The organism is Streptomyces spiralis, assembly GCF_014654675.1.
GTDB lineage: Bacteria > Actinomycetota > Actinomycetes > Streptomycetales > Streptomycetaceae > Streptomyces > Streptomyces spiralis.
In genome coordinates this window covers 13,731-71,401 of the sequence record NZ_BNBC01000026.1, presented here as the reverse complement: position 1 = coordinate 71,401, position 57,671 = coordinate 13,731, and the positions used below count along the sequence as shown (strand labels likewise).

Sequence of the window (57,671 nt, the reverse complement as noted above, 5' to 3'; positions counted from 1 at the left end):
CCGGCATCAACGCCGAGGTCATGCCGGGCCAGTGGGAGTTCCAGGTCGGCCCGCTGTCCCCGCTGGTGGTCGCCGACCAGCTGTGGGTGGCCCGCTGGCTGCTCTACCGCACCGCCGAGGACTTCGGCGTGTCCGCCACCCTCGACCCCAAGCCGGTCAAGGGCGACTGGAACGGCGCCGGCGCGCACACCAACTTCTCCACCAGGGCGATGCGCGAGGGCTACGACGCGATCATCACCGCGTGCGAGTCGCTCGGCGAGGGCTCCAAGCCGCTGGACCACGTCAAGAACTACGGCGCCGGCATCGACGACCGCCTCACCGGCCTGCACGAGACCGCCCCGTGGGACAAGTACTCCTACGGCGTCTCCGACCGCGGCGCCTCCGTCCGCATCCCCTGGCAGGTCGAGAAGGACGGCAAGGGCTACATCGAGGACCGCCGTCCGAACGCCAACGTCGACCCGTACGTCGTGACGCGCCTGCTGGTCGACACCTGCTGCACCGCGCTGGAGAAGGCCGGCCAGGTCTGATCCACCGCACGTCTTCCGTGAGGGGCGCCCACCGTCGAGGTGGGCGCCCCTCACGTTGTCGGTGGCGGGTGGCACAGTGGGGGCATGGAGATCGACGGGGGCCTGACCGTCACGGTCAGGACGGAGGACGACCGTGTCCGCACGCGCCTTTCGGCCGGCGAGTTGCGGGAGCTGGTGCTGCGGATCGGGGATGCCGGCGACCGTTTCCTGGTGCTGCAGCGCATACCGGACCTGCCGCATGTGTTCGCGCAGGTGTGGCGCGAGGCGGGCGGGGACTGGCGGCTGGAACACCGGCGCGGCGCCGACGCGTTCTTCGGCGCCGAGCTCACGGACCCCGAGCGGGTGGCCCGGCTGCTGACCGGCTGGGCGCGGCAGGAACCCGGCTGGGACGCCGACGTGGACTGGGAGCCCGTACAGCCGGGGCCGCGTGAGGAGGTTCCCCCGCTCGACCCGGAGGTCGCCGCGCGGGCCGAGGGCCATGTGCGGGAGATGCTCGCCGACGGCTATCTGGGCATCCGGCGTCTTGTCGAGGAGACCGTCTACCTGATGGAGGACACCGTCTCCACCGCGCAGGCCACGGAGATCGTCGAGCGGCTGTGGGTGGAGCGGGTCACCGAGCAGGAGAGCTGGGACGGCCCCACCGACCCCGACCGCCTGGAGGAGGCCTTCGCCGCGCTGGAGCGGGCCGGCATCGTCGCCCGGGAGGACTTCACCTGCTGCCGCGGCTGCGGCGTGGCGGAGATCGGCGGTGAGGTGACGGACCCGGACAGTGCCCGGGGTTTCGTGTTCTCCCACCACCAGTCCACCCGCGCCGCCGCCGAGGGCCACGGCCTGACGCTGCACTACGGCGGGTTCGACGGCTCCGAGGAGACCACGGCGGCCGTCGGACGCGAGGTCGTCACGGCCCTGGAAGCGGCGGGGCTGTCCACGGAGTGGGACGGCGATCCGGGCCGGGCCATCACCGTCACGCCCCTGACCTGGCACAAACGCCTGACCGGCTGAGCCGTGCCGGGCCGACTTCGTGTCAGGAAGCGTCCAGTCAGTGAGAGACGGGTCCTGTCCGTGCGCGGTGTCTGCTTCAATGGAGCCATGGCCAGCATCCAGAAGCACACCGCGACAGGTCGCCATGACCTCGAGCCCTTCTGGCCTTCCCGTCAGCATCACGACTTCGACCGGGTGTGTCGCCGCGCGCTGAACGCGCGGGCCCTCTAAAGCCGTACACCCCGGCCTTCGGCCAGCGCGAAACGACGTACGTCCCTCGGCGCGCCCGACCACGAACTCGCGGCCGCCGTCCCGCCCGACGAACTCCTCGCGCGAAAGAGCTGACCTCTCATGGCGACCACTCGTTCCCTCTCCTCCGCCTCCCGTTCCCTCTCCCCTGCCTCCCCGCTCACCGCCCCCGCCCGGCACCGGCTGCGCGCCGTCGACCGGGACGAGGTGGCCGACGTCGCGGACATCCTGCCGCCGGGCAGCACCTGGCTGCCCGCCCCGCAGCACACCCTGCCCACCCTGCCCGGCCGGCCGCCGATGGTCGGCTACCTGGTGCTGGTCCCGGCGGACCAGCAGCCGCCGTTCCTGCCGGTCGCGGTGCCGGAACCGGCGGAGGCGGACCCGGAGCCCTCCCCGGAGGCGGGCGCCGAGCCGCTGGTGCGGATCGACACCGTGCGGCGCACCGCCGGTGTCGCGGGCCGGCAACTCGACCTCACCTACCTGGAGTTCGAGCTGCTCGCCCACCTGGTCGCGCACCCGCACCGGGTGCACACCCGCGACCAGCTGGTCACCACCGTCTGGGGCTACGGCCATGTGGGCGACGGCCGCACCGTGGACGTCCACATCGCCCGGCTCCGCCGCAAGCTGGGTGCCGAGCACCGCGGGACGATCCAGACGGTGCGCCGGGTCGGCTACAAGTACGCCCCTCCCCTCGGGCGCTGACATCGCATCTGCTGACGGCAGATCCCCGTTCCCTCCCGCCGCCGGACCGGGCACAGTCACCGGTATGAGACTTCTGGTGCTGGGTGGTTCGGACTTCGCGGGACGGGCCGTCGTCGAGGCGGCGGTCGGGCGCGGCTGGGATGTGACGGTCCTGAACCGGGGACGGCGGACGCCGGTCCCCGGGGTGCGGTCCCTGATCGGCGACCGCACCGCGCCCGACGGGCTCGCCGCACTGGCCGCGCACGACGGCGAGGACGGCGAGTGGGACGCGGTCGTGGACACCTGGTCGGCCGCGCCCCGCCCGGTCCGGGACGCGGCGCGGCTGCTGCGGGACCGGGCCGGCCGGTACGTGTACGTGTCGAGCTGCTCCGTCTACGCCTGGGCCCCGCCCGCCGGTTACACCGAGGAGGCCCCCCTGGTCGAGGGCGCCGACCCGGACGCGGACGGAACGGACTACGCCCGCGACAAGCTGGGCGGCGAGCTGGCGGCGACCGACGCCTTCGGCTCCGACCGTGCGCTGCTGGTGCGTTCCGGGCTGATCCTCGGGCCGTACGAGAACATCGGGCGGCTGCCCTGGTGGCTGGACCGGATCGCCCGGGGCGGTCCCGTGCTGGCGCCCGGCCCGCGGGACCTGCCCCTTCAGTACGTCGACGTCCGCGACCTCTCCGAATGGATCCTCGGGGCGGTGGAGCGGGAGCTGAGCGGGCCGTACAACCTGATGAGCCCGCAGGGGCACGCCACCATGGGTTCACTGCTCGACGCGTGCGTAGGGGTGACCGGCGCCGACGCCGAACTGCGCTGGACCGATCCGCGGGCCGTCCTCGCGGCGGGCATCGAGCCATGGACCCAGCTGCCCGTGTGGGTGCCCCCGGGCAGTGAGGCGCACGACGCCCTGCACGGCGCGGACGTCTCCCGGGCCGTGGCGACGGGCCTGCGCTGCCGTCCGGTCGCGGAGACGGTCGCCGACACCTGGGGCTGGCTGCGGGAGCTCGGTGGCTCCGCCCCGCAACGTCCGGACCGGCCCCCGGTCGGCCTGGACCCGGAGGTGGAGGCCAAGGTCCTGGGGGCCGGGGCGCGGTCCGATCTGTCCGGTCCCGACCCCGACCGCGACCCCGGGCACGACCCCTCTCCCGACCGCGACAGCTGACCATCGCGCGCGAGTCGAGGACAACTCCACATCGCAAAAGGCCAGTTGATGCGGCTGATGTCCGGTGGGACCGGAAGCAATTCGTGCGTCGGCTGAACACCTCTGCGACGGCATCCGTATGGAAGGGAGCCGCTTCACTCCTGTCGGGCGCCTCGATGCTGCCCCGCAAGGAAGTCAGAGGAGTTCCATGGGACGCAACACACGAAAACGCCGCACGCCGCTGGCCACCAAGGCCATAGCCGCATCGGCGGCCCTAGCGCTCGGTGGGGGCGGGCTGATCTGGGCGAACTTCTACGCATCCGCGCACGAGTCGCACAACGACGCGTGGGGCGACCGGACGAAGGCAGCGAGCGCCCAGGTCGCGACGATCTCCTGCCCGGACGTCGGCCAGAAGCTCTCCGACGTGCCCCGGCAGGCCCGAGGCGAGGTCGACGGCGAGCTGGCCAACCTCGACCGCCAGATCACCGAGGCGTACCAGCGCCTGGCGACCACCCGGGACGCCCAGGCCAGGGACGCGAGTTTCGTCCAGAACACCATCCTGGGGCCGCTGAAGGACCGCCGGAAGGTGATCGTCGACCGGATCGTGCTGGAGATCAACCGCGCGGGCGGCCGTGCCCCCGGCGGCCTGGACGATCTCACCGCGTGTACCGGCACCCCCGTCGGCAACGGCCAGCAGAACAGCGGCGGCCAGCAGGGCGGCGACGGCCAGAACACCGGCGGCCAGCAGCAGAACGGCGGTGGCCAGCAGGGCGGCGGCCAGCAGCAGAACGGGGGCGGCCAGAACGGCGGCCAAAGCGGCGAGGGCGGCCAGCAGGGCGGTGGCAACGGCCAGCAGGCCAACAACGGCGGCCAGGCCGGCAACGGCCCCTCCGCGGGCGACTTCGTCGACATCACGAAGGTCCAGCCCAACGTCCCGGCCAAGCCCCGGAAGACCGGCAACGCCTCGACGGGCACCTTCACCACCCGCTGCGGTGTGAACGCCAACAAGAACCACAACACCGACAACGTGATCGTGGCGCCCGGCGTGACCAACGGCGCGCACCACCTGCACGACTACGTCGGCAACCAGAAGGTCAACGCGTTCTCCAGCAACGACACGTTCCTGCAGGGCGGCACCAGCTGCCAGAACAAGAACGACCTGTCGGCGTACTACTGGCCGGTGGTGCGCGTGCAGGACGGCTCGCAGGACTTCGACCAGAACGCCGACGGCGGCGGCAAGGAAGGCAACGTCGGCAAGATCCTGACGCCGCGGTCGGCGCAGATCAAGTACGTCGGCTCCCCGACCGGCAAGGTCGTCGCGATGCCGCAGTTCCTGCGCATCATCACCGGCGACGCCAAGGCCTTCACCAACGGCCCCGCGAACGCCAACGCGCACTGGAGCTGCACCGGCTTCGAGAACAAGGTCCAGCTGACGGACAAGTACCCGATCTGCCCGCAGGGCAGCCAGGTGGTCCGGACGTTCGCCTTCCAGAGCTGCTGGGACGGCCAGAACATCGACTCGGCCAACCACCGCACGCACGTGGCCTTCGCCGACGCGGGCGGCAACTGCCAGAACGGCTTCAAGGCGATCCCACAGCTCACGATGCGCCTGGTGTACGACGTGCCGCAGCCGGTCGCACAGGCGGACGGCACGGTGAAGAACGCCTACGCGGTCGACGGCTTCCCGGAGCAGCTGCACAAGCCGATCACCGACCACGACGACTTCATCAGCGTCACGACCAACAACCTGGCGAACAAGATCGCCAACTGCATCAACTCCGGGCGCAGGTGCTGACAACCGCACACCCGTGACGGAAGCAGAGGCGAGAAGGCCGGCGGCGGAGGGGGATCCCGCCGCCGGCCTTCCGCGTGTTCCGGGGCTCAGCCGCCGTGGCCGGCGTGCGCGTGGTGGTCGGTGCCGATCTCCACGTCACCGCCGAGGGTGCCGCGCAGCGTCCGGACCACGCCGTCGTCGCCGACCGCGACCCACTTGCGGCCGACGAGGTAGTAGCCGCCGTAGTCCTTGGCCTCGTTGATCCACTCGCGCTGACCGCGGTCGGTGGAGAAGGTGGCGAGGACGAACCTGCCGGTGGAGGTGGTGCAGATCGCCTGCCGGATGGTGTCGGCGTCGGTCTGGATGTCCGGCTTGCACTTCACCTCGGCGGCCAGGCTCTCCAGGCTGCCGGTCGCCACCGGCGGCACCTTCGCGGCCGCGTCGCCACCGGAGCCGCAGCCCGCCAGCGCCACTGCCGCCACGGCACCGGCCGCCGCGAGCATCGGTCGGGTCACCCTCATCTGTTCCTCCGCTTCCGGCGGTCCCTTGCGGCGGCACACAGCCCGAGCATGCCGCGGAGGGCCCCGGCGCGGGCCCCGCCCTTCGATACGGCTGTGCCGCGCACAGCACTCAAATCCCATGGCCGCGGGGGCACGTGTGTGCGAAGGTGGGCCGGTGAACCAGGACTGGGAAGACCGCGTGGCCGCCGCATGGGCCCGTTTCGACGACTACTCCGAGAGCGAGGCGCCCGCGTTCCGGGCGGTGATCGACGCGCTCGTGGCCGAACTGCCGTCGGACAGCCCCGTCGGCCCGTTCGAGCAGGCGTGCGCCTGGGACTCCACCGGACACTCGGACCGGGCCGTGCCGCTGTACCGGGAGGCGCTGGCCCGCGGCCTCGACGGCTACCGGGGCCGGCGGACGAAGATCCAGCTGGCCAGCTCCCTGCGGAACACCGGGCAGCCGGAGGAGGGCGTCAAGCTGCTCACGCCCGAACTGGACGCCCCCTCGGACGAGTTGGACGACGCGGTGCGGGCCTGCCTCGCCCTGTGCCTGTCCAGTCTCGGCCGCGACCGCGAGGGCCTGTCGCTCGTCCTGGGCGCCCTCGCGCCCCACCTGCCGCGTTACCAGCGTTCCATGGCGAACTACGCCCGTCTGCTGGTGAGTCCGGAGGGCTGAGTCACTCGTCTGGCGGTGACCATTCAACGATTCGCTCGTTCTGCTGAACGTGCAGTCACAGGATGTCGCCCCGCGCCCCTCCTCCTCCGAGCCGGTCGTCGACGTCGAGCAGGCCGAGGCCGCGCTCGTCGAGCACTACCCGCGGCTCGTCCGGCTCGCCTATCTGGTGCTGCCGCCGGGCCTCGGCCGCAACCGCCGTGTCCTGACCGCGCACTCGCTCACCCAGCGCGCGCTGCCCCGCGGCCGGGCCGCCGCGTCCGCGATCCCCGCCCAGCCGGGCGGCCGCGACACCGACCCGGGCTATGCCTTCCTGCGGGTGGCGGTGGTGCGGACGGCACTGGAGGCGGACCGGCCGCGCAGGCGCGGTCGGTGGCCCCGGCGCGGCCAGCTGCCCCCGCTGCTCCCCCAGGTGTGGGGGCTGAGGCTGTTCCCGCGTTCGGGCGGCGCCGACGAACTGGCTCTGGACCAGAGGCTCGCGGCGCTGTCCGGCCCGGCCCGCGCCGCCTACGTGCTGCGCGGCCTGGAACGGCTGCCGGACGCCGCCGTGGGCCAGGTGCTGTCGGCAGCGGGTGTGGCCGACCCTGGGGCAGCGCTGCGCCAGGCCGAGCGGGTGCCCGAGCAGTACGCGCTGCTGGACTCCCCCGAGTTCGACCCCTGCTCCCTCCAGGCCCGGCCGACCGACCTGGTGCGGCGCAGGCAGCACACCAAGGCCGCGCTCGCCGCCGCGGCGGCGCTCGCCGTGTGCGGTGCGCTGGTCGCGCTGCCCGGCGGCGGCTGGGGCCCGGACGGCGCAGCCGCGCCCGCCTACGCCCAGAACCCGTCCGCCGAGGCCGCCCTCGACCCGGCCAAGCTGACCAGGGCGGCGCCCTCCGCCTGGCGGACCGCGGCCCGCCTGGACTTCTCCGTGTGGCCCGCGCGCGGTGACCTGACCGGTGACACGGCGCTGTTGCGCCGGGCCCTCGCCGTGTGGGCCCGGCCCGGCGGGTCCGTCCATGTCTCGGCCACCCCGGGCACCGCCTCGGGCGGCCCCGCCGGGCCGCCGCAGCTGCTCTACGCCGGCGATGTCGACAACGCGCACGTGGTGATCCTCTACGACGGGCTGCGCATCGTCCGCTACGCCGAGCCGAAGCAGTCCACGGCCGGGGCCGCCCTGGACTTCGCCCGTGTCGACGGCGCCACCGGCGCGGAGGCGTCCGCCGTGGTCCTGGACCGCCCCGACGGCAACGTCCGCTATCTGACGGCGCCCTGGGTGACGAAGGCGACCCGGCGGGACCTGATGCGGTCGACGGCCGCTCCGGTGGACCTGGGTCTGACGGACGGCGTCACCGGCCCGTTGGCCAGTCCGGCCCAGCAGACGGTTGCCTGCACCCGGTGGAACGTGCTCCAGCTCGCCGGCGACGGCGGCACGCACGTCCTGAGCGACCTGGGCGAACTGGTCCCCGCCCACCTCACCACGGGCCGTCCGGCCGCCCCGCACGAGGCGTCGGGTGCGGCGGCGCTGACCGCCTGGGCGCCGTTCGCCTGCTCGCTGGGCGCGGTGCGCGGGCAGGGCGTGCGGTCGGTCAACGCCTGGCGGTACGCCGAGCAGCCGCTGCCCGACGCGAGCGGTCCGGCCGTGTGGGTGTGCACGCGGGCCGAGACCTGGCGGGGCGCGGATCCCCGGGTGCTGGCCCAGTTCCGTGCGCCGGGCGGGAAGTACGGCGCGGTCGCGGCGAAGGCCGAGGACGTGCCCGCGTGCGGTGCCCGCGACCCGCATGTGCTGGCCGGTGTGCTGTGGAAGTCACCGGCGGGCTCCTGGTACCTGCTCGCGGCGGGCGACAAGGCCACCACGTCGATCAGCGCGTCGGGCGGGGTGCGCGCCGCCGGCCGGGGCAATCTGCTCGCCGTACGCGCCGGGCAGGGCGCACGGGCGGACCTGAAGGGCACGCTGGCCGACGGCCGAACGCTCGGCGTGCTCCGTTAAGGCACAAGCACGCACAGGGTTCTGCGACGGATGCCTGTGAACCAGGGGACCGATCCGGCCGGTTCGCGGCCGGATCCGATCGGTAGGGTGTTCGCATGAGCACCGGGGTTCGCCGCAGAATGGGAGTCGAGGAGCGGCGGCAGCAGTTGATCGGCGTCGCCCTCGAACTGTTCAGCCAGCGCTCGCCCGACGACGTCTCCATCGACGAGATCGCGTCGGCCGCGGGCATATCGCGCCCGCTGGTCTACCACTACTTCCCCGGCAAACTCAGCCTGTACGAGGCGGCGTTGAGGCGGGCGTCGGACGATCTGGCGGCCCGGTTCGCGGAACCGCACGAGGGTCCGCTGGGGGCGCGGCTGCTGCGCGTGATGCACCGGTTCTTCGACTTCGTGGACGAGCACGGACCCGGTTTCTCGGCGCTGATGCGCGGTGGCCCGGCGGTCCCCGCGGACGGGGTCCGCTCAAGGGACCACGTCTCCGCGACCAACGCCCTGATCGACTCCGTGCGACAGGCGGCGTACGAGCAGATTCTCGCGCACCTGCGTGTCACCGAGGCGCCCCCGCGACTGGAACTGGTCGTCCGCTCGTGGATCTCGCTGGTCGAGTCGACGGCGCTGATCTGGCTGGACGGCCGGCGCATCCCGCGCGCCGAACTGGAGCTCCAGCTCGTGCACGACTTCGCCGCGCTGGCATCGGTCAGCGCCGCCTACGACGAGGAGATGGCCGCCCTGATCGGCCCGGTCCTCAAGGAAGAGCCGGCCGACGGCCCCTTCGGGGACCTGGTCGGCCGGCTCGTCGCACTTGCTTCCTAGCGCACGGGTCCTAGGCGTCGAACTTCCGGTAGGACGGGTCGAGCTCGCGCACCTCGGCCGACGCGTGCAGCGCCAGTCCCTCGACCGGCTTCACATGCGCGCGCAGCACCTCGAGGACGGCCTCCGTCAGGCGCGCCTTGGTCTCCTCGGTGCGCCCGGCCAGCAGGCCGATGCTGACGTGCACGATCGCGTGACCCCCGGTGTCCGGGCCGACGGTGGTGTCCTCGGTCCGGCGGAACTGCGTCTTGCACGCCGGGGGCTTGGCGGCCGCGATCTCGACCGTCCGGGCATGCAGCTCCTGCGCGAAGGCACGGCGGTCGAAGGCGTCCGCCAGCTGCTCGGAGTAGTCGACGGTGATCTGCGGCATGGGCGCACTCCTGTTTCTACGGCAACCTGGTCCTCAGCCTAGTTCCTGAACACCGCGACCGTACGGGCCGGAACGCTGAACGTGCCGGTCGCCGCCGTGTACGACGAGGTCTTCACCACCGGGTCCGCGCCCGAGGCCTGCACCGGGTGCAGCCGGTAGTGCTCCCCGGCGAGCGTGGCGACGCGCTGCTCCTGCCGCTCGGGCGTCGCGTTGAACACCACGACGAGGTCACCGAGGCTCATGGTGATCACGCCCGGGGTCTCGTCCTTCCCCGACAGGGGGAAGGACAGCCGCGACTGCACCTGCGCCGTCGTGCCCAGCGAGAAGGCCTGCTCCGCCGTACGGATCCGCAACAGGTCCTGGTAGGCGGCCGAGGAGCCCTCGATCTGGGGGCAGCCCACCTTCACCGAGGTCAGCAGCGGCTTGGCATACGGCCACTTGTCCTTGTTGTCGGCGGCCATGGGCAGCCCACGCCCGAAGCCGTTGCCGTCCGCGCAGTTCCAGTGGATCGCGTTGAACCAGTCGCCACTGTCGAAGGAGTTGCGGTCCAGCGACTTCGAGCGCAGCAGGTCGGTGCCGGCCTGGGAGAGCGCCGGGCCCTGCGAGAGCGTCGCCGTCGCCATGGCCAGGACCTGCATCCGGGCCCGGTCGGCGGCGCTCGTCGAGGCGGGCAGCTTGTAGGTCAGCGCGTCGAACAGGGACTCGTTGTCGTGCGCGTCGACGTAGGCGAGGGCGTCGCCGGGCGCGTCCGCGTAGCCGGCGGGCGAGCCGTTGTAGTCGATCTCCGCGCCGGTGACCTCCTTGCCGTCGGTGTCCGTGAAGTGGTACTTGGCGAGGTTGCCGGTCAGGCCCACCTTGATCAGGTCCTGGTAGTGCAGCAGCCGGGCCTTCTGCTCGTCCTCGGTGCCGTTGGCGGTGGAGGAGTTCGGGTCGGTGTACAGCCCGGACGCGAAGCCCTGGATGCCCGGGTCCGAGTCGAAGGGGCTGCCGCCGCGCACCGCGTCACGGGCCCGGTCGGAGAACGTCGCGATGCCGGTGCCGGCCATGTTCTGCTGCGTGGCCTGCACGAACCGTGCGTCGTTCGCGACCTCGCCGAAGTTCCAGCCCTCCCCGTACAGGATGATCTTCTTGCCGTCCACGCCGTCCTTCTCCGGGGTCAGCGCGTCCAGGGCCTTCCTCACCGCCAGGATGTTGGCCTTGGGGTGGTGGCCCATGAGGTCGAAGCGGAACCCGTCGACCTTGTACTCCTTGGCCCAGGTGACGATCGAGTCCACGACCAGCTTGCCCATCATCGCGTTCTCCGGCGCGGTGTTGGAGCAGCAGGTGCTGTTGGCCACCGAGCCGTCGGCGAGAAGCCGCTGGTAGTAGCCGGGCACGATCTTGTCGAGGACGGAGGTGTCCGCCTGGCCGCTGGCCGCCGTGTGGTTGTAGACGACGTCCATGACGACCCTCAGCCCGTCCTGGTTGAGCGCCTGCACCATCCTGCGGAACTGCACGGTGCGGGCCGTGCCGTCCGGGTCGGTGGCGTAGGAGCCCTCGGGGACCGTGTAGTGGTACGGGTCGTAGCCCCAGTTGTAGGCGTCCTTCGCGGCGGTCTTCGCCACGCACGCCTGCTGCTGCTCGGAGTCGGCCGGGTAGGAGGCGAGGTCGCAGTCCGGGACCGCCTGGTCGGCCTTCTTCTCCGGGATGGTGGCGATGTCGAAGGCCGGCAGCAGGTGGACGTAGGACGTGCCCGCCTTCGCCAGGTCCCGCAGATGCTTCGAGCCGTCGCTGTCCTTGTCGGTGAAGGCCAGGTAGGTGCCCTGGTCCTTGGCCGGGACCGTCGTGTCGGCGACCGAGAAGTCGCGGATGTGCAGCTCCTGGATCTGGGCGTCGCGCAGCGGTACGGCCTTCGGCTTGGCCAGGTGCGACCAGCCGCTCGGGGCCAGCGCGTGGTCGTCGAGGTCGGCGACGAGGCTGCGCTCGCTGTTCGCGGTGAGGGCAACCGAGTAGGGGTCGGTGACCTTGTTGGTGACGACCTGGCGGACGCTCGGCGCCCACACCTTCACGACGTACCGGTAGGGCTTGCCCTTCCAGGACGCCGGGCCGGTGACGGACCAGACGCCGGTGGCGTCGTCGCGGTGCATGGCGACGCCGCGGCCGTCCAGCTCCAGGGCCACGCTCTGCGCGGTCGGCGCCCACACGCTCAGGGTGGGCCGGCCGTGGTGGAAGACGGGTCCGAGCTGCGCCTTGGTGGCGCTGCTCGAGTAGAGGTCGTCGAGCACGCCTGCGAGCTGGACGCCCGTCGCCGCGAGCACGGCCCCGTTTCCGGCCCGCTGGGAGGCGACGACCTGGCCGCGCAGGGCCTGCCGCACCCGGTCGCGGTCGCGCGGGTCGACGGACCAGGCGGTGTAGTCCTTCAGATGCGGGAACTTCGCCTTCTGCGCGTCCGTGAGCGTGGTCTTCTCCAGCCGCAGCCAGCGCTCGTCGTCGCTGGTCAGGGCCCCGTCCTTGACGGTGATCGAGCCGTCGGCGGAGTACAGCAGCTGGGTGGAGGCGGCGCCGTCGGCGCCGTTCCACGCGACGGTGTCCCGGTCGATCCAGACCGCCTTGGACATGGACAGGTCCAGGGCGCCGGCGCTGCCCGTGGGCTGCGGCAGCAGCGGCTTGTCCTGCCCGCTCACCAGCCACACCTCGTGGCCGTTCGCCGCCGTGAGGTCCAGGGACTGGTCGGTGGGCAGGTCCTTCTCGTCGCCCTTGTGCAGGATGTAGCTGAGGCTGGTGGCACCGTCGGTGAGCGGTACCTCGAAAACCGCGCCATAGGAGTCAGTCTTGACCGGCTGGAGGGGTTTCGACCAGTCGGTGGGGTTCGCGGCGCCGGTCCACACGTGCAGGCCCCAGCCGTCGTAGTTCCCGTCGGCGCGGTGGTAGTGGAGGACGGCCTTGGTGGTGTCCTGCGCGGGGTAGTCGGCGGGTCGTGTGGTCTGCACGGCCTCCTTGCCCTGCTCGACCCAGACCTCGCCCGTCCTGGTGACGTCGATGGACCGGTCGGCGGAGACGTCCTTGTTCCCGTCCTTGTCGATCACCAGGAAGCCGACGTTCGAGGCGCCCGGCTTCAGCTTGACGTAGGCGAAGGCGCCGTAGGCGTCGCGGCCGGTGAAGGGGTGGCTTGCGGGCCAGGTGGTCGCCTCGCCGTCGGCGAGGTCGCCCCAGGCGTACAGACCCCAGTCCGCGTAGTCGCCGTCGGCGCGCTTGTAGTGGACGATCGCGTAGTCGCGGGAGGAGGCGGTGGGGACCTCGGGGGCCGGCGGGGTGCCGGTGGCGGAGGCCGCGGTGGTGCTCGCCGTGCGCCCGGCCGAGTCGACGACGACCGCCTTGTAGCGCAGGGCGGTGCCGGCCGGCACGGTCCTGTCGAGGGCCTGGGTGACCTTGTAGGGGGCGTGGTCGGCGGAGCCGAGGACCTTCCAGGGCCCGTCGCCCACCTGGGCGGCGAAGACCACCCGGTTCAGCTGCCCGCCGGTGACGTCGGCGCTCAGGTCGACGGTGCCGGTGGCGCCGGCCGCGGGGGCGGTCAGGGTGATCGCCGGCTTGGTGGCGGGGGCCTGGAGCCGGCCGGCCGCCTTGAGGACGACGGCGGACCCGGCCGGGACGGTGACGGTGACCTTGCGGTCGGCGTCGGAGGTCACGGTGGCCTTGGTGCCGTAGATCCCCTGGTACGCCATGTCGGCGGAGCCGGTGGCGAAGGCGGCGCTCCGGTCCTCGTCGGCGTTGTTGAGGGCGACGACGTACTCGGCGCCGGTCTTCGCGTCCGTGCGGGTGAAGGCGTAGACACCGGCGCCGTCCGCCGCGTACCGCTCGGTCTGGACGCCGTCGGTGAGGGCCGGGTTGTCCTTGCGCAGCTTCGCCAGCTCGGCGATCTGCCGGTACAGCGGCGCGCCGGTGTCGTAGGAGTCGCTCGCGTGGGTGCGGTCGGTGCCGATCTCGTCGTCGTCGAGGTAGTCGGCGACCTTGGAGGCGAACATGGTCTGGCGGGCGTCCTTGTCGCCGCCGGAGCCGGTGAAGCCCTGCTCGTCGCCGTAGTAGACGACGGGGTTGCCACGGCTGAGGAACATCAGCTCGTTGGCCAGCTCGTCCTTCTTGAGGACCTCGGCGTCGCTCGCCTTCGGGTTGTCCTGCTCCAGGAAGGACCCGATGCGGCCCATGTCGTGGTTGCCGAGGAAGGTGACCTGCTCGTAGGCGTTGGCCTTGTCGGTCGAGTACTTGTAGTCGTCGCCGAAGACGCTCGCGAGCTTCTTCGCGCTGCCGCCCTGGGAGGCGTAGGCGCGGGCCGCGTCCTGGAAGGGGAAGTCGAGGGTGGCGTCGAGGCGGCCCTGGGTGACGTAGGGGGCCGTGACGGAGGTGTCGGCGGAGTAGACCTCGCCGAACATGAAGAAGTTCCTACGGCCGTGCTGGGCGGCGTACTTGTCGAGCGCGGTCGCCCACTGGGTCCAGAACTCCATGTTCACGTGCTTGACGGTGTCGATGCGGAAGCCGTCGACGCCGAAGTCCCGCACCCAGCGCTCGTAGATCTTCTCCATGCCGCTGACGACCTCGGGACGCTCGGTCCACAGGTCGTCGAGGCCGGAGAAGTCGCCGTAGGTGGCGTTCTCTCCGGCGTAGGTGGAGTCGCCGCGGTTGTGGTACATCGTCGGGTCGTTGAGCCACGACGGGACCTTGAGGTCCTTCTTCGCGGCGGGGACGGTCGGCGTGTACGGGAAGGACGAGCCGTCGACGGCGGGGAACTTGCGGCCGCCGGCCGCGTAGTCGGCGTCGTCGAAGGGCCGGCCGTCCTTGGTCAGATAGGGGAAGGCGCCCTTGGAGAGGTACTGGTGGGACTGGCCCTCGTAGTCGACGACGTCGGCCGTGTGGTTGGTGATGACGTCGAAGAAGACCTTCATGCCCTTGGCGTGCGCCTTGGAGATGAGGCCGGCCAGGTCCTTGTTGGTGCCGAAGTGCGGGTCGACCTGGGTGAAGTCGGTGATCCAGTAGCCGTGGTAGCCGGCCGAGGCGTCCTTGCCGGTGCCCTGCACGGGCTGGTTCTTGAAGATGGGGGCCAGCCAGATGGCGGTGGTGCCCAGGCCCTTGATGTAGTCGAGCCGGTCGGTCAGGCCCTTGAGGTCGCCGCCCTGGTAGAAGCCCTTGTCGGTGGGGTCGTAGCCGGTGGCGAGCCGGGAACCGGTCAGTCCGCCCTTGTCGTTGGACCTGTCCCCGTTGGCGAAACGGTCCGGCATGACGAAGTAGAACTGCTCGCGGGTGTCGTCGTGCCGGGCGGGCTGGGCGGCGAGCGCCGCGTCCGAGGGGGGTGCCGGCGGGGTGGCGGCCCCGGCCGCCAGTGGCTGGATCAGAGCGGCGGCGAGGGCGGCGGCGGTGACGGCCGCTGCCCTTCTCGCTCGCGGGGTACGGCGCGTACGCGGCGCCGGCCATCTCGGTATCACAGGCGGTAACTCCTAGCGATTACGGCTCTTCTGGGTCCGACCCCCGCGCCGCGGCACGACCGCGGTGCCGAGCGCGCCGCGTGACCGTATCGCTGGCGAAAGCCTTACAGCAAGAGGCGTGAAAGCCCCAGCAAGAACTTTCACCGCACTCGAGAAGGGGGCGCGGGAAGGGGGTTGCGGGAAGCGACGGCCGCCGCTGCGGGCGGTCCGGGTTGCGCCACGCTGTTCCAGGAGTGAGCGTGGACAGCAGGGGGCGGCCGAAGCAGTGCGACGCAGAGCCCGTTCGGATCGATGATGGCCAGCACCACCCGGCGACGTTTCCTCCGCCTGACCAGCGTGTCCGCATTGGCCGCGGTACTCGCCTCACCCACAGGTCCGGTGAGCGCGAGGCCCGCGCCCGACGTCCACGGCGAGGCCGGGGCGGCCGCGCCCAGGGGGTCGGCGCCCCCCTCGCCCGAGCCTCCGGCCCCGACGCCGAGCGCTCCACCGGCCACGACACCACCCGGTCCGTCGACGCCGGTCACCACGCCCTCGACGACGCCGGCCCAACCGTCGGGCACGGCTTCGCAACCGGCCCGGACGCCGAGCCCCGGCGACACGTCACAGACCGAGGAGTCGCCCGCTCCGAGCGGGAACGGCACCTCGGCGTCCGATGCCGCGACGCAGCAGAAGCAAGAGGCCGACACGGTGACGGCGGACCTGGACCGGCAGAAGGAGCAGGTTCCCCAGGAGCTGGTCCCGAGCGTCGACCAACTGACCGCCACTCTGCGGGCGGTGCAGGACCCGAAGACCCCGCCGCAGGAACGCGATGCCGTCATCCGGAGCGCACGGGCGGTGAGTTCGGCGCTGAAGGTCATCGCCGATCCCGGGACTTCTCGCGCGGTGCGGGGACGGCTGACCGGACTCGTGAAACAGGTGACCTCCGCACTGGACGCGGCGAACCGCCCGGGGTTGCCGCCCGAGCACCGGCGCACGGCCGTCTTCGTCGCGGACAGGACGGCGCCCGCTCTTCGCGCGATCGGCGACAGCAGGACGCCACACGGTCTGCGGAACGATCTGGCCGGGGGCGCGAGCGGCGCGCTGAACGTCGTGAACCGCCATGCCGGGCAGTCGTTCGCAGCCGCCCGTAAGGTGGCGGTGGTGGTGGCCGAGGGCAGCGACCCGGGCACGCCTGACGACGGGAAGAAGGAACTGGCGCAGAGCGCCCACGAGGCAAGCGCGTCGCTGGACAAGGCCGACGACCCAGGGGCGTCGGACGAGGAACGGGACAAGGCCCGGCAAGAGGCGGACCGGCGGATCGCCGACATGGAGCGGAAGCTGGAAGAGGTGATCTCCGCTCAGGGCCTGCCCGACGTCCCGCTCGGCAAGGCGGCCGAGGTCTGCACCAACGCCGTCTTCGATTCCGCCCCGCAGGACACGCTCGGCAGGAATCTGAAGGGCCTGCTTCCCAAGAAGTGGAGCACGGAAGGCGTCAAGGACTTCTGGAAGTCCAAGGAAAAGGGGAACGACGTCCTCGACGTCCTCACCCAGTTGCGCAACGACGCGTTCGCCGACGCCCCGATGGAAGTCAAACGGCTCGTTCCCGGGCTCGCCGAAACGGTACCGGCAAACGAACTCTTCGGGACCCTCGGCACCCCGGCGCTCCATTGCCTGCGGGCCGCTCTGCAGCTCGACAAGGACTCGGGGATACAGTCGGGGACCTGGGTCAAGAAGGCCGAGGAGAAGGAATAGACTTCATCAGTTCGGCCAGGGACACCTCTGAATCGGCTTCGACCGTCGAAACACCGAACCTGGCCAGATCCTTCTTCTCCTCCGCGTTGTCGATCCCCTTGCCGTCGAGGTGGTAGGTGGAAATGGAGTACACCGGAGCGTCCTTCGGCGACCAGGTCGCCAGAACGTAATGCTTGCCGCGTGTCACATTGACCAGGTTGTTGTTGTGGCGCACCCTGCCGAGATATATGAGCCTGTCCCCGCACTGGTTCGCGATGCACGGCGAGCCCTTCTTTCCCATCCACGACGGCCGCTCGTTCTTGAACTCCTCCACGTCGATCCGTCCCCGTTCCTTTCTCATGTAGGTGAGCTGGAGTTCGACGTCGAGCAGGTCGTACTTCGCGTCCATGGGGAGCTGGAACACATGCTCCCGAGTGTCCTCCTGCCCGCTTTCGAGCAGAGTGCCGGGCTCGTAGAAGCGCCCGCTGCTTATACGGGAGAACGCGAGTCGATCGACGTGACGTTCCGCCTCCTCGTGCTTCTCATCGACGCTCTCCCTCCACTCGTTCACCGACGAGGACCCCTGCTCCGAATACTTGGCGGTTCTGCCGTAGATCGTGAAGTCATCGATGATGATGTACACCGCATACGCTCCGGTGTTCTTGACGGAGAGTTTCAGCGGGACCTGGACGAACGGGAGTGCGCGGTCTGCCCGCGCGGTTCCGAACTCCGCCGTCAGAGTGAAGTGCATGGGGGCGACCGTGGGTTGGTACAGGGTGGAGTAGGCAAGGCTGAGAGCGGTGAAGAGGACCGATGCGAACACTCCGACGGCGAATCTTCTGGGTTGCGGAACCCCCTTCCACGGCCGCTCCCGGAGCAGCAGGAGCAGCGCCCACACCGACCAGCACCACAGTGGCGCGAACGCCGCCAGGTAGGGCGTGTACTGCCTCTCGTCGAGCCACATCACGAGGAGAAGGCTGTCGGTGGCCAGCGCTGTGAGGACGCCGAGCAGGACGATCGCACCGGAGATCCTCGACTGTCGTTTTCCCCAGAAGTCGAGTACCGAGACCGCTGCCGCGACCTGCACCAGACCGAACAGGACGAACAGGGCCCCGGTCACCCGTTGCGCGAAGGTCAGCGCGCCGGAGGCGTCCGGCCATCCGATCACTCCGCTCAGGACCGCGGACGCGAGCAGTCCGACCAGGACGAGGAGACCGGTCGTACGTCGTCTCCAGGCCCGGTCGGGCCACGTACCGCTGTCCCCTCCGCGCCAGTACACCGATGCCGGGTCCGCCACGTCCACGTCCGGGTGACCGAGGCGGTCCAGCATGCCGCGCAGCTCACGCAGCGACCAGGCGCTGCCCACGGTGTCGCCGCCCACGGTGACCCGGCGAAGGCCACGACCGTCCGGTGCCTCCACGACGACCCAGGGGCGGATGCTCATGCGACCAGCCTCGGACCGGAGCCGGGACCGCGCATGCGCGGTTGCTCCGGTCGGCCCTGGGACCCACGGCGTCGCGGAGAATCTCTCCCCGCCCGAGGTCGCCGGGGAGGCCGGCATCCGCCGCGGCCCGGGTGACCGGCGGGCACGACGCGGTGGGCCCGGCCGCGGACGGGTTCAGCAGCTCGACTTGCCGGCGTAGATCGCCAGCGCGGTGTTCGCGCCGAGGGTGGCGGTGAACTGCCCGCTGGAGTTCACCGTCACCGCGGTCTTGTTCTGCACGTTGCAGTACGTGCCCGCCGGGAGGGACGTCTGGTAGGTGCGGGTCAGGGTGCTCGTCTCGTGGTTGATGGCGACGTAGCCCTTGCTGCCGCGGCCGAAGGCGATCGCGTCGGCGCCGTCGTCCCACCAGTTGGTGACCGCCTGGCCGCGGGTGGCGTTGCGGAAGGCGACCATGGACATGATCTCGGGCCACTTGTGCTGGCACTTCCAGCCGTCCTGCCAGCAGGCGTTGACCTGGCCGCCGCCCGGCGGACCCGCGTCCGGGTCGGACCACTCGTAGCCGGAGTTGATGTCGGGGGCGCCGTAGGGCCAGGCCAGCATGAAGACGTTGGCCAGGGTGTAGTTGGCGCCGTCCTTGTAGTTGAGGGTGGCGCCGTTGCGCTCGGTGTCGTGGTTGTCGACGAAGACGCCGGCCACCGAGCTGCTCATGTAGCCCCAGCCCTCACCGTAGTTCTTGAGGTAGGCGAGGTTCTCGTTGTTGAAGACCCGCTTGAGGTCGTAGGCGTAGCGGAACTCCTGGACGTCGCCGTTGCCGGTGTACTCGGTGGGCTGGACGGCCTCGCCGGCGCCGTAGATGACCTCCTGCTTCCAGTAGGCGTTCGGGTTGGTCAGGCGGGACTTGATGTTCGCCAGGTCGGCCGCGTCGATGTGCTTGGCCGCGTCGATGCGGAAGCCGTCGACGCCGAGCGAGAGCAGGTCGTTCATGTAGCCGGCGATGGTCTTGCGGACGTACTCCTCGCCGGTGTCGAGGTCGGCGAGGCCCACCAGTTCGCAGTGCTGGACGTTCCAGCGGTCCTGGTAGTTGCTGACCTGGGCGGTGCAGTCGTCGAAGTCGTAGACCGAGTACAGGCCGGGGTAGTTGTACTTCGTGTACGACGAGCCGCCGGTGCCGGTGCCGCTGCCCGCGGACATGTGGTTGATGACGGTGTCGACGACGACCTTCACCCCGGCCGCGTGACAGGTACTGACCATGTTCTGGAACGACGCGCGGTCGCCGAGGCGGCCCGCGATCTTGTAGCTGACCGGCTGGTACGACGTCCACCACTGCGAGCCCTGTATGTGCTCGGCGGGCGGGGAGACCTGGACGTAGCCGTAGCCGGCCGGGCCGAGGGTGTTGGTGCACTCCTTGGCGACGGAGGCGTAGTTCCACTCGAAGAGGACGGCGGTGACGTCCTTGGTGCCGGGCGGGGAGGCGCTGGCGGTCGTCGGGATCATGACAATAGTGGCGGCCGCGAGCGCGAGGGCGCCGGAAAGGGATCTGCGTGCCATGTGGGGGTCCTTCTCCGTTGAAGGCTCGTTGAAGGCGCTTGCTGAAAACTCCAGCAAGAATTTCCGTGACGCAGATGTTAAGGGCCCGCTGCCTGAAAGGGCAGCGGGCCGGACGAAGTTGAGTGCAAAAGTTTTGCGGAGCGACCGTCAGGCCGTCGTCCACCACACCGTCGTGTCGGCCGGGACCTTCGTCTCGTCGCCGGCCTCGGTGAGCTCGCCGCTGGCGAGCAGGACGCGACCGTAGGTCGGGGTCGTCACGGACTCGCCCGTCGTGTTGGCCACGCAGACGAAGTCGCCGCGACGGAAGGCCAGAACGCCCTCGGGGGCGCGCAGCCACTGAACCGAGTCGCCCGCGCCGAGGTCGGGCCGCGAGCGGCGGACGCCCAGCGCGGAGCGGTACAGCTCCAGGGTGGAGCCGGGCACGCCCTGCTGGGCCTCGACGCTCAGCTCGCCCCAGGTCGTGGGCTGCGGCAGCCAGCTGCCTCCGCTGCCGAAGCCGTACGAGGAGCCCGTGCGGGTCCACGGGATCGGCACCCGGCAGCCGTCGCGGAAGCCGTCCTGGCCGGCACCGCGGAAGTACGCCGGGTCCTGGCGCACCTCGTCGGGCAGGTCGACCACGTCCGGCAGGCCCAGTTCCTCGCCCTGGTAGACGTAGGCCGAGCCGGGCAGGGCGAGCATGAGGAGGGTGGCGGCCCTGGCCCTGCGCAGGCCCAGCGCGCGGTCGCCCGCCGTGCGGATCTGGGTGCCGAGGCCGGGCGGGTTGGCGAAGCGGGTGGCGTGCCGGGTGACGTCGTGGTTGGACAGCACCCAGGTGGCGGGGGCGCCGACCGGTCGCATCGCCTCCAGGGTGCGGTCGATGACCGTACGCAGCTGCCCGGCGTCCCAGTCCGTGCCCAGGTACTGGAAGTTGAAGGCCTGGTGCAGCTCGTCGGGGCGGACGTAGTTCGCGGTGCGCTCGACGGTCGGCGTCCACGCCTCGGCGACAAAAATGCGCTCGCCCGCGTACTCGTCGAGCACCTTGCGCCACTGCCGGTAGACCTCGTGCACGCCGTCCTGGTCGAAGAAGGGCATGACATCGTTGCCCAGCAGCTTCAGCTGGTCGTGGCTGCCGAGGTCGGGCAGCCCGTCGGCCTTGACCAGGCCGTGGGCCACGTCGATGCGGAAGCCGTCGACGCCCATGTCCAGCCAGAAGCGCAGGATCGAGCGGAACTCGTCGCCGACGGCGGGGTGTTCCCAGTTGAAGTCGGGCTGCTCGGGGGCGAACAGGTGCAGGTACCACTCGCCCGGGGTGCCGTCCGGTTCGGTGACCCGGGTCCAGGCCGGTCCGCCGAAGATCGACTCCCAGTCGTTCGGCGGGAGCTCACCGTGCTTCCCCTTGCCGGGACGGAAGTGGTAGCGCTCGCGCAGCGGGGAGCCGGGGCCCTCGGCGACGGCGCGCTTGAACCACTCGTGCTGGTCGGAGGAGTGGTTGGGCACGAGGTCGACGATGATCCTCAGGCCCAGTCCGTGGGCGTCGCGGATCAGCGCGTCGGCGTCGAGCAGATTGCCGAACATGGGGTCGACGGCCCGGTAGTCGGCGACGTCGTAGCCGGCGTCGGCCTGCGGGGAGGCGTAGAAGGGGCTGAGCCACACGGCGTCCACACCGAGGTCGCGCAGGTACGGCAGGCGGGAGCGGACACCCTCCAGGTCGCCCATGCCGTCGCCGTTGCTGTCGGCGAAGCTGCGGGGATAGACCTGGTAGATCACCGCGTCCCGCCACCAGTCGCGGCGGTCGGCGACGGTGGCGACGGCGGAGTCGTCGGCCGGGGCTGCAGTGTGCTGCTGGCTCATGGCGTCCTTGGTACGTAACAGGGTCATTGTGGGCGTGGGTACGGCGGCTCGGGCGGCCGGGGGGTGCGAGGCGGCCGCGGTGTCAGCGGGGTCGGATGGACACCGCGGCCGCCTACCCGCGCGGTCAGGCGCGCGGGAGCGTGTTCCGATGAGCGGTCAGCCCTTGGTGCCGCCGGCGGTGAGGCCGGTGACGAGGTTCTTCTGCACAAGGTAGAAGAACACCGACACGGGGATCGCGATCAGCACAGCCGTGGCGGCCATGTAGTTCCACTGGGCGTCATGCTCACTGACGAAGGTCTGCAGGCCGACGGCGAAGGTGTACTTCGAGTCGTCCAGCATGAAGGTCGTCGCGAAGGCGACTTCGCCGACGGCGGTGATGAAGTTGTAGAACGCGGCTACGGCCAGGCCCGGGCGGGCCAGCGGCAGAATCAGCCGGAAGAAGGTACCGAACGGGCTGAGCCCGTCGACGCGTCCGGCCTCGTCGATCTCGAAGGGGATGGTGTCGAAGTAGCCCTTGAGCAGCCACGCACTGTACGGCACCGCCGTGGTGCAGTTGATGACGATCAGGGACCAGTAGGTGTCGATGAGGTCGAGTTCGCTGAAGATCTCGTACATCGGCACGATGAGGACGGCGATGGGGAAGGCCTGGGTGAGCAGGAGGACCCACATCAGCGACTTGTAGCCGGGGAAGCGCATGCGCGAGACGGCGTAGCCGGTGGTGGCGGCGACGAAGACACCGATGAAGGTGGTGCCGAGGGCCACGATCATCGTCGACTTGAACCAGTCGAAGAACGCGGTGTGCTGCAGCACGAAGCTGTAGTTCGAGAAGGTCAGCTTGCTCGCGATCTTGCCCGGGTGCAGGTAGTCGTCCTTGTCCGGGCCGAGGGACAGGTAGAACAGCCAGGCCACCGGGGCGAGAGCGATGAGGCTCGCCACGGTGAGGCCGCCGTGCAGCAGGGCGGCGCCGAGCGGGCCGCGCTCGCCGCGTCGGCGGATCCGGCGCCGGGGCGCGGGTGCGGGGGCCGGTGCGGCCTCGGTCTCTTCGAGGGTCGTGGTGCTCATGGCGGCGGCTCCTGCGGCGTCAGGCGGCGAGCTGGTCATTGCGCTTCAGCCAGCGGAAGTAGAAGGAGGTGAAGACGGTCAGCATCGACAGCAGCAGTACGCCGTAGGCGGCTGACTGGGCGAAGTCGCGTGGCTGCTGGCCGAAGCCCAGGTAGTAGGCCCAGGTGACGAGGATCTGGGCGTCGGGCGCACCGTGCGGGCCGAACAGGATGAAGATGATCGTGAACTGGTTGAAGGTCCAGATGACGCCGAGCAGGACCACGGTGGAGCTGACCGAGCGCAGGCCGGGCAGGGTGACGTGCCGGAAGCGCTGCCAGGGGCTCGCGCCGTCCATCTCGGCGGCCTCGTAGAGCGAGGAGTCGATGGACTGCAGGCCACCGAGCAGCGAGAGCATGATGAACGGCACACCGCACCAGGTGTTGACCATGATCGCCGCGAACCGCTGCCAGAAGGTGTCCTCCAGCCACTGCGGCTGGGGCAGGTGGAGCCGGCCGAGGATCTGGTTGAGCACGCCGGAGTCGGAGAGCACGATCCGCCAGGAGAAGACGGTGACGAAGGTCGGCACGGCCCAGGGCAGGACCAGCAGCAACCGGTAGAGGGTACGGCCGCGCAGCTTCTCGTTGAGCATGAGCGCGAGGCCGAGGCCGATGGTGTAGGTCAGGGCCACACAGCCGACCGTCCAGAAGACGGTCCACAGGAAGTGCGACCAGAACCGGTCGTACGCCGTCGGGCCGAACAGGATGTCCTTGTAGTTGTCGAACCCGATGAACTTGTAGGTGGCGGAGATGTGGTTGACGCCGATGGTGCGCGCCGAGTTGAGGCTGTCGGCGTCCGTGAAGGTCAGGTAGACACCCCGGACGAGCGGATAGCCGACGATCACGCCGAGCACGATGACCACCGGGGCGATCATCGCGTACGCGTACCAGTACCTCTGGTAGCCGTTCTTGATGCGCTGCCCCAGCCCGGGCCGAGGCGCGCGGTCACCGCGGCGCTTGCCGGTCGCGCGGTCGATGGCGACTGTCATGGTTCGACACCTTCAAAAGATCAAGGAGTTGGGCCGGGCACAGGCGGTGGCCGCCGGATCCTTCCCCTCCTGAAGAGAGGATCCGGCGGCCACGCGGGCTCACTTGCTGAAGTCGGGCACCAGCTTGGCGATCGCGACCTCGGCGTTGCTCAGGCCCTTGTCCAGGGACTCCTTGCCGCCGGCGATCTTGGGCAGCTCGGTGTCGAGCGGACCCCACAGGGAGCTGTACTCGGGCAGCGCCGGGCGCGGCTGGGCGGCGGCCAGGACGCCCTGGTAGCCGGCGATGCCGGGGTCGGCCTTCACCTGGGCGGTGTAGGCGTCGCCGCGGGTGGGCAGCGTGGAGTTCTTCAGGGCGATGGTCTCCTGGGACTTCGCCGAGGTCATGAACTTCACGAACTTCAGGGCCGCGGCCTGGTGGGCCTTGTCGGAGCCGGCGTAGACCGAGAGGTTGTGGCCGCCGGTCGGGGCGCCCGCCTTGCCGGTGGAGCCGGCCGGGACGGTGGCGATGCCGAGGTTGGACTTGTCCTTGAAGGCGGAGCCCTTGTAGAAGTTGGTGATCTCCCACGGGCCCTGGATGATCGCGGCGACCTTGCCGTTGACGAACGCGTCCTGGATGTGGGCGTAGGCGTCGGCGGTCGTGTCGGCCTTGTGCAGGCCCTTGCCGGAGAACATGCTCAGCCAGGAGCCGTAGGCCTTCTTGGCGGTGGGCGAGTTCACGGTGATCTTCTTGGCGGCGGCGTCGACGGTGTCGGTGCCCTCGCCGTAGAGGAAGGACTGGGCGTAGTAGGCCTGGGTGGAGCCCCAGTAGCCGTCGACGCCGGCCTTGTCCTTGACCTTCGCGGCGTCGGACTTCAGCTCGTCCCAGGTCTTGGGCGCCTCGGTGATGCCGGCCTTCTGGAACAGGGCCTTGTTGTAGACCAGGGCCAGGGTGTCGGTGACCAGCGGCACGCCGTAGGTCTTGCCCTCGTACTGGGCCTGCGTGATCAGGTTGGGCTGGAACTTGGACTGGTCCGCGAGGGCCTCGGTGCCGTCCAGCGGCAGGAAGTAGCCCTTCTTGGCGAAGGCGGGGGTCCAGCCGACCTCGGAGCGCAGGATGTCCGGGGCGCCCTTGGAGCCGGCGGCGGTGTCGAACTTGTTCTGCGCCTGGTCGAAGGGCACGTCGACGTACTTGACCTTGATGTCCTTGTTGGCGGCCTCGAACTGCTTGACCAGGGCCTGGTACGTCGGCGCCTCGTTGGTGGCGTTGGAGGTGTCCCACCAGGTGATGGTCACCGGACCGTCGGACTTGTCGCTGCCGCTGTCGCTCCCGCCGCAGGCCGTCGCCGCGAGGGCGAGGGACGCCACCAGCGCGGTGGCCGCTATGCCACGCCGCATGAGTTCTCCTTGAGGGTGAAAGCCCGTGAACAGGAAGCGGTCCCGCCCGCTCCTGCAGACTTGCCGACTGCGCCGTTGCGGCCGCCGGGCGACGGTGAGAGTAGCCGCGCTTGTCAGGGGCGCGAAAGACCTTGCAGAAAAAAAATGCAAGAAGCCGCGACAGTTACCCCGCCGTGACCTGCCCGTCCGGGCCTCACACCCCCGAATTCACGCGGATCGGCGGCACGTCGGACGCTTGTGCAAGACTCTGCAAGCTCTTGCCATACGGTGGCGAGGGGGGAATCATCCCGTTGCGGACCGGACGTCGGGACCGGACGCCGACCACGACACGAGGGAACGCGATGACGCAGCAGCCCACAGCGGGCCGTACAACGGCACGCACCCGGCGCCCGATCGGTGGGCACGGGGGATCGCGACCGGTACAGTCCAGTGCTGTGACCACACGGCTTGCCGACATCGCTGCCCAGGCGGGGGTGAGCGAAGCGACCGTCAGCCGCGTCCTCAACGGGAAGCCGGGCGTCGCCGCCACCACCCGCCAGTCCGTGCTGGCCGCGCTCGACGTCCTCGGCTACGAGCGCCCCGTCCGCCTTCGGCAGCGCAGCGAGGGCCTGGTGGGCCTGATCACCCCGGAGCTGGAGAACCCCATCTTCCCGGCGCTGGCCCAGGTCATCGGGCAGGCCCTCACCCGGCAGGGCTACACGCCGGTGCTGGCCACCCAGACCCCGGGCGGATCCACGGAGGACGAGCTGACCGAGATGCTGGTGGACCGCGGGGTCGCCGGGATCATCTACGTCTCCGGTCTGCACGCGGACACCACGGCCGACATGGAGCGCTACGAGCGCCTGCGCGCCCAGGACGTGCCCTACGTCCTGGTGGACGGCTTCTCCCCGAAGGTGCAGGCGCCGTTCATCTCCCCCGACGACCGCGCGGCGATGACCCTGGCCGTGACGCACCTCGTCTCGCTGGGCCACACCCGCATCGGCCTGGCGCTCGGCCCCAAGCGCTTCGTCCCGGTCCAGCGCAAGATCGAGGGCTTCGTCCGGGCGATGCAGGACCAACTGGACCTGGCCCCGGCAGTCGTCGAGGCGGAGCTGATCCAGCACTCGCTCTACACCCTGGAGGGCGGCCAGGCCGCCGCGACGGCGCTCATCGAGCGCGACTGCACGGCGATCGTCTGCGCCAGCGACATGATGGCGCTGGGCGCGATACGGGCGGCCCGGCAACGCGGCCTGGAGGTCCCCCGGGACGTCTCCGTGGTCGGCTTCGACGACTCCCCGCTGATCGCCTTCACCGACCCGCCGCTGACGACGATCCGCAAGCCGGTGCCGGCGATGGGCCAGGCGGCCGTGCGCACCCTGCTCGAGGAGATCGGCGGGACACCGGCGCCGCACAGCGAGTTCGTGTTCATGCCGGAGCTGGTGGTACGCGGCTCCACGGCATCGGCCCCGGGGGACCGCAACCGCGCCTAGGGGGTGTCTCGCGCCCCCAGGACATGCGATCCGGACCCGACCGCGGGATGATCTGCGCAAGAAGTCTTTTCTGGCAGACTCTGTGCCCATGGGTGACATGACGGTGACGCGACCGGAAGGCCCGGAACTTCAGGCCCTTCCCCACCCCGCCACGGACGACACCCCGCCCGCCCTCACGCGGCGACTGCGCACACCCCGCCACCCCCGGCTGTGGTTCGAGATCCTGCTGATCGCGGTCAGTTACTGGACGTACTCGGTCATCCGCAACGCCGTGCCGGAACAGCGGGCGAAGGCGCTGAGCAACGCGGACTGGGTCTGGCGCGTGGAGCACCAACTGGGCATCGCCGCCGAGCAGACGATCAACCACGCCGTCGACTCGGTGACTTGGCTGATCATCGGCATGAACTACTACTACGCGACGCTGCACTTCGTGGTCACCGTGGGCGTGCTGGTCTGGCTCTACCGCAGCCACCCCGGCCGCTACTCGGCGGCGCGCCTGGCCCTCTTCGCCACCACGGGAGTCGCCCTCCTCGGCTACTACCTCTTCCCCCTGGCGCCACCGCGCCTGATGACCGGCGGCCACTTCATCGACACGGTGCAGGTCCACCACACCTGGGGCTCCATGGCCTCCGGCGACCTCAAGCACATGTCCAACCAGTACGCCGCGATGCCCTCGATGCACATCGGCTGGTCACTGTGGTGCGGGCTGACGCTCTTCGCGCTCACCGCCGTCCCCTGGGTACGTGTCCTCGCGATTCTGTACCCCGCGGCCACCCTCCTCGTCATCGTCGCGACCGCCAACCACTTCTGGCTCGATGCGGTGGGTGGCGTGCTGTGCCTCGCCGTCGGCTTCACGGTGGCCCGAACCTGGTACGGGGCGCTGCCCCACGCCCTGCCGCAAACGGCTTGGCAGCCGGCGAGAGCGTAGGCGACTCGGCGGTGCACCTGGGTGGGGGTTGCCGTAGGTGGGAGCGCGCACCGCGCGTGCGGGTGCCGCTGCGCCCACCCGTGCCGCCTGGGGTACCTCCCAGGCGTTAAGCACTGGGGGAGGCACGACTGCCCGCAGCCAGGTGGGCCGTATGTCCGTGTGCGGCGGGCCGGCCCCGCCACCACGACCCCGACCCACCCAGACCCCGTAGGCGCCCCACCCCGCACACGCGAAGCCGCCGGCCGGCCTACGTCGCGTAGAACAGCTCCTCCACAACCCCCCGAGCCCGCCGCGCCGTGCGCCGGTACGCGTCGAGCATGTCGCCCACGTGCCCGGGCCCGTACCCCAGATACCGCCCCACCGCGGCCAGCTCCCGCGGCTCGGAGGGAAACGTGTCCCCCGCCCGCCCGCGCACCAGCATCACCGCGTTCCGCACCCGCGTGGCCAGCACCCACGCCTCGTCCAGCGTCGCGGCGTCCTCCTCCGACACCAGCCCGGCCCCCCGCGCCGCCGCCAGCGCCTCCCGCGTCCGGGTCGTCCGCAGCCCCGCCACCTCGGCCCCGTGCCGCATCTGCAGCAGCTGCACGGTCCACTCCACATCCGACAGCCCACCCGGCCCCAGCTTGGTGTGCAGCTTGGGATCCATCCCGCGCGGCACCCGCTCGGCCTCCATCCGCGCCTTCAGCCGCCGGATCTCCCGGACCGCGTCCTCCCCGAGCCCACCCCACGGATACCGCAGCGGATCGATCAGCTCCATGAACCGCCGCCCGAGATCCTCGTCCCCCGCCACCGGCTCCGCCCGCAGCAGGGCCTGCGACTCCCACACCAGCGACCACCGCCGGTAGTACGCCTCGTACGACGTCAGCGTGCGCACCAGCGGCCCCGACTTCCCCTCGGGCCGCAGATCCGCGTCGACCAGCAGCGCCGGATCCGCGCTCGGGATCTGCAGCAGCCGCCGCATCTCGGCCACCACCCGGTTCGCCGCCTCCGCGGCCTCCCGCTCCTCCACACCCTCCCGGGGTTCGTGCACGAACAGCACGTCCGCGTCCGACCCGTAGCCCAGCTCGTGCCCCCCGAACCGTCCCATGCCGATGATCGCGAATCGGGTGGGCAGCGTGTCCCCCCACCCCCCGCGCACCACCGCGCGCAAGGTGCCCGCGAGCGTCGCCGCCGTCAGGTCCGACACGGCGCCGCCGACGAGGTCCACGAGCGCGCCCTGGTCGGCCTCGGCGGGCTGGGCCTCGGTGCCGTAGGAACCGACGATGTCGGCGGCGGCCGTACGGAACAGCTCCCGCCGCCGCACCCCGCGCGCCGCCGTGACCCCCTGCTCGGCGCTCTCGGCGCGGCCGACGGCCGCCAGGACCTCCTGCTCCAGCTGGGCCCGCCCGCGCGGTTCGAGCCCGCCGCCGTCACCGCCCCCGTCGCCGAGCAGCGCCACCGCCTCCGGCGCCCGCATCAGCAGGTCGGGGGCGAGCCGCCCGGCCGACAGCACCCGGGCGAGGTTCTCGGCCGCGGCCCCCTCGTCCCGCAGCAGCCGCAGGTACCAGGGGGTCTTGCCGAGCGCGTCGGAGACCTTGCGGAAGTTCAGCAGCCCGGCGTCCGGATCGGCGGAGTCCGCGAACCAGCCCAGCAGCACGGGCAGCAGGGTGCGCTGGATGGCCGCCTTCCGCGTGACACCCGACGCCAGCGCCTCCAGGTGCCGCAGCGCCGCCGCCGGATCGGCGTATCCGAGCGCGACCAGCCGCTCGCGGGCCGCCTCCGGGCTCAACCGTGCCTCGCCGGGAGCGAGTTGGGCGACGGCGTCGAGCAGCGGCCGGTAGAAGAGCTTCTCGTGCAGCCGCCGTACGACGCCGGTGTGCCGCTTCCACTCGCGGGTGAGCTCGGCGACGGGGTCGGCGCGCAGCCCCATGGACCGGCCGAGGCGGCGCAGGTCGGCCTCGTCCTCGGGCAGCAGGTGGGTGCGGCGCAGCCGGAAGAGCTGGATGCGGTGTTCGAGCAGGCGCAGGAAGCGGTAGGACTCGCCGAGCTGCACGGCGTCCGCGCGGCCGACGTAACCACCCGCGGCGAGGGCGAGCAGCGCGTCCAGCGTGGTCCCGCTGCGCAGCGAGGCGTCCGTCCGCCCGTGCACCAGTTGCAGCAGCTGAACGGCGAACTCGACGTCCCGCAGACCGCCCGGACCGAGTTTGAGCTCGCGCTCGACCTCGGAGACGGGAATGTTCTCCACGACCCGGCGGCGCATCTTCTGCACGTCGGCGACGAAGTTCTCCCGTTCGGCGGCCTGCCAGACCAGCGGGTCGAGGGCGGCGACGTACCGCGCGCCGAGCTCGGCGTCCCCGGCGACCGGCCGGGCCTTGAGCAGCGCCTGGAACTCCCAGGTCTTGGCCCATCGCTGGTAGTAGGCGACATGGCTGCTCAGCGTGCGCACCAGCGGACCGTTCCTGCCCTCGGGCCGCAGGTTGGCGTCGACGGGCCAGATGGAGCCCTCCACCGTGGTCTCGGAGCAGATCCGCATCATGTGCGAGGCGAGCCGGGTGGCGGCGCGCAGGGCCGCCTGCTCGTCGCCGCCTTCGCCCCCCTCGACGGCCTCGCCGACGAAGATGACGTCGACGTCGGAGACGTAGTTCAGCTCGTGCCCGCCGCACTTGCCCATCGCGATCACCGCGAGCCGGCACAGCGCGGCGTCGTCGGGCGCGGCGGCGCAGGCGATGCGCAGCGCGGCGCGCAGGGTGGCGGTGGCGAGGTCGGCGAGCTCGGCGGCGGTCTCGGCGACGCCGGTGGTGCCGCACACGTCGCGGGCGGCGATGGACAGCAGGCAGCGGCGGTAGGCGACGCGCAGCGAGACGGGGTCCTCGGCCTCGGCCAGCCCCCGCTCGAACTCCTCCAGGCCGGGATGCAGGTCCCGCGGCTCGTAGGTGACGAGAGCGTGCCAGTCGCCGGAGTGCCGGGCGAGGTGGTCGCCGAGCGCGGCGGACGCGCCGAGCACGCCGAGCAGCCGGTCGCGCAGCGGTTTGGCCGCTATCAGCGTGTCGAGCAGTTCCCGCCGGGCGGTCGGTGAGGGCTGCGCCTCCAGCAGCCGTACCAGCCCGCGCAGCGCCAGGTCCGGGTCGGCGGTCGCGCCCAGCGCCTCCAGCAGGACCGGGTCGTTCCTTATCGGCGCGAGCTCGGGGCCGTCCAGCAGCCGCTCGGCGGCGGAGGCCTCGGTGAAGCCGTGCCGCAGCAGCCGCGTGAAGGTACTGCTCCTGCGCCCCGGCGCCGTCATCCCGGCCTCCCATCGGATCAGGTCCTCGAACCAAGGTCGTCCTGGCCAGAGCCTAGCCGCAGCAAGCGAAGCGAGCCGCGGCGACGGCCACGACTTTTCCCCACGCATACGCCACCGGCGCGGAACGGACGGCGTCCAGGCGGGCGGCATGCAGGCGGGCTGCGCGGAACGGACGGCGGGGAGGCGGGCGGCGCCGGGGCCGGTCGGGTCGCGAGCCAGGCCGGGCCGGGTCGCGCCGCACCGGAGGGGGCCGGGCCGCGCAAGGTCGGGACGGCACGGTCAGGCGGCCGCCAGGTCGGGCCGGACCGGAACGGGCCCGCGTCAGGGCGGGCCGGGTCGGGCCGTGACAGGGCGGCAGCTTCCCCGCTGAGCGACCTGCCCCCTCGGGGCACCAGCCCGCCCCGCGGCACCAGCCCACCACGCGGCAACCACCCACCCCGCTGCAACAGTCCACCCCGCGGCAGCAGTTCACCCGGTCTTCACCCTCCGGGCCGGGCGGCGTGGGGTGGGGCGCATCTTGGCGTGTGCATGCTCTCCCTGCACCGCCGACCCCGCTCTTCCACCGGAGGTTGATGTGTCCGGCAGTTCCGTGTTCCGCCGCGGCCGTGCCGCCCTGGCGTCCACCGTCGCCCTGGCGGCCGCCGCCGTCGGTCTGTGGTCCGGCCTGGGCGGCTCCTCGCCCGCTCAGGCCGCGACCGGGGTGCCGACCCCGGACCACGTGGTCGTCGTGGTCTTCGAGAACCACGCCTACAGCCAGGTGATCGGCTCCTCCAGCGCCCCGTACATCAACTCGCTGAAGTCCGGCGGCGCCAACCTCACCCAGTCCTACGCCATCACCCACCCGAGCCAGCCGAACTACCTCGCCCTCTTCTCCGGCTCCACCCAGGGCATCACCGACGACAGCTGCTACACCCCCGGCTTCTCCTCGGCCCCCAACCTCGCCTCCGAGCAGCTCGCCGCGGGCCGCACCTGGGCCAGCTACAACGAGTCGCTGCCCAGCCAGGGCTCGACCACGTGCAGCAGCGGCAACTACGCCCGCAAGCACAACCCGTGGTTCGGCTTCAGCAACGTGCCGACGTCGTCCGCGAAGACCTTCGCGCAGTTCCCGACGGACTACTCGACGCTGCCGCAGCTCTCCTTCGTGGTCCCCAACCTGTGCAGCGACATGCACGACTGCTCGGTCTCGACGGGTGACACCTGGCTGAAGAACAACCTCGGCGCGTACGCGACCTGGGCGAAGACCCACAACAGCCTGCTCGTCGTCACCTTCGACGAGGACAACAAGCTCAGCGGCAACCGCATCCCGACCGTCCTGTACGGCCAGCCGGTGACCCCCGGATCGAGCAGCGCGACCACGTACAACCACTACGACCTGCTGCGCACCCTGGAGGACACGCAGGGCCTGACCACGCACGCGGGCAACGCGGCCTCCGCGCACGACATCACGGGCATCTGGGCGTCCTGACGTGTACGTAGCGGACAGTCGTGCGCGGACGTCCGCTGACGGTGCCGTCCGGCCTGTGGCCGGGCGGCGCCGTACCGCGGTCGCTCCTGCCGTCCTCGCCCTCGGGGCGGTCAGTCTGATCACGGACGTGTCGTCCGAGATGGTCACGGCCGTGCTGCCGTTGTACCTGGTCAGCGGGCTGGGCCTGTCGCCGCTGGGCTTCGGGGTGCTGGACGGCGTCTACAACGGCTTCTCGGCGCTCGTACGGCTGGTCGGCGGGCATCTCGCCGACCGGGGCGGCGGGCGGCACAAGTGGGTCGCCGGGTTCGGGTACGCGTTGTCGGCGGTGTGCAAGCCGTTGCTGCTGGTGGCGCACGCGCTGACCCCGATCGGGCTCATCCTCGCCGTCGACCGGACGGGCAAGGGACTGCGGACGGCCCCGCGGGACGCCCTCATCTCGCTGTCGAGCACGGCGGAGTCGCGGGGCCGGGCCTTCGGGGTGCACCGGGCGATGGACACGGCGGGCGCTCTGCTCGGCCCGCTGGTGGCGTTCGGGATCCTGCGGGCCACCGTGGACGGCTACGACGCGGTGTTCACCGTCAGCTTCTGCGTGGCCGCGCTGGGCGTGCTGGTCCTGGTGCTGTTCGTACCGGGCGGGCGACGCGGCGGAACAGCGCCGGAAGTCCCGGCCGCGAAGCCCACGCTGCGAAGTGCGGTGGGGCTGCTGCGCGGCCGTGCGCTGCGCCGGATCAGCGTGTGCGCGCTGCTGCTGGGGCTCGCCACGGTGAGCGACTCGTTCGTCTACCTGCTGCTCCAGCACCGGCTCGGCGTCCCGGACCGCTGGTTCGCGCTGCTCCCGCTCGGCACGGCGGGCGCCTTCCTGCTGCTGGCGATGCCGCTGGGCCGGCTCGCGGACCGGGTGGGCAGGTGGACGGTCTTCCTGGGCGGCCACGGGGCACTGCTGCTCGCCTACGCGCTCCTGCTCACCTCGTGGCACGGCACGGCCCTGCCGTATCTCGTCCTCGCCCTGCACGGCACCTTCTACGCGGCCACCGACGGGGTGCTGATGGCGGCGGCCTCGGAGGGGGTGCCGGCGGCACTGCGCTCGTCCGGGCTGGCCCTGGTGCAGACCGGGCAGGCGGCGGCCCGGTTCGCCTGCTCGCTGCTGTTCGGCGCGGCCTGGACGGTGTGGGGCGACCGCTCGGCGCTGGCCGGGGCGGCCGTGGTGCTGGCCGCGTGTGCCGCGTTCTCCCTCACCCTGCGTCCGAAAGGCCCCGTGACCGCATGACCGTCCGTACCCGCGTCCTGATCCTGGCCTCGGCCGTCGCCGTGCTGGCGGCGGTCGGGCTGGCGTCCGTGCTGCACGCCTCGGCCCGGGCGGACCGCCGCAACCACACCCAGGCCGGCGGTCCGCGGGTCGCCCCGGGCACGGTCACGCTGACCGAGCACGGGCGGATGGTGTTCCGCAACATGGCCTGGGGCCCGCACCGCGACGAGCTGACGACCGTCCCGGCCTCCGACCCCTCCGGCCCGCGCACCGCCTCGGGCGTCAAGTGCCTGCGCTTCTACGCCGCCTCGGGCACCGGGGTGTGCCTGCAGGCGGTGCACGGCCCCGTCTCGGACACCTACCGCGCCCTGATCCTGGACGCGCACCTGAGGACGAGGGCCCGCTACGCCGTCCCCGGCATCCCCTCCCGCGCCCGTGTCTCGCCGAGCGGCCACTTCGCGGCGTGGACGGCGTTCGTGGGCGGCGACTCGTACGCCGGTACGAACTTCTCGACCCGGGCGGCGATCGTGGACGTACGGACGGGCCGGCTCATCCCCACCCTGGAGCAGTTCCGGATCATCAAGGACGGCCGGCCGTACCGGGCGGCGGACGTCAACTTCTGGGGCGTGACGTTCGCGGCGGACGACCGCACCTTCTACGCGACCCTGGCCACGAAGGGGCAGACCTACCTGGTCCGGGGCGACCTGCGCACGAGCACGCTCACCACGCTCCGGCCGAACGTCGAGTGCCCGTCCCTCTCCCCCGACGGCACCCGCATCGCCTTCAAGAAGCGGGTCCAGGGCCTCCCCAAGGACGCCCCCTGGCGCCTGTACGTCCTCGACCTGCGCACCCTCCGCGAAACCCCGACGGCGGAGCCGCGCAGCATCGACGACCAGGCCGTATGGAAGGACACCCACACCCTGGTCTACTCCCTCCCCGGCGACTACGGCGCCGACCTCTACGAGATCCCGTCCGACGGCACGGGAGCACCCCGGCGCATCAGCACGGCGGCGCTGTCCCCGGCGTTCGTCGACTGAGCCCGGCCTCATGGCGTCGAGGTTCGGGCGGACCTCCGCCACTAGGTGTTCTCGCCGCCCTCGATACCCCGTTCGGGGCCCCGCACATTTCCCAGTACCTTGTTTCCCTGAGCGTCGATCATTCGGGTAAGAGACTCCTGCGCGACTCCGAATATGATCGCCCAGGCGGCAATCTGGGAAGTGGAGTCCAGATTCGAAAGGCCAGGAATGACGCGGCCATTGATGAGCATTATTCCGAACAGGGCCGACAGGGCCCCGACGGGGAGCCGCAGAAGGACCAGCATGGCAGGAATCGAATATGGGGTCGTCGTGCCCTGGATCTTTCGGATCGCGAGTGAGCCCGCCAGGGCTGCCGCGCCGGCCCCGACGCCCTCGACAAGCAAGGCATCGACCCGGCTCCCACCTTTCCCCGTGGGGCAGACCTGACCCTGGGGAGGAGTGAAGCACAGGAGAGTGGACATCACGGAATTCCCTTTGAAATTCCAGAGGATGAACAGCGCGGCGACGAAACTGGTGGCCATGACCGCGGCAAGGAGGATGTTGCGGAAGCTCCGGGCCTGGGCCCGCTCCGCCTCCTCCGCTTCATGGGCGGCGAGCAGGGTGGCGACGGCCAACTCCTTCAGGTCGGGCACCATTTCCTGACTGCCGTTCTTCAGACGATCCTCCAGCGCGACCAGTCTGGGGTCGTTCGGGCCGAGGTGCTGTCGAGCCTGGGCAAGGACGACGGTCCCCGCCCATTTGAGTTCGCCTTCGTCCTCGGGCACCAGCTTGAGGAGTTTCACCTCGGCCTTGTGTATGTTGGAATATGCTCGATCGATACGGGAACCGGTCAAGATCGAAATCGGGGTCTTCCAGCCTCCGGCCGCATTTCGCGCCACCGCCAGATGGGTTTCTATCTTCTCCGCAATCTTTTGATCGCCGGTCGAGAGGTCGGACACCTCCTCCCTCCTGTTGAGCAGCGCCTGGAGATGGGCTACGTGCGCGGTGGTGCGCTGCGCCCAGGACGACTTCCTTTTCCCGGCCACGTCGGCATCGGCGTCCGGTTCCCCCCTGTCGCGGCCACGGAGCCGAGCCCACTTGCCGGAAATCCAGTCTGTCGCCGCCATGGCTCCATTGGAGGATTCAAGACGGGTTCGGGCCACTGAAACTGAGCCGTCGGGGTGACACGGCCAAGTGGGAATCCGGGCCGTGCACCCGGCACGGGCCGGCGGCCCGCAGACGGCCCGTGCGGCGTGACACGGCGTGGGGCCGACGGTCCACGACCGTCGGCCCCACCCGCCGCATGACCGGCAGACCCGCTCCGACCCGCGCCTACAGCACCGGCAGATGCTTCCGCAGCTCGTACGCCGTGACCTCGGAGCGGTACTCCTCCCACTCCTGCTTCTTGTTGCGCAGGAAGAAGTCGAAGACGTGTTCGCCGAGGGTTTCGGCGACCAGGTCGCTGTTCTCCATGAGGGTCAGGGCCTCGCCGAGGTTCTGCGGAAGGGGTTCGATGCCCATCGCGCGGCGCTCGGCGTTGGACAGGGCCCAGACGTCGTCCTCGGCGCCGGGCGGGAGCTCGTAGCCCTCCTCGATGCCCTTCAGGCCGGCGGCGAGCAGGACGGCGTAGGCCAGGTAGGGGTTGGCGCCGGAGTCCAGCGAGCGGACCTCGACCCGGGCCGAGCCCGTCTTGCCGGGCTTGTACATCGGTACGCGGACCAGGGCCGAGCGGTTGTTGTGGCCCCAGCAGATGTAGCTGGGGGCCTCGCCGCCGGCGCCCGCGGTGCGCTCGGAGCCGCCCCAGATGCGCTTGTAGGAGTTGACCCACTGGTTGGTGACCGCGGAGATCTCGGCGGCGTGCCGCAGCAGGCCCGCGATGAAGGAGCGGCCGACCTTGGAGAGCTGGTACTCGGCGCCCGACTCGTAGAACGCGTTGCGGTCGCCCTCGAAGAGGGACAGGTGCGAGTGCATGCCGGAGCCGGGGAACTCCGAGAAGGGCTTCGGCATGAAGGTCGCCTGGAGGCCCTGCTCCAGCGCCACCTGCTTCATGACCAGGCGGAACGTCATGATGTTGTCCGCGGTGGACAGGGCGTCGGCGTAGCGCAGGTCGATCTCCTGCTGACCCGGCGCGCCCTCGTGGTGGGAGAACTCCACCGAGATGCCCATCGACTCCAGCATGGTGATCGCCTGGCGGCGGAAGTCCATGCCGATGTTCTGCGGGGTGTGGTCGAAGTAGCCGGAGTTGTCGGCGGGGGTCGGACGGGTGCCGTCGACCGGGCGGTCCTTCAGCAGGAAGAACTCGATCTCCGGGTGGGTGTAGAAGGTGAAGCCCAGGTCGGAGGTGCGCGCCAGGGCGCGCTTGAGGACGTAGCGGGGGTCCGCGAAGGACGGGGAGCCGTCCGGCATCAGGATGTCGCAGAACATGCGGGCGGTGCCAGGGGCCTCGGCGCGCCAGGGCAGGATCTGGAACGTGGACGGGTCGGGCTTGGCGATCATGTCGGACTCGTAGACCCGGGCGAAGCCCTCGATGGCGGAGCCGTCGAAGCCGATGCCCTCGTCGAACGCCTGCTCCAGCTCGGCGGGTGCCACGGCCACGGACTTCAGGAAGCCCAGCACGTCCGTGAACCACAGGCGTACGAACCGGATGTCGCGCTCCTCCAACGTCCGGAGCACGAACTCCTGCTGCTTGTCCATCTTCCGCTTCCCCATCCTTGCTGGTCAGGCCGCCTGTGTCCGTACGTCGGCACTGGAGGCGGTCGGGCACCCATGGCATCACACCACATCACCGTTTCACACGCGTTTCGCGGCTTCATCGCCCGGCTGTCGCCGGTCCGAACGCCTCGCGTACGGCGGGTGCACGGCGGGTGTACTGCCCTGCGCCCATCTTGCCCCCTGAGCAGCGCTCCTGTAACGGCCCAGGCCCTGCCCGGTTGAGCGAGATGTGGAGGAAACGTGAGCGAAACCACGCCGGTTTAATTTGCATCTCAAATGCAAGTTTCCTTAGCGTTTCGATCAGACGAGCGATCGAGCCTTCGAGGAGTTCCACGATGCTGTCCGAACAGTCCGCGGCCACCGTCCGCGCCACCCTTCCCGCCGTCGGCGCGGCCATCGGCGAGATCACCGAGCGCTTCTACGCCAAGCTGTTCGACGCTCACCCCGAACTCCTGCGCGACCTGTTCAACCGCGGCAACCAGGCCTCCGGCGCCCAGAAGCAGGCCCTGGCCGGCTCCATCGCCGGCTTCGCCACGTACCTGGTGAACAACCCCGACCAGCGTCCGGACGTGATGCTGCACCGCATCGCCCACAAGCACGCCTCGCTGGGCATCGTCCCGGAGCAGTACCCGATCGTCCACGAGCACCTGTTCGCCGCCATCGCCGAGGTCCTCGGCGACGCGGTCACCGAGGAGGTCGCCGCCGCCTGGACCGAGGTCTACTGGCTGATGGCCAACGCCCTGATCGCGATCGAGAAGCGGCTGTACGCGCAGAGCGAGCAGACCGGCTGGCGCGAGTGGAAGGTCGTCGAGCGGGTCGAGGAGACCGCCGACGTGGCCACCTTCAAGCTGCGCCCGGCCGACGACGGCCCGGTCCCCGGCTACCGCGCCGGCCAGTACGTCTCGGTCGGCGTCACGCTCGCCGACGGCGCCCGGCAGATCCGCCAGTACAGCCTGACCGCGGCCCCCGGCTCGCCGGAGCGGCAGTTCGCGGTCAAGCGGGTCACCGGCGACGCCACGACCCCCGACGGCGAGGTCTCCAACCACCTGCACGCCCACGTGCGCGAGGGCGACGTCCTGCAGCTGTCCGCCCCGTACGGCGACCTCGTCCTCGAGGACACCGACGCGCCGCTGCTGCTCGCCTCCGCGGGCATCGGCGTCACCCCGATGGTCGCCATGCTGGAGCAGCTCGCCCTGGCCGGCCACAGCGCCCCCGTGGCCGTGGTGCACGCCGACCGCTCCCCCGCCTCGCACGCGCTGCGCACCGACCACGCGGCGTACGCGGCCAAGCTGCCCCAGGCGGAGACGGCCTTCTTCTACGAGCAGTACGACGAGGACGCGGCGGGCTACGGGCGGCCCGGCCTGGTGGACCTCGCCGACGTCGACGTGGCACCCGGTACGCAGGCCTACCTGTGCGGTCCGCTGCCGTTCATGCGGGCGGTGCGCGAGCAGCTCATCGCCAAGGGTGTGGCCCCGGCCGACATCCACTACGAGGTCTTCGGCCCCGACCTGTGGCTGGTCCAGGCCGCGGCCTGAGCGAAAGCGAAAGCGAAACCGCAAGGGCCGGCCGGGGGCGGTGTGCACCGCCCCGGCCGGCCCTTGCGCGTTCCCTTGCCTGTTCCCCTGCGCGTTTCCTGTTCCCGGCCGGGGGCGCCGGAGCGCTCAGGAGGTCCGCCGTGCGCTGGGCAGCCCCAGCAGCAGCGGGCCCGTGGGGTCCGCGACCATGTCGGCGACCGTGAGCGGGTCGAGCGCGGCGTAGAACGCCTCCTGGGCCCGGCGCAGGGCACCGCGCAGGCGGCAGTCGGAGTTCAGCGGGCAGGGCGCGGTGCCCTCGCAGTCGGCGACGTCGCCCTCGCCCTCCAGGTCCCGCACGATCGCGCCGACCGACGCGTCGCGGCCGGCCTCGGTGAGGCTGAGTCCGCCGCCCCGGCCGCGGCGGGTCTCGAGCAGCCCGCGGTGCTGGAGTTCGGCGACGACCTTCGCGGCATGCGTGTACGGCACGTTCATGTCCGCAGCGACCTCCCGGGTCGTGGGGGTCGACTTGCCCGCGACGGCGAGCCGCATCAGAACGCGCAGCGCCATGTCGGTGGAGCGCAGCAGCCGCATACGGCCAGCGTAGGGTAATCGGAATCTGCGCTTCAACTTTTCGCGGTCTCCCGTCGCCCCACCGGCCCCACTACCATCAGCACGTTCGCCGCACCCGACCGTCCCCTGACCCGAAGGACTTACGCCCATGGGCTCCGCCAGCACCGGCAAGACCAGCGCCGACGGGCGCAAGGCACATGTGCAGGAGTTGCGCCGCGCCGAGCGGGCCCGGGAGCGCCGGACACGGATCCTGGCGATCACGGCGAGCGTGGTGGCCGTCGCGGGCCTCGTCGTCGGCGGCGTGGTCTTCGTCCAGTCGCGCTCCGACGACGACAAGTCGACCGACGCGGCCACCGAGGCCAAGGCGGCCCAGGACGGCAAGGCGGGCGGCAAGGTGGGCAAGGACGGTGCGGGCCACTTCGTGACCGGCAAGGACGGGGTGCGGACCTGGACGGGCGAGCTGTCCCGCAACCACGTCACCGCGCCGGTCTCGTACCCGATGCATCCGCCCGTGGGCGGCGACCACAACCCGGTCTGGCTGAACTGCAACGGCGACGTCTACACCGAGCCCGTCAAGGACGAGAACGCCGTGCACTCGCTGGAGCACGGCGCGGTCTGGGTGACGTACACCGGCAAGGCGGCCGAGTCGGACGTGGCGGCGCTCGCGGCCAAGGTGAAGAAGACGCCGTACACACTGATGAGCCCGTACGAGAACCAGCAGGCTCCGCTGATGCTCTCGGCGTGGGGCCACCAGCTCACCGTGAAGAGCGCCTCGGACCCGGCCGTGGACAAGTTCTTCGCCACCTATGTGCAGGGCTCGCAGACGCCCGAGCCGGGTGCCTCGTGCACCGGCGGAGTGATGAAGTGAGCAAGTACGTCGGCTGGATCGCGGGGGCCGCCGCGACCGCGTTGGTCGCGGCCGGGGCGATCACCTACGCGGTGGCGGAGGACAACGCCGGCTCCGGTACGAACCGGCCGGCCACCCCTTCCGCCGACTCCGCGGACGCCGGTTTCGCCCGGGACATGGCGGTCCACCACCAGCAGGCCGTCGAGATGTCGTTCATCGTGCGCGACCGTACGACCGACCCCGAAGTGCGCCGTCTCGCCTACGACATCGCCCAGACTCAGGCCAACCAGCGGGGCATGCTGCTGGGCTGGCTCGACCTGTGGGGGCTGCCGAAGGTGTCGGCGGATCCGCCGATGACATGGATGGGCATGGGGGACATGGCCACCGGCAAGGACGGCGCGCTGATGCCGGGCATGGCGACCAACACGCAGCTGAAGAAGCTGGGCGGACTGAGCGGCAGGCAGGCCGAGGTCTTCTACCTCCAGTTGATGACGGCCCATCACAAGGGCGGCATCCACATGGCCGAGGGCTGTGTCGACCGGTGCACGGTGGGCGTGGAGAAGAGGCTGGCGCAGGGCATGGTGGACGCGCAGCGGTCCGAGATCCGGCTCATGGCCGACATGCTCGAGAAGCGCGGCGCCGCGCCGGTTGCTGACGGCACCGCGCCCGGTTCCTGACACACGCGCACCACGGCTCCCGTATCCACCGGAACGTGACATCCGCCCACCGGAATGCGGGGAACAAAACTCGCAATTCGGCTGTAACTCCCCGCACGTGACGGTTCCTTGGGTTTCTCTTGGCTTGCTCATTCCCCTGGCATGCACGGTTCATCGGGAAGAGTGGCCCTCGATCGTGTGATCCATTCACGGGCGTGGGCCGAACCGCCGCGGCCCCCGCGCGGATCACGCGAGAACCAAGCACTCAGTGCGTGACATGCGATCCGCATCGCAGGGGGTTCTATGAGATCCAACCGCGCCACCGTGCGCGCCGGAGTGAGCATGGCGGCGACGCTGCCGATGCTCGCCGGTGCGCTGGCGCTCGGCATACCCGCGGCGCACGCCGCGGACCACTCGGGCCGAGGCGCCCTCGCGGGCACCAAGCCCGCGTGGGCGACGGCCAAGGCGGACAAGGGCGCCACCTCGAACGGCGCCCAGGTGAACGCCCGGGTGTACCTGGCCGGCCGCGACGCCGCCGGCCTCGCCGCGTACGCCAAGGCGGTCGCCGACCCGTCCTCGCCCATGTACGGCAAGTACCTGAGCGCCAAGCAGACGCAAGCGCGCTTCGGCGCGACCAAGGCCCAGGTGGCCGCCGTGAAGTCGTGGCTGAAGTCGGCGGGCCTGAAGGTCACTTCCGTCACCCCGCACTACATCGCGGTCTCCGGTGACGTCGCCGCCGCCGAGAAGGCGTTCGGCACCCAGCTGCACAACTTCGCCAAGGGCTCGAAGACCTACCGTGCGCCGGCCCAGACGGCCTCGGTGCCCGACGGCCTGAAGGGCTCCGTCCTGACCGTCACCGGCCTGGACAACGCCCCGCACAAGGCGAACCACAAGGACCAGCTGCCGCCGCCGGACGCGGTGTTCAAGAACGCCGGGCCGTTCTCCTCGTACTACGGCTCGAACACGGCGAGCACCCTGCCGTCCGCCTACGGCCAGACGATCCCGTACGCCGTCCAGGGCTACACGGGCGAGCAGCTGCGGGCCGCCTACGGCGCCGGCACCTACACCGGCAAGGGCGTCCGGGTCGCGATCACCGACGCGTACGCCTCGCCGACCATCGCCTTCGACGCGTCGAGCTACGCGAAGAAGCACGGTGACGCGGCCTGGAAGACGGGCCAGCTGACCCAGGTGCTGCCGAAGAACTACACCAAGACCAAGGAGTGCGGGGCCGCGGGCTGGTACGGCGAGGAGACCCTCGACGTCGAGGCCGTGCACGCGGTCGCGCCCAATGCCAGCGTCACGTACGTGGGCGCCGCCTCCTGCTACGACGACGACCTGCTGGACTCGCTCAGCAAGATCGTCGACAACCACCTGGCCGACATCGTCTCCAACTCCTGGGGCGACATCGAGGCCAACCAGACGCCGGACCTGGCCGCGGCCTACGACCAGGTGTTCCAGTTCGGCGCGGTGGAGGGCATCGGCTTCTACTTCTCCTCCGGTGACAACGGCGACGAGGTCGCCAACACCGGCACGAAGCAGGTCGACACCCCGGCCAACTCGGCGTGGGTGACCGCGGTCGGCGGCACCTCGCTGGCCGTCGGCAAGGACAACACGTACCAGTGGGAGACCGGCTGGGGCACCGAGAAGGCCACCCTGTCGGCCGACGGCAAGAGCTGGACGAACTTCCCGGGCTCCTACACCTCCGGTGCGGGCGGCGGCACCAGCAAGACCGTGCCGCAGCCGTACTACCAGAAGGGCGTCGTCCCGAAGGCGCTGGCCACGGCCAACAACGCCGAGGGCAACCGCGTCGTCCCGGACATCGCGGCGATCGCCGACCCCAACACCGGTTTCCTCGTCGGCCAGACGCAGACCTTCCCGGACGGGTCGGAGCAGTACAGCGAGTACCGCATCGGCGGCACCTCGCTGGCCGCGCCGGTCATCGCGGCCGTGCAGGCCCTCGCCCAGGAGGCCCGCGGCGGCAAGGCGATCGGCTTCGCCAACCCGACCATCTACTCGAAGTACGGCTCGAAGCTGTACCACGACGTGGTGGACCAGCCGACCGGCAAGGAACTGGCCGTCGCGCGCGTCGACTACGTCAACGGGTTCGACGCCAGCGGTGGTCTGAGCGTCTCCGTCCGCAGCCTCGGCAAGGACAGCTCGCTCAAGGCCGTCAAGGGCTACGACGACGTCACCGGCGTGGGCTCCCCCGCGAACGGCTACGTCAACTCCTACCGCCGCCACTGACACCCGGCCACAAGCGCGCCCGCTCCTCCTCCGCGAGGGGCGGGCGCGCCTGCGTGCGCAGGAACGGCACCCACCACGCCCATGGAGCGCACCCTCAGCACCCGCGCGCCCGCTCCTCCTCCGCGAGGGGCGGGCGCGCCTGCGTGTGCAGGACGGCTTCGGCAACGTCTTGCGGGTGGTCGAGCATGAGGAGGTGGCCGGACGGGGAGCTGACGCGCAGGGTGCCGTTCAGGTGGGTGGCGAGGGCGCGCTGCCTCGCCAGCCAGCGCGCCCGCCGGTGTGCCGGGCGGCGCGGGTCGTCCGCGGCGAGCACGGTGACGGGCAGGCCGGGCGGCAGGGGGCGGCGCCGGCGCAGCGCGGCGAGCGCGACGGCCTGGTCGGTGTAGGTGGCGTTCTCGGCGAGCGCCGCGTGCAGCCAGCGGCCGGTGGAGTAGGCGCGCCGGACCGCGTCGTACGGTGCCGGGTCCTGCCCGCCCACCCGGCCCGCCCGGACGGCCGCCCGGCGCAGCGGCGGGCCGGCCACGCGGGGCAGTCCGGCCGCGCTCACGAGCGTGGCGTACGCGCGCGTGGCGGTGTCGCGGACCGCGCGCCCCCGGCGCGGGCGGGGGTCCTCCTCCACGCTGGAGTCGACCAGCACGAGCCCGGCGGCCCGCCCGGGGAACAGCCGGGCGAAGGCCTCCGCGTGGAAGCCGGCGAGCGAGTGCCCCACCAGCGTGACGGGACCGTCGAGGCGGAGCGTGTCGAGGACGGCCGCGATGCGCCGCGCCTCCCCGCCGAGTGTCGGCCAGCGGCGCGTGTGCCCGCTCAGGCCGAGCCCGGGGCGGTCGAAGCGGACGACGGTGCGGTCCGCGGCGAGCAGCGGCACCACGGGATCCCAGTCGAACCAGCACATCCCGAGCCCGGGGCTGAGGACGCACGGCGGCCCGCTGCCGTCGACGACCACATGGTGGACCACACCGTCGATCCCGATGAAGGTCATGACCGTCGCCTGGATTCCGGTCCCCTGGGTTCCATAGGGGCATCATGCCCCCCGCGCGGGCGTGGGGCGGTCCCGCACCGCGTGAGGGACACATCGCGTGGGGCGGCCCACACTCCGCGCCACCCCATCGCGTCGCTCTGACGATTACACTGGGCGCGTGCCTCAACTTCGCCTCGCCCTGAACCAGATCGACTCGCGCGTCGGTGACCTCGCCGGAAACAGCGAGGCGATCGTCCGCTGGACCCGGCACTCCGCCGAGCGGGGAGCGCATCTCGTGGCCTTCCCGGAGATGGCGCTGACCGGCTATCCCGTCGAGGACCTGGCCCTCAGGTCGTCCTTCGTGGAGGCGTCCCGCGCCGCGCTGCGTGCCCTGGCCGCCCGGCTCGCCGAGGAGGGCCTCGGGGAGCTCCCGGTGGTCGTCGGCTACCTGGACCGCGCCGAGACCGCCCAGCCGAAGTACGGCATGCCGGCCGGCGCGCCGCAGAACGCGGCGGCGGTGCTGCACCGCGGCGAGGTGGTGCTGAACTTCGCCAAGCACCACCTGCCGAACTACGGCGTCTTCGACGAGTTCCGCTACTTCGTGCCCGGCGACACCATGCCGGTGCTGCGCCTGCACGGCATCGACGTCGCGCTCTCGATCTGCGAGGACCTGTGGCAGGAGGGCGGCCGCGTCCCGGCCGCGCGCACCGCGCGCGCGGGGCTGTTGCTGTCCGTCAACGCCTCCCCCTACGAGCGCGAGAAGGACGACACCCGCCTCGAACTGGTCCGCAAGCGGGCCCAGGAGGCCGGCTGCACCACCGCCTACCTCGCCATGACCGGCGGCCAGGACGAGCTGGTGTTCGACGGCGACTCGATCGTCGTCGCCGCGGACGGAGAGGTGATCGCGCGGGCGCCGCAGTTCACCGAGAACTGTGTCGTCCTCGACCTGGACCTGCCGGCCGCGGCGCCGGACGCGCCCGAGGGCGTGGTGGACGACGGGCTGCGCGTCGACCGGGTCGTGCTGTCCGAAGAGCCACTGGCACCGTACGAGCCGGAGCACACCGGCGGCTACGCCGACCGGCTCGACGACGACGAGGAGGTCTACACGGCCCTGGTCGTGGGCCTGCGGGCGTACGTGCGCAAGAACGGCTTCCGGTCCGTGCTGATCGGCCTGTCCGGCGGCATCGACTCCGCCCTCGTCGCCGCGATCGCCTGCGACGCGGTGGGCGCGGAGAACGTGTACGGCATCTCGATGCCCTCGAAGTACTCCTCGGAGCACTCCAAGGACGACGCGGCGGAGCTGGCGCGGCGCACCGGGCTGAACTTCCGCACCGTTCCGATCGCGCCGATGTTCGGGGCGTACATGGACTCCCTGGGCCTGACGGGCCTGGCGGAGGAGAACCTCCAGTCCCGGCTGCGCGGCACGCTGCTGATGGCGGTCTCCAACCAGGAGGGCCACATCGTCCTCGCCCCCGGCAACAAGTCGGAGCTGGCGGTGGGCTACTCCACGCTGTACGGCGACTCGGTGGGCGCGTACGGCCCGATCAAGGACCTGTACAAGACGTCGGTCTTCCGGCTGGCGCAGTGGCGCAACCAGGTGGCGGCCGAACGGGGCGAGACTCCGCCGATCCCGGAGAACTCGATCACCAAGCCCCCGAGCGCGGAGCTGCGCCCCGGCCAGGTGGACACGGACTCGCTGCCGGACTACCCGGTGCTGGACGCGATCCTCGACCTCTACGTCGACCACGACAAGGGCGCCGACGAGATCGTCGCGGCCGGCTACGACGGCGAGCTGGTCGTGAAGACGCTGCGCATGGTCGACACGGCCGAGTACAAGCGCCGCCAGTACCCGCCGGGCACCAAGATCTCCGCCAAGGGCTTCGGCAAGGACCGCAGGCTGCCGATCACGAACGGCTGGCGCGAGAAGGCGTAACCGCCAGAGCGGCGCCGGTCCGGGCGCAGAAACGGGGAGGAGCCCTGGCCGACGGGGGAAGATCGGCCAGGGCTCCTCTTGGTGTTTCCGCAGTGGTCTCGGTGTCCCTGCAGTGGGTCCGGTGGGTCCGGTGGGGCCTAGTGGACGGAGTGCTCCTCCAGCGGGAACGTCCCGCCGACGACGTCCTCGGCGAAGGCCTTGGCCGCGTTGCCCATGACCTCGCGCAGGTCGGCGTACTTCTTGACGAACTTCGGCACGCGTCCGCCGGTCAGCCCGAGCATGTCGGTCCACACCAGGACCTGCGCGTCGGTCTCCGGGCCGGCGCCGATGCCGACCGTCGGGATGTGCAGCACCCGCGTCACCTCGGCGGCCAGCTCCGCCGGGACGAGCTCCAGCACGACGGCGAACGCGCCCGCGTCCTGCACGGACTTGGCGTCGCGCAGCAGCTGCTGGGCGGCCTCCTCGCCGCGGCCCTGGACGCGGTAGCCCATGGCGTTGACGGACTGGGGGGTCAGGCCGATGTGGGCCATGACCGGGATGCCGGACTCGACCAGCAGCCGGATCTGCTCGTGGGAGCGCTCGCCGCCCTCCAGCTTGACGGCGCCGACGCCGGCCTCCTTCACCAGCCGGGTGGCCGAGCGCAGCGCCTGCACCGGGCCCTCCTGGTAGGAACCGAAGGGGAGGTCGCCGACGATGAGGGCCCGCTTGGTGCCGCGGACCACCGCGGCAGAGAGCATGGTCATCTCGTCGAGGGTGACGGGCACGGTCGAGTCGTACCCGAGGTGGCAGTTGCCTGCCGAGTCGCCGACCAGCATCACCGGGATGCCGGCCTCGTCGAAGACGGAGGCGGTCATCGCGTCGTAGGCGGTGAGCATGGGCCACTTCTCGCCGCGTTCCTTGGCGAGGGCGATGTCGCGGACGGTGATGCGGCGGGTGCCCTTGCCCCCGTACAGCGCCTTGCTGCCGTCGGAGGGGCTGTTCTGAACAGTCTGGGCAGCCGAAAGCTGCGTCATTGCAACGGCTCCTTCGGTCATCTCGAGGCGCCCTGACGGCGTCCCCGGACTCTCCCCCATGGTGGCACCTCGTGCCGTTGCGGGCCAGAGGGCCCGCGTGTGCGCAAGATCTCGGAACGGGTCGTTCAGGTCTCCCGCAAGGGCGTCGGCCGTAAGATCTGAGTAAAGGATTTTCCGATACGAGACGGTCTCGTATCGGAAGTGCCCTAGGCTCGACGCCATGACTACTCCTGCCGTTCCCGCCTCGCGGATACCGGAAGCGGTGCACCGCCGCCGCTGGGCGATCCTCGGCGTTCTGATGCTCAGCCTGCTGATCGTGGTGCTCGACAACTCGATCCTCAACGTCGCCATCAAGACGATCGCGACCCCGGCTCCGACCGGCCTGGGCGCCACCCAGAGCGAGATCGAGTGGGCCATCAACGCCTACACCCTGGTCTTCGCGGGCCTGCTGTTCACCGCCGGCCTGATCGGCGACCGCCTCGGCCGCAAGAAGGTCCTGCTCGGCGGACTGCTGGTGTTCGGCATCGGTTCGGCCCTGGCCGCCGAGTCCGGCTCCCCGGGCCAGCTCATCGCCTTCCGCGCCCTGATGGCCCTGGGTGCCGCCTTCGTGATGCCCGCCACCCTCGCGGTGCTGATGAACGTCTTCGAACGTGAGGAGCAGCCCAAGGCCATCGGCATCTGGGCCGGCGGTGTCGGCCTGGCCATCGCCATCGGCCCGATCACCGGCGGCGCGCTGCTCGACCACTTCTGGTGGGGCTCGGTCTTCCTCATCAACGTGCCGATCGTGATCGTCGCGCTCGCCCTCATGGTGTGGCTGGTGCCCGACTCCCGCGACCCCAGCCCGGGCCGCCTCGACCCCATCGGCGTCGTCCTGTCCGTCGTCGGCCTGGTCCTGCTCGTCTACGGCATCATCAAGGGCGGCGAGCTGGCCGACTTCACCGACGCCAAGGTGCTGTCCACCATCGTCGCCGGTCTCGTCGTCCTCGCCGCGTTCATCGTCTTCGAGAAGCGCAGCGACCACCCGTCCCTGGACGTCACCTACTTCAAGAACAAGGTCTTCTCGGCCGCCATGAGCGCCATCGCGCTGGTGTTCTTCGCGCTGATGGGCGTCACGTTCTTCGGCGTCTTCTACACCCAGAGCGTGCGCGGCTACTCGCCGCTGGAGTCCGGCCTGCTGATGCTGCCGCTGGCCGCGGCACAGATGATCTTCGCGCCGCGCGCCCGGCTGGTCGTCGACCGCTTCGGCAACAAGGCCACCACCACGGCCGGCCTGATCGTCATCGCCGCGACGCTGGCCGCCTTCGCCGGCTTCGAGGCGGACACGCCGATCTGGCTGCTGGAGGTCGTCTTCTTCCTCATGGGCACCGGCATGGCGCACATCATGACGCCGACCAGCGTGGTCATCATGCAGGCCCTGCCCCGGGAGAAGGCCGGCTCGGCGTCCGCGCTGAGCAACACCTTCCGCCAGGTCGGCGGCGCGCTCGGCATCGCCGTGCTCGGCTCGGTGCTGTCGACGGCGTACCGTGACGGCATCGAGGGCAAGCTCGGGCTCCTCCCGCCCGGCCTGCGGGACACGGCCGGCGAGTCCATCGAGGCCACCCTCGGCGTCGCCGCGAAGCTCGGCCCGCGCGGCCAGGCCCTGGTGGACCCGGCCAACGACGCCTTCCTGCACGCCATGCACGTCACCGCGCTGTGCGGGACCGTGGTCGCGCTGATCGGCGCGGTCGTGGTGGCCGTCTTCCTGCCGGGCAGGACGACGCCGCCGCAGAAGGACAAGGAGGAGCCGGAGCTGGTGGCCGCGGTGGACTAGCCCGCACGGTCGACGGAGGCGGCGGACAGTCAACGGGGGCCGAGGGCCGGAGGTGCGCAGGCGCCGCCGGCCACCGGGTAGGAGAATCTCCCGGTACGACGAAAGGACGTCTCAAGTGAGCCTTGCCCACAGCCAGGCCGCCTCCGCCCCCGAGGCCCCCGCGCGCGGGCGCCCCCGCAGCGAGGCGGTGGAACGCGCCATCGTCGAGGGCGTGATGAAGCTCCTGGAGGACGGCGTTCCGCTCGCCGAGCTCTCCATCGAGCGCATCGCCCGCACCGCCGGCGTCGGCAAGGCCACCATCTACCGCCGCTGGAGCGGCAAGGAGGAGCTCTTCGTCGACGTCGTGCGCGCCGCCGAGCCCGCCGACCCCGAACTGCCCGGCACCTCCATGCGCGACGACCTCGTGGCCCTCCTGGAGCAGCTGCGCCGGCGCGGCCTGGTGAGCCGCTCGTCGGCGATCCTGCACAACGTCTACGCCCAGATGAAGAGCAGCCCGAAGATCTGGTGCGCCTACCACGCGACCGTCGTCGAGCCGCGCCGCAAGCTCCAGCGCGAGATCCTGCGCCGCGGGCAGGCCGGCGGCGAGCTGCGCGCGGACATCGACGTCGACCTGCTCAACGACATCTTCGTCGGCCCCATGCTGGTGCGCAGCGTGATGCGCCCCGACGCCGACCTGCCCGAGGGGCTGTCGGAGCAGATCGTGGACACGGTGCTGGAAGGGCTACGGCCCGTCAGTTCCCGTTCCTAATGTGCGCGTTTCGTCACAGACCCCGCTTCCGGCGCCGTAACCGGAACTCCGCCCGCCGACTTGTTCGTCCTCGTGCCCGTACGGCCGTCACAGGACGGCGGAACGGAGCCGATCATCCCCTAGGGTCGTAACCCACGGGGTGAACGGTGTGCACGGCAGGCAGTGAGGCGACGGTATGGCGCAGCAGGCGTACATGACGGAGACGGACAGCGGCGGCTCGGGGCCCGAGCCCCGGTGGGACCGGCTTCGGCGCCTGGCGAACCGCGTCTTCGACGGCTGGCGCGGCGACCGGCGGATCTGGCGCCGGGGCATCGTGCTCGCGGCCGTCGCCGTGGTGCTCGCCCTGGTGATGGTGCTGCACTCGCGCATCCCCAACCGCATCGGCAACCTCGGCAGCCTCACCGAGACCTTTCTGCCGTGGTTCGGCCTGCTGATCCCCGTCCTCCTCGTCCTGGCCCTCGTGCGCAAGTCGGCGACGGCGCTGATCGCGGTGGTGCTGCCCGCGATCGTCTGGCTCAACCTGTTCGGCGGCCTGCTCACCACCAAGACCGGCAGCGGCGGCGATCTGACGGTGGCCACGCACAACGTCAATGCCGACAACCCCGACCCGTCCGGCACCGCGCGCGAGGTGGCCTCCGCCGGTGCGGACGTGCTGGCCCTGGAGGAGCTGAAGGCGTCGGCGGTGCCGGTGTACGAGAGCGCCCTGGCCTCCACGTACAAGTACCACGCGGTGCAGGGCACGGTGGGGCTGTGGAGCAAGTACCCGCTCAGCGGGGTGCGGCCGGTGGACATCAGGCTGGGCTGGACCCGGGCCATGCGCGCCACGGTGGCCACGCCCGAGGGGCCGGTCGCTGTGTACGTAGCCCATATGCCCTCGGTGCGGGTGAAGATGAACGCCGGGTTCACCGCCGCCCAGCGCGACCAGAGCGCGGACGCGCTCGGCGAGGCGATCGCCGCCGAGCGGCAGCCGAAGGTGATCCTGCTCGGCGACCTCAACGGCACCATGAACGACCGTTCGCTCAACGCCGTCACCTCCCAGATGCGCTCCACCCAGGGCGCGGCGGGCGACGGCTTCGGCTTCAGCTGGCCGGCGTCGTTCCCGATGGCGCGGATCGACCAGATCATGGTCAGGGGCGTGGAGCCGGTGAGCTCCTGGTCCCTCCCGCGCACGGACAGCGACCACCTCCCGATCGCGGCAAGCGTGAAGGTCACCACATCGGCCACCGGCTCGTAACCTGCCGGAATACTGGGCCTGAGAGAATTTGTTCCGCAGCTGAACATAATAAGTCCCACGCTGTACGGAACCCACCCTCGAAAGGCCCTTCATGCCCCTGGCGTTGCTCGCCCTGGCCATCGGCGCGTTCGGAATCGGCACGACCGAGTTCGTGATGATGGGCCTGCTGCCCGACGTGGCGGACGACCTGCACATCTCGATCCCCTCCGCGGGGCACCTGGTCTCGGCGTACGCGCTGGGCGTCGTCATCGGCGCCCCGCTGCTGGCCGCGCTCACCGCACGGCTGTCCCGCCGGCACGTCCTGATCGGCCTGATGGCCCTGTTCGTCGCCGGCAACGCGCTGTCCGCGCTCGCCCCCGGCTACGACTCCCTCCTGGCCGCCCGCTTCCTGAGCGGCCTGCCGCACGGCGCCTTCTTCGGCGTCGGCGCGGTGGTCGCGACGGGCATGGTGCCGCCGGAGCGCAAGGCACGCTCGGTGTCCCTGATGTTCCTCGGCCTGACCGTCGCCAACGTCGCCGGCGTCCCGGTCGCCACGCTCATGGGCCAGCACCTGGGATGGCGGGCGACCTTCCTGGCGGTGAGCGCCATCGGCGTCGCGGCCATCGCCTCGCTGGCCCTGCTCCTCCCCCGCCACCACACCCCCTCGGCCGGCCACGCCCCGGCCGCCGGCCTGCGCGGCGAACTGGCCGCGCTGCGCTCGCTCCCGGTCTGGCTGGCCCTGCTGACGACGGTGGCGGGCTTCGGCGCCCTCTTCGCCGCGTACAGCTACGTCACCCCGATGCTCATGGACTCCGCCGGGTACGCCGAGTCCAGCGTGACCCTCCTCCTGGCGCTGTTCGGCGTCGGCGCCACGGCAGGCAACCTGCTCGGCGGCCGCCTGGCCGACCACTCGCTGCGCCGCACCCTGTTCGGCGGCCTGTCCTCACTGGCGGCGGTGCTCGTCCTCTTCCCGCTGCTGATGCGGTCCGAGTGGAGCGCGGCCCTGGCGGTGACCCTCCTCGGCATGGCCGCCTTCGTCACCGGCTCGCCGCTGCAGCTGATGGTCATGGAGAAGGCGTCGGCGGCCCCGTCCCTGGCCTCCTCCGCCAACCAGGCGGCCTTCAACCTGGCCAACGCGGGCGGTGCGTGGATCGGCGGCCTGTCCTTGGCCGCGGGCTTCGGAACGACGTCGCCGGCGCTGGCGGGGGCCGGGCTGGCCGTGCTCGGCCTGGGGGTGGCGGCGGTCGCGTACGCGGTGGACCACCGGCGGGCGCCCGCCACGCACCCGGCCCGCGTGATCGCAAGCCACGTCCCCGAGCCGGCCGGGACCCTCCACCGCTGAGCAACGTGTGAGTTGCCGTGGGGCGGGAGCGCTCCCCGCGCGTGCGGGGTGCCGCTGCGCCCACCCGTGCCGCCTGGGGGTACCTCCCAGGCGTTGAGCACTGGGGGAGGCACGACTGCCCGCAGCTGCGTCGGCACAGCGCTCCCCGCAGCTACGTGGGCACGGCACTGCCTTGCAGCCACCACGACGGCCGCAGCCGGCGCGGCGCGCTGGACGGACCCGCAGCCGCGCGACGGCGGGAGTGGGGCGTGGGGGTGGGGCGCAGCCCGCCGCGTACTGCGGTCCCTCCTCCGCCCACCATGGCTCCTCCGGGCCGTATGTCCGTGTGCGGCGGGCTGGCCCCGCCACCACGACCCCGCCCCACCCACACCCCGTAGGCGCCCCACCCCAGGGAACCGCAGGCGCTGTCGGCGGCTTGTCGGTCCGCTGTCGGTGGGCTGTCGGTGGTTTGTCGGTGGGGGCTGGGACAGTCGTTGGCATGACGCGAATCGACAACAAGCCCAGCGGCGCGGGCAACGCCGTGACCGTGCGGGGGCTGGTCAAGCACTACGGCGAGACCAAGGCGCTGGACGGCGTCGACCTGGACGTGCGCGAGGGCACCGTGATGGGCGTGCTCGGCCCGAACGGCGCCGGCAAGACCACCCTCGTGCGCATCCTGTCCACGCTGCTGGCCCCCGACGCCGGCCAGGCGACCGTCGCCGGCTACGACGTCGTCCGCCAGCCCCGGCAACTGCGCCGAGTGATCGGACTCACCGGCCAGTACGCCTCCGTGGACGAGAAGCTCCCGGGCTGGGAGAACCTCTACATGATCGGCCGGCTCCTGGACCTGTCCCGCAAGGACGCCCGCGCCCGCGCCGACGAACTGCTGGAGCGCTTCTCCCTCACCGAGGCCGCCCGCCGCCCGGCGAGCACGTACTCCGGCGGTATGCGCCGCCGCCTCGACCTGGCCGCCTCGATGATCGGCCGGCCCGCCGTCCTCTACCTCGACGAGCCGACCACCGGCCTCGACCCCCGCACCCGCAACGAGGTCTGGGACGAGGTCAAGCAGATGGTCGGCGACGGCGTCACCGTCCTGCTCACCACCCAGTACATGGAGGAGGCCGAGCAGCTCGCCTCCGAGCTGACCGTCGTCGACCGTGGCAAGGTCATCGCCAACGGTGGCATCGAGGAGCTCAAGGCCAAGGTCGGCGGCCGCACCCTGCGCGTACGTCCGGCCGACCCGCTGGAGCTGCGCCCGCTCGCCTCGATGCTCGACGACCTGGGCATCACCGGCCTGGCCTCGACGACCGTCGACACCGAGACCGGCTCCCTGGTCGTGCCGATCCTCAGCGACGAGCAGCTGACCGCCGTTGTCGGCGCGGTCACCGCGCGCGGCATCACCATCGCCTCCATCACCACCGAACTGCCCAGCCTGGACGAGGTCTTCCTGTCCCTCACCGGCCACCGCGCCAGTGCCCCGCAGGACGCCCGGCCCACCGACGCCCGCGAGGAGATCGCCGTATGAGCGCGACCACCGCAACCGCCACCGCCGGCGCCACCGCCGCCGACGTCCGGATCCCGCTGCGCGGGCATCTGCGCCACACCGGCGCCCTCATCCGCCGCAACCTGCTGTGGATCAAGCAGGACCCCGAGTCGATGTTCGACGCACTGCTGATGCCGGTCGTCTTCACCCTGCTGTTCGTGTACGTCTTCGGCGGCTCGATCGGGCAGGCCCTGGGCGGCGGTCAGGACGGGTATGTGCAGTACGTCATCCCGGGCATGATCGCGATGATGAGCATGACGCTGTCCCAGGGCGTCGGCACCGGCTTCAGCCAGGACTTCAACTCCGGTGTCATGGACCGCTTCCGGTCCCTGCCGATCGGCCGCGGCTCGGTGCTGTTCGCGAAGATCACGGTGGAGCTGGTGCGGATGCTGTTCGCGACCACCGTGCTGATGATCGTCGCCGTACTGGTCGGGTTCGACATCCACCGCTGGGGCGGTCTGTTCGCCGCTGTCGGCCTGTCCGCGGTGTTCGCCTCGTCGATCATGTGGGTGTTCCTCACCCTGGGCGTGATCCTGAAGAACGCGCAGTCCGTGCAGGCGATGGGCTTCCTGGTGCTGTTCCCGCTGCAGTTCGGCTCGTCGATCTTCGCGCCGACCAAGTCGATGCCGGGCTGGCTTCAGGCCTTCACCGACTACAACCCGCTCTCAACGCTCGCGGACGCGTCGCGCGGACTGATGATCGGCGGCCCCGTGGCGCACGACCTGTGGGTGACCCTGGGCTGGTCGGTGGCGATCACGGCGGTGATGGCGCCCGTGGCCGTCCACAAGTTCCGTACCAAGACCTGACGCGCCCGGCGGACCGGTACGGGTCACAGCAGGGCGGCGGCCTCCTCGGCGGAGAGCCCGCCGCCCTCCGTGTGCGCGGCCCGGTACTCCTGCTCGCCGAGCAGCGCCCGGATCCGCCGCACCGCCCGGTCGCGGCTGTGCCGTTCCAGGGACGAATGGACGTGCCGGGGCGGCAGCAGCGCGTCGGCGGCACCCAGGCAGCGGGCGGCGTCGCGGGCGCGGCCGCCGCCGTCCACGCCGGCCAGGGCCAGGGCGCCGACCGTCAGATAGGTCGAGCGCATCTGGGGCGCGATGGCCACCGAGAGGGGGTCCTGCGCCCGCTCCAGCGCCTGACGGGCCTTGTCCAGGGCCTCCTCGGCGCGGTCGTCGACCGCGTCCAGCCACGCCTCCATGCCCAGGATGAAGCCGTCGAAGACGACGAAGTGGGACAGGGTGAACTCCTCACGCAGCAAGCGCAGTTGCTCCCGCGCCTCGGCGGCCCGGCCGCTCGTGCTGAGCCGGCCCGCCAGGAACAGCCGGGCCGCGGGCAGCGCCTCGCTGACGGCGCCGGCCTGTCGCTCGATCACCTCGCGCAGGAGCCGTTCACCGCGCTCGGTCCGGCCGGCCTCCACCAGGGCACTGCCGAGCCGGGCGTTGAGCACCGCGACCTGGGCGTGGGCGCCGAGGCGCTCGGCGTGCTCCACGGCCGCCTCGTAGTCGGCGGCCGCCCGGAGGTGCTGGCCGCTGCGCTCGTGGGCCTCACCGCGCGCGGACAGTGCCTCGGCAACACCCCAGGCGTCGCCGAGGCGGCGGAAGATCTCCAGTGCCTCCTCGGCGTCGCTCACCGCGTCGCCCGCCCAGTCGGTGCGGTTGGCCAGCAGATTGGCGCGCATCTGGAGCGCGTTGGCCAGTTCCCACTCGAACCCGGGGGTGCTGCGGCAGGTGCGGACGGAGGAGTCGGTGATGGTGCGGATCCGGTCGATGTCGCCGGTCATGATCACGGCGAAGAACCACAGCATGCCGGGGCTGCGGCAGGTCTGCGGCTGTCCGGGCTCGTAGACCTGGGCGATGACCTGGAGTTTCCGTTTCGCCGCCGGGGACTCCCAGGCCTCCAGCTCGGTCTCCATGCAGGCGAGGTGGGCCAGATGCAGGCCGCGGCGGGCCTCGGCGAGGATCTCCCCGGTCATCGGTGGCGGGGCGTCGGTGCACCGCTGCCACACCGGGGCGGCGCGGCGCACCGGATCGGTGAACGGGTCCGGGCCGAGCGCCATGACCTCGCGGCACCAGTTGCGGGCCTCGATGCGCACGTCCCGCAGCTGCCAGTAGTGGACGAGCGAGAGGATCAGGCAGAGGCCCTCCTGCTCGTCGCGCTCGGCGACGGCGTGCCGCAGCGCGGTGCGCAGGTTCTCGTACTCCATCTCGAACCGGGCGATGGCGGTCCCTTGTTCGGCGCCGCGCAGCAACGGGTCGGTGGTGCGGGCGAGTTCACGGTAGTACGTCAGGTGGGCGCGCTCGGCCTGCCGGCGTCCGCCTCGCTCCGCCAGCCGCTCGGCCGCGTACTCGGCGACCGTCTCCAGCAGCCGGTAGCGCATCTCGCCGTCGGCGCCGGGGGCGGCCACCACGAGCGACTTGTCGACCAGCGAGCCGAGGGCGTCGAAGGCGACGGGCCCGCACACGGCCTCCGCGGCGGCCAGGTCGCAGCCGCCGGCGAAGACGGACAGCCGGCTCAGGACGTCCCGTTCCTCCTCGTCCAGCAGGTCCCAGGACCAGTCGACCACGGCCCGCAGGGTCTGCTGGCGGGGCAGCACGGTGCGGCTGCCCGAGGTGAGCAGGCGGAAGCGGTCGTCGAGCCGGTCGGCGATCTGGCGCGGGGTGAGCATCCGCAGCCGGGCGGCGGCCAGTTCGATGGCGAGGGGCAGGCCGTCCAGGCGCCGGCAGATCTCGGCGCAGGCCGCCGCGGTGCCCTCGTCGGCGTCGATCCGGAAACCGGGCCGTACGGCGGCTCCCCGGTCGGCGAGCAGCCGCAGCGCGACCGGCTCGGGCAGCGGTTCCACCGGCCGCAGCACCTCCCCCGGTACACCGAGGGGTTCGCGACTGGTGGCGAGGACGGTCAGGTGCGGGCAGCGGGCGAGCAGTTCCTCGACGAGGTGGGCGGCGGCGTCGACGACGTGCTCGCAGTTGTCGAGGAGGAGCAGCATGCGGCGCCGGGCGCAGTGCTCGACGAGCCGTTCGACGGGGTCGTCGAGCCGGTCGGCGACCGCCGCCCGGATCTCCTCCGCCCCGGCGCCGTAGAGCACGGTCTCGCGGGCGCCGACGGCTGTGAGCACGGCCGCGGGCACCCCGGCCGGTTCGTCGACGGGCGCGAGTTCGGCCAGCCACACCCCGTCCCGCAGGGCCGGCCGCACCCTCTCGGCGGCCTCCTGCGACAACCGGGTCTTGCCGGCCCCGCCCGGCCCGAGGAGCGTGACCAGCCGTGCGGCGCCGAGGTCGGCACGGATCGACTCGATGTCCGCCTCGCGGCCCACGAAGGAGGTGAGCCGGGCGCGGAGGTTGCTGGGCGGCCCGGGGGCGGGCACCGGGCCCTCCGGCCAGGCGGCATGGGCGGCGCGGTCACCGGCCACGGAAGCATGGTCACCGACGGGGACGGCGTGGTCACCGACCGGGACGGCGTGGGCGGAGTCCGTCCCGGTCCCGGTCCCGGCCCCCGTACCGCGTCCGCGGCCCGCGGCCCCCTCGCCGGTCGCCTCGCGCGGCGCCCCGCCGGCGCCGGGCGCCCCGTGCGCGCCGTCGCGTCCGGTACGGCTCCCCGTGCCCGCGAGCGGGCCCGTACCGCTCGCCTCGGCTTCCGGCGTGCCCTGCGGGCGCAGCAGCTCCCCGTGCAGCGCGCGCAGTTCCGATCCCGGGTCGGAGCCGAGGCGGTCGGCCAGCAGTTGCCGTACGTCCTCGTAGGCGGACAGGGCCTCGGCCGAGCGGCCCGCCTCGCGCAGGGCGCGCAACCGCAGGGCCTGGAGGGGTTCGTCCAGCGGGTGGGTGTCGCACAGGGCGGTCAGCTCCGGCAGGACCTGCTCGGCCTGGCCGAGGGCGAGCCCGGCGGTGAGCCGGGCCCGGCGCGCGTCCAGGTGGCGGGCCTCCCAGCGGGCCGCCTCGGCGGTGCCGTCGGGCAGGTCGGCGAGGGCGGGGCCGCGCCACAGGGCGAGCGCGTCGTCGAGGACGCCGGCCGCCTTCGCGGGGTCGCCGTCGCCGAGCGCGCGCAGGCCCTCGCCCGCCAGCCGCTCGAAACGGTGCAGGTCGACGTCGTC

General features: G+C 71.4%; 41 protein-coding genes (1 of these 41 only partly in view). 25 read left to right on the top strand and 16 right to left on the bottom strand.

Features of this window, described 5'->3' with window-relative positions; all coding sequences use genetic code 11:
- The 5 genes from glnII to IE318_RS25205 all read left to right on the top strand — a co-directional run.
- Nucleotides 1-527, top strand: the 3' portion of a protein-coding gene (gene glnII, locus IE318_RS25225) for a glutamine synthetase (RefSeq protein WP_030169375.1). 502 nt of this gene lie to the left of the window's left edge; the window shows 527 of its 1,029 coding nt (coding positions 503-1,029); the start codon falls outside the window, past its left edge; it ends in the stop codon at nucleotides 525-527.
- An 84-nt stretch (nucleotides 528-611) separates the two neighbouring features.
- On the top strand, nucleotides 612-1,529 hold the full coding sequence (locus IE318_RS25220; RefSeq protein WP_189903915.1) for a DUF6891 domain-containing protein: 918 nt from the start codon (nucleotides 612-614) through the stop codon (nucleotides 1,527-1,529).
- Nucleotides 1,530-1,859: 330 nt separating this feature from the next.
- Nucleotides 1,860-2,459, top strand: a complete 600-nt coding sequence (locus tag IE318_RS25215; protein ID WP_189903912.1) for a winged helix-turn-helix domain-containing protein — start codon at nucleotides 1,860-1,862, stop codon at nucleotides 2,457-2,459.
- Between the two features lie 64 nt (nucleotides 2,460-2,523).
- Nucleotides 2,524-3,606 carry an SDR family oxidoreductase gene (locus tag IE318_RS25210; protein ID WP_189903910.1) on the top strand — a complete coding sequence of 361 codons (1,083 nt, stop codon included), beginning with the start codon at nucleotides 2,524-2,526 and terminating at the stop codon, nucleotides 3,604-3,606.
- A 187-nt stretch (nucleotides 3,607-3,793) separates the two neighbouring features.
- On the top strand, nucleotides 3,794-5,380 hold the full coding sequence (locus tag IE318_RS25205; protein ID WP_189903908.1) for a DUF1996 domain-containing protein: 1,587 nt from the start codon (nucleotides 3,794-3,796) through the stop codon (nucleotides 5,378-5,380).
- 86 nt (nucleotides 5,381-5,466) lie between these two features.
- Here the strand turns inward: IE318_RS25205 and IE318_RS25200 are convergent, their stop codons facing one another.
- Nucleotides 5,467-5,880: a hypothetical protein gene (locus tag IE318_RS25200; RefSeq protein WP_189903906.1), complete on the bottom strand. Its 414-nt coding sequence runs from the start codon at nucleotides 5,878-5,880 to the stop codon at nucleotides 5,467-5,469.
- A 118-nt stretch (nucleotides 5,881-5,998) separates the two neighbouring features.
- On the opposite strand from IE318_RS25200, the gene IE318_RS25195 reads away from it, so the two are divergent.
- The 3 genes from IE318_RS25195 (at nucleotide 5,999) to IE318_RS25185 (ending at nucleotide 9,310) form a co-directional block, all read left to right on the top strand.
- Nucleotides 5,999-6,535 (top strand): tetratricopeptide repeat protein, encoded by a 537-nt coding sequence (locus IE318_RS25195; RefSeq protein ID WP_189903904.1) that lies wholly within the window; start codon nucleotides 5,999-6,001, stop codon nucleotides 6,533-6,535.
- A gap of 49 nt (nucleotides 6,536-6,584) precedes the next feature.
- A complete protein-coding gene (locus IE318_RS25190) occupies nucleotides 6,585-8,498 on the top strand; it encodes a hypothetical protein (protein ID WP_189903902.1) in 1,914 nt (637 codons plus the stop codon).
- Between the two features lie 95 nt (nucleotides 8,499-8,593).
- Nucleotides 8,594-9,310 (top strand): TetR/AcrR family transcriptional regulator, encoded by a 717-nt coding sequence (locus IE318_RS25185; RefSeq protein WP_229903733.1) that lies wholly within the window; start codon nucleotides 8,594-8,596, stop codon nucleotides 9,308-9,310.
- 10 nt (nucleotides 9,311-9,320) lie between these two features.
- Here IE318_RS25185 and IE318_RS25180 read toward each other — a convergent pair whose 3' ends face one another.
- Nucleotides 9,321-9,677 carry a 5-carboxymethyl-2-hydroxymuconate Delta-isomerase gene (locus IE318_RS25180; RefSeq protein ID WP_189903900.1) on the bottom strand — a complete coding sequence of 119 codons (357 nt, stop codon included), beginning with the start codon at nucleotides 9,675-9,677 and terminating at the stop codon, nucleotides 9,321-9,323.
- Nucleotides 9,678-9,715: 38 nt separating this feature from the next.
- Nucleotides 9,716-15,130, bottom strand: a complete 5,415-nt coding sequence (gene pulA, locus IE318_RS25175) for a pullulanase-type alpha-1,6-glucosidase (protein ID WP_189903898.1) — start codon at nucleotides 15,128-15,130, stop codon at nucleotides 9,716-9,718.
- A gap of 687 nt (nucleotides 15,131-15,817) precedes the next feature.
- Between pulA and IE318_RS25170 the strand changes: the two genes are divergently transcribed.
- Nucleotides 15,818-16,861: a hypothetical protein gene (locus IE318_RS25170; protein ID WP_189903896.1), complete on the top strand. Its 1,044-nt coding sequence runs from the start codon at nucleotides 15,818-15,820 to the stop codon at nucleotides 16,859-16,861.
- Here the strand turns inward: IE318_RS25170 and IE318_RS25165 are convergent.
- From IE318_RS25165 to IE318_RS25140, 6 genes are all read right to left on the bottom strand, one after another.
- A complete protein-coding gene (locus IE318_RS25165) occupies nucleotides 16,836-18,284 on the bottom strand; it encodes a hypothetical protein (protein ID WP_189903894.1) in 1,449 nt (482 codons plus the stop codon). The two genes, IE318_RS25170 and IE318_RS25165, sit on opposite strands and share 26 nt — an antisense overlap.
- A gap of 174 nt (nucleotides 18,285-18,458) precedes the next feature.
- On the bottom strand, nucleotides 18,459-19,832 hold the full coding sequence (locus IE318_RS25160) for an alpha-amylase (RefSeq protein ID WP_189903892.1): 1,374 nt from the start codon (nucleotides 19,830-19,832) through the stop codon (nucleotides 18,459-18,461).
- A gap of 147 nt (nucleotides 19,833-19,979) precedes the next feature.
- Nucleotides 19,980-21,662 (bottom strand): glycoside hydrolase family 13 protein, encoded by a 1,683-nt coding sequence (locus IE318_RS25155; protein ID WP_189903890.1) that lies wholly within the window; start codon nucleotides 21,660-21,662, stop codon nucleotides 19,980-19,982.
- A gap of 156 nt (nucleotides 21,663-21,818) precedes the next feature.
- Nucleotides 21,819-22,724, bottom strand: a complete 906-nt coding sequence (locus IE318_RS25150; RefSeq protein ID WP_189903888.1) for a sugar ABC transporter permease — start codon at nucleotides 22,722-22,724, stop codon at nucleotides 21,819-21,821.
- A 19-nt stretch (nucleotides 22,725-22,743) separates the two neighbouring features.
- Nucleotides 22,744-23,748 (bottom strand): carbohydrate ABC transporter permease, encoded by a 1,005-nt coding sequence (locus IE318_RS25145; protein WP_189903886.1) that lies wholly within the window; start codon nucleotides 23,746-23,748, stop codon nucleotides 22,744-22,746.
- Nucleotides 23,749-23,847: 99 nt separating this feature from the next.
- The gene (locus IE318_RS25140; RefSeq protein ID WP_189903883.1) at nucleotides 23,848-25,122 is read right to left on the bottom strand and encodes an extracellular solute-binding protein; all 1,275 of its coding nucleotides are present in this window, start codon (nucleotides 25,120-25,122) and stop codon (nucleotides 23,848-23,850) included.
- A 434-nt stretch (nucleotides 25,123-25,556) separates the two neighbouring features.
- Here IE318_RS25140 and IE318_RS25135 point away from each other — a divergent pair, with 434 nt between their 5' ends.
- Together IE318_RS25135 and IE318_RS25130 are read left to right on the top strand one after the other, a co-directional pair.
- Nucleotides 25,557-26,591 (top strand): LacI family DNA-binding transcriptional regulator, encoded by a 1,035-nt coding sequence (locus tag IE318_RS25135; RefSeq protein WP_268256747.1) that lies wholly within the window; start codon nucleotides 25,557-25,559, stop codon nucleotides 26,589-26,591.
- A gap of 88 nt (nucleotides 26,592-26,679) precedes the next feature.
- Complete coding sequence (locus tag IE318_RS25130) at nucleotides 26,680-27,519, top strand: phosphatase PAP2 family protein (RefSeq protein WP_189903879.1); 840 nt, start codon at nucleotides 26,680-26,682, stop codon at nucleotides 27,517-27,519.
- 247 nt (nucleotides 27,520-27,766) lie between these two features.
- On the opposite strand, the gene IE318_RS25125 is transcribed toward IE318_RS25130, so the two are convergent.
- Nucleotides 27,767-30,778 carry a bifunctional [glutamine synthetase] adenylyltransferase/[glutamine synthetase]-adenylyl-L-tyrosine phosphorylase gene (locus IE318_RS25125; protein ID WP_189903876.1) on the bottom strand — a complete coding sequence of 1,004 codons (3,012 nt, stop codon included), beginning with the start codon at nucleotides 30,776-30,778 and terminating at the stop codon, nucleotides 27,767-27,769.
- 574 nt (nucleotides 30,779-31,352) lie between these two features.
- Between IE318_RS25125 and IE318_RS25120 the strand changes: the two genes are divergently transcribed.
- Genes IE318_RS25120 through IE318_RS25110 form a run of 3 tightly spaced genes read left to right on the top strand, consistent with a single transcriptional unit; the run spans nucleotide 31,353 to nucleotide 34,526 of the window.
- Nucleotides 31,353-32,243, top strand: a complete 891-nt coding sequence (locus tag IE318_RS25120; protein WP_189903874.1) for an alkaline phosphatase family protein — start codon at nucleotides 31,353-31,355, stop codon at nucleotides 32,241-32,243.
- A gap of 1 nt (nucleotide 32,244) precedes the next feature.
- A complete protein-coding gene (locus tag IE318_RS25115) occupies nucleotides 32,245-33,510 on the top strand; it encodes an MFS transporter (protein ID WP_189903871.1) in 1,266 nt (421 codons plus the stop codon).
- On the top strand, nucleotides 33,507-34,526 hold the full coding sequence (locus IE318_RS25110) for a TolB family protein (protein WP_189903869.1): 1,020 nt from the start codon (nucleotides 33,507-33,509) through the stop codon (nucleotides 34,524-34,526). The genes IE318_RS25115 and IE318_RS25110 overlap by 4 nt, the downstream gene beginning before the upstream one ends.
- Before the next feature lie 41 nt (nucleotides 34,527-34,567).
- On the opposite strand, the gene IE318_RS25105 is transcribed toward IE318_RS25110, so the two are convergent.
- Both IE318_RS25105 and glnA2 read right to left on the bottom strand, forming a co-directional pair.
- Nucleotides 34,568-35,632 carry a hypothetical protein gene (locus IE318_RS25105; RefSeq protein WP_189903867.1) on the bottom strand — a complete coding sequence of 355 codons (1,065 nt, stop codon included), beginning with the start codon at nucleotides 35,630-35,632 and terminating at the stop codon, nucleotides 34,568-34,570.
- 205 nt (nucleotides 35,633-35,837) lie between these two features.
- Entirely contained in the window at nucleotides 35,838-37,199 is a 1,362-nt protein-coding gene (glnA2, locus tag IE318_RS25100) for a gamma-glutamylpolyamine synthetase GlnA2 (RefSeq protein WP_030169419.1), read from the bottom strand.
- A gap of 353 nt (nucleotides 37,200-37,552) precedes the next feature.
- On the opposite strand from glnA2, the gene IE318_RS25095 reads away from it, so the two are divergent.
- Nucleotides 37,553-38,752, top strand: a complete 1,200-nt coding sequence (locus IE318_RS25095; protein WP_189903865.1) for a globin domain-containing protein — start codon at nucleotides 37,553-37,555, stop codon at nucleotides 38,750-38,752.
- 126 nt (nucleotides 38,753-38,878) lie between these two features.
- Here the strand turns inward: IE318_RS25095 and IE318_RS25090 are convergent, their stop codons facing one another.
- Nucleotides 38,879-39,322, bottom strand: a complete 444-nt coding sequence (locus IE318_RS25090; RefSeq protein ID WP_189903863.1) for an RrF2 family transcriptional regulator — start codon at nucleotides 39,320-39,322, stop codon at nucleotides 38,879-38,881.
- A gap of 127 nt (nucleotides 39,323-39,449) precedes the next feature.
- Here IE318_RS25090 and IE318_RS25085 point away from each other — a divergent pair, with 127 nt between their 5' ends.
- The 3 genes from IE318_RS25085 to IE318_RS25075 all read left to right on the top strand — a co-directional run bounded on the left by IE318_RS25085 (nucleotide 39,450) and on the right by IE318_RS25075 (nucleotide 43,048).
- Nucleotides 39,450-40,169, top strand: coding sequence for a thioredoxin-like domain-containing protein (locus IE318_RS25085; RefSeq protein WP_189903861.1), 720 nt, complete (start codon nucleotides 39,450-39,452; stop codon nucleotides 40,167-40,169).
- Nucleotides 40,166-40,825: a DUF305 domain-containing protein gene (locus IE318_RS25080; RefSeq protein WP_189903859.1), complete on the top strand. Its 660-nt coding sequence runs from the start codon at nucleotides 40,166-40,168 to the stop codon at nucleotides 40,823-40,825. The genes IE318_RS25085 and IE318_RS25080 overlap by 4 nt, the downstream gene beginning before the upstream one ends.
- Nucleotides 40,826-41,107: 282 nt before the next feature.
- Nucleotides 41,108-43,048, top strand: a complete 1,941-nt coding sequence (locus IE318_RS25075) for a S53 family peptidase (RefSeq protein ID WP_189903857.1) — start codon at nucleotides 41,108-41,110, stop codon at nucleotides 43,046-43,048.
- A 94-nt stretch (nucleotides 43,049-43,142) separates the two neighbouring features.
- Here IE318_RS25075 and IE318_RS25070 read toward each other — a convergent pair whose 3' ends face one another.
- Nucleotides 43,143-44,027, bottom strand: a complete 885-nt coding sequence (locus tag IE318_RS25070; RefSeq protein WP_189903855.1) for an alpha/beta hydrolase — start codon at nucleotides 44,025-44,027, stop codon at nucleotides 43,143-43,145.
- A 157-nt stretch (nucleotides 44,028-44,184) separates the two neighbouring features.
- Here IE318_RS25070 and IE318_RS25065 point away from each other — a divergent pair, with 157 nt between their 5' ends.
- Nucleotides 44,185-45,939, top strand: coding sequence for an NAD+ synthase (locus tag IE318_RS25065; RefSeq protein WP_030169430.1), 1,755 nt, complete (start codon nucleotides 44,185-44,187; stop codon nucleotides 45,937-45,939).
- A 137-nt stretch (nucleotides 45,940-46,076) separates the two neighbouring features.
- Here IE318_RS25065 and panB read toward each other — a convergent pair whose 3' ends face one another.
- Nucleotides 46,077-46,952 carry a 3-methyl-2-oxobutanoate hydroxymethyltransferase gene (gene panB / locus IE318_RS25060; protein WP_030169432.1) on the bottom strand — a complete coding sequence of 292 codons (876 nt, stop codon included), beginning with the start codon at nucleotides 46,950-46,952 and terminating at the stop codon, nucleotides 46,077-46,079.
- A 220-nt stretch (nucleotides 46,953-47,172) separates the two neighbouring features.
- Here panB and IE318_RS25055 point away from each other — a divergent pair, with 220 nt between their 5' ends.
- The 6 genes from IE318_RS25055 to IE318_RS25030 all read left to right on the top strand — a co-directional run bounded on the left by IE318_RS25055 (nucleotide 47,173) and on the right by IE318_RS25030 (nucleotide 54,393).
- Nucleotides 47,173-48,762, top strand: coding sequence for an MFS transporter (locus tag IE318_RS25055; protein WP_189903853.1), 1,590 nt, complete (start codon nucleotides 47,173-47,175; stop codon nucleotides 48,760-48,762).
- A 115-nt stretch (nucleotides 48,763-48,877) separates the two neighbouring features.
- Nucleotides 48,878-49,510 carry a TetR/AcrR family transcriptional regulator gene (locus IE318_RS25050; protein ID WP_189903851.1) on the top strand — a complete coding sequence of 211 codons (633 nt, stop codon included), beginning with the start codon at nucleotides 48,878-48,880 and terminating at the stop codon, nucleotides 49,508-49,510.
- A 175-nt stretch (nucleotides 49,511-49,685) separates the two neighbouring features.
- Nucleotides 49,686-50,744 carry an endonuclease/exonuclease/phosphatase family protein gene (locus IE318_RS25045; protein ID WP_189903849.1) on the top strand — a complete coding sequence of 353 codons (1,059 nt, stop codon included), beginning with the start codon at nucleotides 49,686-49,688 and terminating at the stop codon, nucleotides 50,742-50,744.
- A 91-nt stretch (nucleotides 50,745-50,835) separates the two neighbouring features.
- Nucleotides 50,836-52,065, top strand: coding sequence for an MFS transporter (locus tag IE318_RS25040; RefSeq protein ID WP_189903847.1), 1,230 nt, complete (start codon nucleotides 50,836-50,838; stop codon nucleotides 52,063-52,065).
- Nucleotides 52,066-52,543: 478 nt separating this feature from the next.
- Nucleotides 52,544-53,569, top strand: a complete 1,026-nt coding sequence (locus IE318_RS25035) for an ATP-binding cassette domain-containing protein (protein ID WP_189903845.1) — start codon at nucleotides 52,544-52,546, stop codon at nucleotides 53,567-53,569.
- Nucleotides 53,566-54,393: an ABC transporter permease gene (locus IE318_RS25030; protein WP_030169441.1), complete on the top strand. Its 828-nt coding sequence runs from the start codon at nucleotides 53,566-53,568 to the stop codon at nucleotides 54,391-54,393. Before IE318_RS25035 ends, IE318_RS25030 begins: the two co-directional genes overlap by 4 nt.
- A gap of 23 nt (nucleotides 54,394-54,416) precedes the next feature.
- Here the strand turns inward: IE318_RS25030 and IE318_RS25025 are convergent.
- Nucleotides 54,417-57,671, bottom strand: a 3,255-nt coding sequence (locus IE318_RS25025) for a BTAD domain-containing putative transcriptional regulator (RefSeq protein ID WP_189903843.1), incomplete at its 5' end; no start/stop codon positions are given.

Coding starts and splice junctions, on each gene's coding strand:
- IE318_RS25030 (WP_030169441.1), top strand. CDS start 53,566: ATGAGCGCGACCACCGCAACCGCCACCGCCGGCGCCACCGCCGCCGAC.
- IE318_RS25095 (WP_189903865.1), top strand. CDS start 37,553: ATGCTGTCCGAACAGTCCGCGGCCACCGTCCGCGCCACCCTTCCCGCC.
- IE318_RS25070 (WP_189903855.1), bottom strand. CDS start 44,027: ATGACCTTCATCGGGATCGACGGTGTGGTCCACCATGTGGTCGTCGAC.
- IE318_RS25125 (WP_189903876.1), bottom strand. CDS start 30,778: ATGACGGCGCCGGGGCGCAGGAGCAGTACCTTCACGCGGCTGCTGCGG.
- IE318_RS25105 (WP_189903867.1), bottom strand. CDS start 35,632: ATGGCGGCGACAGACTGGATTTCCGGCAAGTGGGCTCGGCTCCGTGGC.
- IE318_RS25075 (WP_189903857.1), top strand. CDS start 41,108: ATGAGATCCAACCGCGCCACCGTGCGCGCCGGAGTGAGCATGGCGGCG.
- glnA2 (WP_030169419.1), bottom strand. CDS start 37,199: ATGGACAAGCAGCAGGAGTTCGTGCTCCGGACGTTGGAGGAGCGCGAC.
- IE318_RS25110 (WP_189903869.1), top strand. CDS start 33,507: ATGACCGTCCGTACCCGCGTCCTGATCCTGGCCTCGGCCGTCGCCGTG.
- IE318_RS25205 (WP_189903908.1), top strand. CDS start 3,794: ATGGGACGCAACACACGAAAACGCCGCACGCCGCTGGCCACCAAGGCC.
- IE318_RS25155 (WP_189903890.1), bottom strand. CDS start 21,662: ATGAGCCAGCAGCACACTGCAGCCCCGGCCGACGACTCCGCCGTCGCC.
- panB (WP_030169432.1), bottom strand. CDS start 46,952: ATGACGCAGCTTTCGGCTGCCCAGACTGTTCAGAACAGCCCCTCCGAC.
- IE318_RS25130 (WP_189903879.1), top strand. CDS start 26,680: ATGGGTGACATGACGGTGACGCGACCGGAAGGCCCGGAACTTCAGGCC.
- IE318_RS25040 (WP_189903847.1), top strand. CDS start 50,836: ATGCCCCTGGCGTTGCTCGCCCTGGCCATCGGCGCGTTCGGAATCGGC.
- IE318_RS25145 (WP_189903886.1), bottom strand. CDS start 23,748: ATGACAGTCGCCATCGACCGCGCGACCGGCAAGCGCCGCGGTGACCGC.
- IE318_RS25215 (WP_189903912.1), top strand. CDS start 1,860: ATGGCGACCACTCGTTCCCTCTCCTCCGCCTCCCGTTCCCTCTCCCCT.
- IE318_RS25195 (WP_189903904.1), top strand. CDS start 5,999: ATGGCCGCGGGGGCACGTGTGTGCGAAGGTGGGCCGGTGAACCAGGAC.
- IE318_RS25085 (WP_189903861.1), top strand. CDS start 39,450: ATGGGCTCCGCCAGCACCGGCAAGACCAGCGCCGACGGGCGCAAGGCA.
- IE318_RS25140 (WP_189903883.1), bottom strand. CDS start 25,122: ATGCGGCGTGGCATAGCGGCCACCGCGCTGGTGGCGTCCCTCGCCCTC.
- IE318_RS25090 (WP_189903863.1), bottom strand. CDS start 39,322: ATGCGGCTGCTGCGCTCCACCGACATGGCGCTGCGCGTTCTGATGCGG.
- IE318_RS25150 (WP_189903888.1), bottom strand. CDS start 22,724: ATGAGCACCACGACCCTCGAAGAGACCGAGGCCGCACCGGCCCCCGCA.
- IE318_RS25055 (WP_189903853.1), top strand. CDS start 47,173: ATGACTACTCCTGCCGTTCCCGCCTCGCGGATACCGGAAGCGGTGCAC.
- IE318_RS25035 (WP_189903845.1), top strand. CDS start 52,544: ATGACGCGAATCGACAACAAGCCCAGCGGCGCGGGCAACGCCGTGACC.
- IE318_RS25210 (WP_189903910.1), top strand. CDS start 2,524: ATGAGACTTCTGGTGCTGGGTGGTTCGGACTTCGCGGGACGGGCCGTC.
- IE318_RS25180 (WP_189903900.1), bottom strand. CDS start 9,677: ATGCCGCAGATCACCGTCGACTACTCCGAGCAGCTGGCGGACGCCTTC.
- IE318_RS25165 (WP_189903894.1), bottom strand. CDS start 18,284: ATGAGCATCCGCCCCTGGGTCGTCGTGGAGGCACCGGACGGTCGTGGC.
- IE318_RS25220 (WP_189903915.1), top strand. CDS start 612: ATGGAGATCGACGGGGGCCTGACCGTCACGGTCAGGACGGAGGACGAC.
- IE318_RS25045 (WP_189903849.1), top strand. CDS start 49,686: ATGGCGCAGCAGGCGTACATGACGGAGACGGACAGCGGCGGCTCGGGG.
- IE318_RS25185 (WP_229903733.1), top strand. CDS start 8,594: ATGAGCACCGGGGTTCGCCGCAGAATGGGAGTCGAGGAGCGGCGGCAG.
- IE318_RS25200 (WP_189903906.1), bottom strand. CDS start 5,880: ATGAGGGTGACCCGACCGATGCTCGCGGCGGCCGGTGCCGTGGCGGCA.
- IE318_RS25160 (WP_189903892.1), bottom strand. CDS start 19,832: ATGGCACGCAGATCCCTTTCCGGCGCCCTCGCGCTCGCGGCCGCCACT.